The organism is Deltaproteobacteria bacterium (assembly GCA_029210625.1).
GTDB lineage: Bacteria > Myxococcota > Myxococcia > SLRQ01 > SLRQ01 > JARGFU01.
In genome coordinates this window covers 909-43540 of the sequence record JARGFU010000035.1, presented here as the reverse complement: position 1 = coordinate 43540, position 42632 = coordinate 909, and the positions used below count along the sequence as shown (strand labels likewise).

The 42632-nt window shown below is 70.7% G+C and carries 35 protein-coding genes; 18 read left to right on the top strand and 17 right to left on the bottom strand.

Going from position 1 to position 42632, the window contains the following annotated elements; all coding sequences use genetic code 11:
* Positions 1-46: 46 nt before the first annotated feature.
* Positions 47-700, bottom strand: coding sequence for a hypothetical protein (locus P1V51_22700; protein ID MDF1565863.1), 654 nt, complete (start codon positions 698-700; stop codon positions 47-49).
* Between the two features lie 253 nt (positions 701-953).
* Here P1V51_22700 and P1V51_22695 point away from each other — a divergent pair, with 253 nt between their 5' ends.
* Positions 954-1253, top strand: a complete 300-nt coding sequence (locus tag P1V51_22695; protein MDF1565862.1) for a tyrosine-type recombinase/integrase — start codon at positions 954-956, stop codon at positions 1251-1253.
* A 39-nt stretch (positions 1254-1292) separates the two neighbouring features.
* On the opposite strand, the gene P1V51_22690 is transcribed toward P1V51_22695, so the two are convergent.
* A complete protein-coding gene (locus P1V51_22690; protein MDF1565861.1) occupies positions 1293-4448 on the bottom strand; it encodes a DUF3427 domain-containing protein in 3156 nt (1051 codons plus the stop codon).
* A 71-nt stretch (positions 4449-4519) separates the two neighbouring features.
* On the opposite strand from P1V51_22690, the gene P1V51_22685 reads away from it, so the two are divergent.
* Positions 4520-5437 carry an HNH endonuclease gene (locus tag P1V51_22685; GenBank protein MDF1565860.1) on the top strand — a complete coding sequence of 306 codons (918 nt, stop codon included), beginning with the start codon at positions 4520-4522 and terminating at the stop codon, positions 5435-5437.
* Positions 5438-5465: 28 nt separating this feature from the next.
* On the opposite strand, the gene P1V51_22680 is transcribed toward P1V51_22685, so the two are convergent.
* On the bottom strand, positions 5466-6740 hold the full coding sequence (locus P1V51_22680; GenBank protein MDF1565859.1) for a DUF4143 domain-containing protein: 1275 nt from the start codon (positions 6738-6740) through the stop codon (positions 5466-5468).
* Positions 6741-6894: 154 nt separating this feature from the next.
* Here P1V51_22680 and P1V51_22675 point away from each other — a divergent pair, with 154 nt between their 5' ends.
* The 6 genes from P1V51_22675 to P1V51_22650 all read left to right on the top strand — a co-directional run bounded on the left by P1V51_22675 (position 6895) and on the right by P1V51_22650 (position 15067).
* Positions 6895-8415, top strand: coding sequence for a DUF2397 family protein (locus P1V51_22675; protein ID MDF1565858.1), 1521 nt, complete (start codon positions 6895-6897; stop codon positions 8413-8415).
* Positions 8412-9287 carry a DUF2398 family protein gene (locus P1V51_22670; GenBank protein ID MDF1565857.1) on the top strand — a complete coding sequence of 292 codons (876 nt, stop codon included), beginning with the start codon at positions 8412-8414 and terminating at the stop codon, positions 9285-9287. The genes P1V51_22675 and P1V51_22670 overlap by 4 nt, the downstream gene beginning before the upstream one ends.
* Positions 9284-12829 carry an SbcC/MukB-like Walker B domain-containing protein gene (locus P1V51_22665; protein MDF1565856.1) on the top strand — a complete coding sequence of 1182 codons (3546 nt, stop codon included), beginning with the start codon at positions 9284-9286 and terminating at the stop codon, positions 12827-12829. Before P1V51_22670 ends, P1V51_22665 begins: the two co-directional genes overlap by 4 nt.
* On the top strand, positions 12826-14217 hold the full coding sequence (locus tag P1V51_22660; protein MDF1565855.1) for a DUF2220 family protein: 1392 nt from the start codon (positions 12826-12828) through the stop codon (positions 14215-14217). The genes P1V51_22665 and P1V51_22660 overlap by 4 nt, the downstream gene beginning before the upstream one ends.
* Before the next feature lie 78 nt (positions 14218-14295).
* The gene (locus P1V51_22655) at positions 14296-14520 is read left to right on the top strand and encodes a hypothetical protein (GenBank protein MDF1565854.1); all 225 of its coding nucleotides are present in this window, start codon (positions 14296-14298) and stop codon (positions 14518-14520) included.
* Positions 14513-15067 (top strand): hypothetical protein, encoded by a 555-nt coding sequence (locus P1V51_22650; GenBank protein ID MDF1565853.1) that lies wholly within the window; start codon positions 14513-14515, stop codon positions 15065-15067. The genes P1V51_22655 and P1V51_22650 overlap by 8 nt, the downstream gene beginning before the upstream one ends.
* A 10-nt stretch (positions 15068-15077) precedes the next feature.
* Here P1V51_22650 and P1V51_22645 read toward each other — a convergent pair whose 3' ends face one another.
* Positions 15078-17567: a DEAD/DEAH box helicase gene (locus P1V51_22645; protein MDF1565852.1), complete on the bottom strand. Its 2490-nt coding sequence runs from the start codon at positions 17565-17567 to the stop codon at positions 15078-15080.
* Positions 17568-17850: 283 nt separating this feature from the next.
* On the opposite strand from P1V51_22645, the gene P1V51_22640 reads away from it, so the two are divergent.
* A complete protein-coding gene (locus P1V51_22640) occupies positions 17851-18738 on the top strand; it encodes an HTH domain-containing protein (GenBank protein ID MDF1565851.1) in 888 nt (295 codons plus the stop codon).
* Between the two features lie 581 nt (positions 18739-19319).
* On the opposite strand, the gene P1V51_22635 is transcribed toward P1V51_22640, so the two are convergent.
* The 3 genes from P1V51_22635 to P1V51_22625 all read right to left on the bottom strand — a co-directional run bounded on the left by P1V51_22635 (position 19320) and on the right by P1V51_22625 (position 23267).
* Positions 19320-21299: a hypothetical protein gene (locus P1V51_22635; GenBank protein ID MDF1565850.1), complete on the bottom strand. Its 1980-nt coding sequence runs from the start codon at positions 21297-21299 to the stop codon at positions 19320-19322.
* Positions 21296-21970 (bottom strand): HEAT repeat domain-containing protein, encoded by a 675-nt coding sequence (locus tag P1V51_22630; protein MDF1565849.1) that lies wholly within the window; start codon positions 21968-21970, stop codon positions 21296-21298. Before P1V51_22630 ends, P1V51_22635 begins: the two co-directional genes overlap by 4 nt.
* 145 nt (positions 21971-22115) lie before the next feature.
* A complete protein-coding gene (locus P1V51_22625; GenBank protein ID MDF1565848.1) occupies positions 22116-23267 on the bottom strand; it encodes a hypothetical protein in 1152 nt (383 codons plus the stop codon).
* A 51-nt stretch (positions 23268-23318) separates the two neighbouring features.
* Between P1V51_22625 and P1V51_22620 the strand changes: the two genes are divergently transcribed.
* The 3 genes from P1V51_22620 to P1V51_22610 are packed head-to-tail and all read left to right on the top strand — an operon-like array spanning position 23319 to position 26339.
* Positions 23319-24026: an NAD-binding oxidoreductase gene (locus P1V51_22620; protein MDF1565847.1), complete on the top strand. Its 708-nt coding sequence runs from the start codon at positions 23319-23321 to the stop codon at positions 24024-24026.
* Positions 24007-24768: a glutaredoxin family protein gene (locus P1V51_22615; GenBank protein MDF1565846.1), complete on the top strand. Its 762-nt coding sequence runs from the start codon at positions 24007-24009 to the stop codon at positions 24766-24768. The genes P1V51_22620 and P1V51_22615 overlap by 20 nt, the downstream gene beginning before the upstream one ends.
* Positions 24765-26339 (top strand): CAP domain-containing protein, encoded by a 1575-nt coding sequence (locus P1V51_22610; GenBank protein MDF1565845.1) that lies wholly within the window; start codon positions 24765-24767, stop codon positions 26337-26339. Before P1V51_22615 ends, P1V51_22610 begins: the two co-directional genes overlap by 4 nt.
* 9 nt (positions 26340-26348) lie before the next feature.
* Here the strand turns inward: P1V51_22610 and P1V51_22605 are convergent, their stop codons facing one another.
* Together P1V51_22605 and P1V51_22600 are read right to left on the bottom strand one after the other, a co-directional pair.
* Positions 26349-27023 (bottom strand): alpha/beta hydrolase, encoded by a 675-nt coding sequence (locus P1V51_22605; protein MDF1565844.1) that lies wholly within the window; start codon positions 27021-27023, stop codon positions 26349-26351.
* A 22-nt stretch (positions 27024-27045) separates the two neighbouring features.
* Positions 27046-27705: a PilZ domain-containing protein gene (locus P1V51_22600; GenBank protein MDF1565843.1), complete on the bottom strand. Its 660-nt coding sequence runs from the start codon at positions 27703-27705 to the stop codon at positions 27046-27048.
* Between the two features lie 181 nt (positions 27706-27886).
* Between P1V51_22600 and P1V51_22595 the strand changes: the two genes are divergently transcribed.
* Positions 27887-28810, top strand: a complete 924-nt coding sequence (locus tag P1V51_22595) for a DsbA family protein (GenBank protein ID MDF1565842.1) — start codon at positions 27887-27889, stop codon at positions 28808-28810.
* On the opposite strand, the gene P1V51_22590 is transcribed toward P1V51_22595, so the two are convergent.
* Entirely contained in the window at positions 28788-29621 is an 834-nt protein-coding gene (locus P1V51_22590) for an HAD hydrolase family protein (protein ID MDF1565841.1), read from the bottom strand. The two genes, P1V51_22595 and P1V51_22590, sit on opposite strands and share 23 nt — an antisense overlap.
* A gap of 83 nt (positions 29622-29704) precedes the next feature.
* Here P1V51_22590 and ald point away from each other — a divergent pair, with 83 nt between their 5' ends.
* From ald to P1V51_22570, 4 genes are all read left to right on the top strand, one after another.
* The gene (ald, locus tag P1V51_22585; protein MDF1565840.1) at positions 29705-30817 is read left to right on the top strand and encodes an alanine dehydrogenase; all 1113 of its coding nucleotides are present in this window, start codon (positions 29705-29707) and stop codon (positions 30815-30817) included.
* A gap of 90 nt (positions 30818-30907) precedes the next feature.
* Positions 30908-31579, top strand: a complete 672-nt coding sequence (locus P1V51_22580) for a sigma-70 family RNA polymerase sigma factor (protein ID MDF1565839.1) — start codon at positions 30908-30910, stop codon at positions 31577-31579.
* Positions 31572-32438, top strand: coding sequence for a zf-HC2 domain-containing protein (locus P1V51_22575; protein ID MDF1565838.1), 867 nt, complete (start codon positions 31572-31574; stop codon positions 32436-32438). Before P1V51_22580 ends, P1V51_22575 begins: the two co-directional genes overlap by 8 nt.
* A 156-nt stretch (positions 32439-32594) precedes the next feature.
* Positions 32595-34397 carry a response regulator gene (locus P1V51_22570; protein MDF1565837.1) on the top strand — a complete coding sequence of 601 codons (1803 nt, stop codon included), beginning with the start codon at positions 32595-32597 and terminating at the stop codon, positions 34395-34397.
* 33 nt (positions 34398-34430) lie between these two features.
* On the opposite strand, the gene P1V51_22565 is transcribed toward P1V51_22570, so the two are convergent.
* Together P1V51_22565 and P1V51_22560 are read right to left on the bottom strand one after the other, a co-directional pair.
* Positions 34431-35576, bottom strand: a complete 1146-nt coding sequence (locus P1V51_22565; GenBank protein MDF1565836.1) for a hypothetical protein — start codon at positions 35574-35576, stop codon at positions 34431-34433.
* 57 nt (positions 35577-35633) lie between these two features.
* A complete protein-coding gene (locus tag P1V51_22560; GenBank protein ID MDF1565835.1) occupies positions 35634-36407 on the bottom strand; it encodes a type III pantothenate kinase in 774 nt (257 codons plus the stop codon).
* A 68-nt stretch (positions 36408-36475) separates the two neighbouring features.
* Between P1V51_22560 and P1V51_22555 the strand changes: the two genes are divergently transcribed.
* Positions 36476-37174: a hypothetical protein gene (locus P1V51_22555; protein MDF1565834.1), complete on the top strand. Its 699-nt coding sequence runs from the start codon at positions 36476-36478 to the stop codon at positions 37172-37174.
* Here the strand turns inward: P1V51_22555 and P1V51_22550 are convergent.
* The 5 genes from P1V51_22550 to P1V51_22530 all read right to left on the bottom strand — a co-directional run.
* Positions 37166-38185, bottom strand: coding sequence for a biotin--[acetyl-CoA-carboxylase] ligase (locus tag P1V51_22550; protein MDF1565833.1), 1020 nt, complete (start codon positions 38183-38185; stop codon positions 37166-37168). The two genes, P1V51_22555 and P1V51_22550, sit on opposite strands and share 9 nt — an antisense overlap.
* Before the next feature lie 32 nt (positions 38186-38217).
* A complete protein-coding gene (nadC, locus tag P1V51_22545; GenBank protein MDF1565832.1) occupies positions 38218-39060 on the bottom strand; it encodes a carboxylating nicotinate-nucleotide diphosphorylase in 843 nt (280 codons plus the stop codon).
* Complete coding sequence (locus P1V51_22540) at positions 39060-39506, bottom strand: hypothetical protein (protein ID MDF1565831.1); 447 nt, start codon at positions 39504-39506, stop codon at positions 39060-39062. Before P1V51_22540 ends, nadC begins: the two co-directional genes overlap by 1 nt.
* Entirely contained in the window at positions 39503-42166 is a 2664-nt protein-coding gene (locus P1V51_22535; GenBank protein MDF1565830.1) for a valine--tRNA ligase, read from the bottom strand. Before P1V51_22535 ends, P1V51_22540 begins: the two co-directional genes overlap by 4 nt.
* Positions 42167-42295: 129 nt before the next feature.
* On the bottom strand, positions 42296-42632 hold a 337-nt coding region (locus tag P1V51_22530), incomplete at its 5' end, for a response regulator (GenBank protein MDF1565829.1).

Below are 42632 nucleotides of genomic sequence, written 5' to 3'. Positions count from 1 at the left end.
CAAACGGCCCGCCTGTGTGCATAAGAAAACTGTCTACGAAACCGGATCAAGTCCACATCGCCTCTGAGTCCGTGATCTGCAATCCATGGATATGCGCGACTTTCACGGCAGCAACCCCCTGGATCGGCGTCAGCACGAAGATGTCCGCAAACGGAATCGGCTGCACGGCGACTCCGGCGCAGACCCCACAGGTCAAATGCTGGATCCTGCTGATCTTCTCATCCTTGGTCATCCCGGGGGCATTCTCAATGTCGTACAGCTTTTCGACCAACTCCTTTTTTAGCCTGTCCACAAACGACACACCGGTCCTCCTTGCATTCCCCGGCCTGACGGCCGCGAACCGCTCCCGCGCCCTTGCCGCTCCCCTGTGTGCGACCAGATTTCCGCCCTGATCCGCACAGACGAACCCCAGCTGCGACTTGATGGAAACGAACCCATCTTCCTCCTTGACCACCTCAAACTTCTCCCAGTCACCCACGACCTCGCGGTCCCCAATCAGTCCCCCATCCTCCTCGCATGCGACATATTTGCGGTCGAAGGTCTGGATCGCGGTGGTTCCATCCGAAAGCGGCTCCAGGATGAACCGCTCCCACTCATCCGGTTCCGCCCTGTCAGCGACGATTCGCCGCTTCTGGTTGAGATCACAGCGCCAATACCGCCCGCGGGCGGTCACGAGATACACAGGACCCTGTAGGAGCATGCACACTCGACTACCACAGGAAGCGGTACATTTCAGCCTGGAGGAGAACCCATGACCGCTCCTGACAGACGAGGCTGTGCGGGCGTCTTTCAGCGGCTCATTCTGAGTGAAGCTGCCTGTTCACGCGGTCTGATGAAGAAGCTGCGATGGTCCAGGTGGGCAGCAAACATCGCAGGAGATGTCGGCGGTATGACGGCAGGAGAAGAAGTCGGGATGATCACTGCCGGTCAACTGCTGGCCGGTTGGACTTCCCGTGGTCCGAAAAGCCTGGGGCAGGTCAGTCGGGCCCTGCTCCAACGTCCGAATAGATCTCCAGGCCGCTTGCGCGGCCGCCGGCGTCCCCCGGGTCTCCCCCAACGACCTGCGCAGGACCTGCGCCTCCTGGATGGTCCAGGGCGGCGTCAGCAACCCCAAGGTCGCCGCCTGGCTCGGCCACACCAGCACCCAGATGGTGGACAAGGTCTACGGACACCTCGACCTCGAGTCGCTGCGGGAGGCGGCGGGGGCGGTGCCGAAGGTGGCGGGGGCGCGGAAGCTCAGGAGCGTGTCCTAGGGCAGACCAGATGACCTTCCATGTCAGGGGTTACCTTGGCTATGCCGCCGCCAACTTGCCCGCCTGGTAGAGCCACGCCGGCATCGGCCTCTCTAGTTTCCAGGTGATGCGCATGGGCCGTTCCGACTCATGGGTCACGTAGTTGGCGTATCCGAGGCAGGTGTAGGGCATGGTCTCTCCGCGGTCGTCCTTCTTCCGCTGACGGACGAAGAGGACAATGCGGGTGCCGCAATACCGGTGCTCGATGTACCGCTTTCCGACATTTGAAGACGGCGTCGTGGAGTTCTGGGTTTCCCAGTGGAACAACTCTGGCGAGATCGGGTAGTCGGCATACCGCGTCGTCGGCGAGTAGTCCGATTCAGACTTGTCCAACGTGATGAACAGCAGCCCAGTCTTGTCCTCGTCGGCCCAGACAATCCCTTCTCGGGTTTCTCGCAGGGCGCCTGACTCCGGCCCAACCAGCCCATAGGCGGCAATGGCCTCGTAGAGGGAGTAGCTGGCGTGGCTGCACAGGGGCACTCGGCCCTTCGGGTCCAGGGGTTGGGCGTCTACCCGCGATGCGTCAGCAAGAATCTCGAACAGATCTACGAACTCACGCTTGAGCTGTGGGGTGCTCCAGAGCTCCTGAAATGTGGCGACCATCTCTACGATCGGGCGCTTTCGGTGGCCGAGAGTCGCGTAGAGCATCGCCAAGAGACGGCCCTGACGCGTGTTCAAGGGCTTCACTGACAGCGGCTTCTTGTTCGCCAACCATGACAGCCAGGCATTCAAGCGAACGGGATCGTCGATGTGGAGTGCACGACCGGCGTATCGCTCTAGGGCCTTTTCTTGGTCGGACTTCTCCCTCGGAAGGTGACCGGCTCTTCTGTGAAGGTCGGTGAAGCAGTGATTGGATGAAGGTCGAGTGTACACATCTTGGAGATCCTTCTCGGATCGCCGCAGGAACTCTCGCAGACCAGAATCGGGCCCCAGTGCCTTCAAATCGTCGACGAGTTGCGCCCGCAGGTTCTGTATTGCGGATCTCAGGTTCTCCAGAATCGCATCCTGCGCCTCCCTCTCGAGCTGAATCGCACACCCTGGCGGCAGCAGTGGAAACCCGGCCTCCACAGCCTTGGCCACTTCTCGTCGGGTTCCACCCACCAAGGCACGGAAGCGCAGGTCGAAGCGAAAGTCGCTGTGCGCGTGACCGACGAAATCGAGCACGGTCAGGACGCTCTTGTTGCGGGCCCACCGAAGGCCCCGGCCGAGCTGCTGGAGGAAGACCGTGGCGCTTTCGGTGGGTCTCAACATCAACACCGTATCGACCTCGGGGATGTCGACGCCTTCGTTGAAGAGATCGACAGTGAAAATGCACCGCAGCGCGCCGGAGCGAAGCTTCTGGATTGCGCTCACTCTCTCTTGTTTGGAAGAGCCACCGTGAAGTGCGACTGAAGGCAGCCCCGCCTTCCTGAAACGCTCAGCCATGAACTTCGCGTTCTCAACCCCGACGCAGAATCCAAGGGCACGCATCTGGCCTGTGTTTGCAGTGTATCGATCGACTGCTTGAAGGATGCGTTTCAGGCGGATGTCGTCCCCGGTGTAGATGTCCTCTAGCTCGCCCTGGCTATAGCGCCCCTGGCTGAAGGTGACGCCCGACAAGTCCGTGCCATCTGCAACTCCGAAGTAGTGGAACGGGCATAGGAGGCCCTCATCGAGGGCATTCCACAGCCTCGACTCGCTCGCGATGCGGTTGTCGAACCACTCGAGGATCGACTTCCCGTCCATGCGTTCGGGAGTAGCGGTCAGTCCCAGTAGAACGCTCGGTTCCAAGTGCTCCAGCAGCTCCCTGTAGGTCTTCGCCGCCGCGTGATGGAACTCGTCCACGATGACCACGTCAAACTCATCAGCCCGCAGATCCTCTAGCTGGTTCTTCAACGACTGAATCGAGGCAAACACGTGGCGACCATCTGCCGGTCGCTGTCCTCCGACCAGCTGGCCGCCGAACTGGCCATCCGCAAGGACGACCCGGAAGACCTGCTGGCTTTGCCGCAGGATCTCCTCTCGGTGAGCCACGAAGAGGAGCTTCTCGTAGCCTTGTTCCCGAAGTCGGGCGTAGTCGAATGCCGCGATCCAGGTCTTGCCGGTGCCAGTGGCTGCCACGACGAGATTCCGATGATGGCCTCGCGAACGTTCGGCCTGGAGGGCTTCGAGAACCTCGGCCTGGTGGGGCTTCGGCGCGACGTCGATCGACAATGACGCCAGGAGATCGAATGGAGCCCAGCCGTCCCCCCTGGGTGCCCTCTCTTTCTCAAGTGCAGACGCCAGCCGCTCCCCATCCCTATCCGGCGCGTAGGGGGCAAACTCTTCTGACTCCCAGTACTGGTCAAACGTGGCTCGGAAACGCTCGAGGAGTGGCTCGTTGTCGGCGGCCGTGAGCCGCACGTTCCACTCCAGACCATCGACTAGCGCAGAATGCGTCAGGTTTGATGAACCGATGTACGCGGTCGAAAGGCCCGTATGCCGTTCGAAGAGCCACGCTTTCGCATGGAGACGAGTCTGGGCGGTCTCGTACGAGACTTTGACCTTGGCGCCGAGCTCATGGAGCGCGTCTAGCGCTTTCTTCTCGGTGGAGCCGGTATAGACGCTCGTGATGACCCTCAGGTCACCTCCCCGCTTCACGAAAGCACGCAGCTGGGGCAGCACCAAGCGGAGGCCCGCGAACCTCACAAATGCGCAGAGCAAGTCGATCCGATCGGCACTCTCGGCCTCTCGCGCTACCTCGTGTCCGATCTGGTAGTCGTGGTGGCCGTTCACCATCAGGCCGCTGCTACGGAGCGATAGGCTGGGCCTTGGAGTGCAACCGAGTGTTGCGAGAGCCTCCTTTGGCTTCGGTCGAGCCTCTCGCAGGATCTCTGGTACTTTTTCGACCCGATCCCCCGATGTGACGACTGGACGCTTGTGCTTCTCGAGAACCGCGAGCAGACGATTCGTCAGCTTCACCTGATCTCGAAGTACGTCGGCAGACTTCCCCTTCTTGTCGCGCAGAACCCGAAGCGCGTGATGGTAGATGTGCTGCGCGAGCAGCTCGGCCCTCAACTCGGGCTCGCATCGAGCGTCCTCGATTAGCCAGCCCTGCTCTCGAGCCTCTGTGACCTTGGAAGCCAGGTCGGTCGTGATCAGATCTTCGTAGAGTCCCGGGATGAGTTTCGTAGGCATCGTGCCTCGAGCTCTAGGCGATTCCTCCGCGGTGGACCAGGGCTTTGTGGTGGTATGGTCGCTCCGGAACCATGAAGGCCTTCATCGGCATCACCGACGGCGACTGGTATCGCCACCTCGCGGCCAAGCCAGACCTCGATGAGGCGAACTTCTGGAAGCCGGGGGGCAAGACGACCTTCAAGGCAGTCGAGCCTGGAGGGCTATTCCTCTTCAAGCTGCATGCGCCCCACCACTACATCGTGGGTGGCGGACACTTTGCGCATTTCTCGATCGTGCCGCTCTACCTGGCCTGGGAGGCCTTCGGCGAGGCCAACGGCGCCGTGACCCGCGCTGAGATGCACGCACGGATTGCGAAGTACAGGCGTGATGATCCGGGCCCGAACCCGGATATCGGCTGCATCCTGCTGACCCAGACCTTCTTCCTGCCAGAGAACCAGTGGATCCCAGCCCCTGCGGACTGGCCGCGGAACACGGTCCAGGGGAAGACCTACAACCTCACGGTCGGCGAAGGCGCTCGACTCCATGAACAGCTGCAGCTGGCGAGGCGCGACGGCGCCTTGCTGGCGACGGAGGCACCCGACCAGCACCCCGGATGGGGTCCAGAGCGACTGGTGCGACAGAGGCTGGGTCAGCGGAGCTTTCGCATCCTGGTCACCGACACTTACGGGCGCCGCTGCGCGGTCACCGGAGAGCGCACCCTGCCCGCCCTGGAAGCGGCCCACATCAAGGAATTCGCCTCGGGAGGTCCCCATGCCGCTGACAACGGCCTGCTCCTGCGCCGGGACCTCCACGCCCTCTACGACTCCGGCTACCTGACCTTCACCCCGGACCACCACATCGAGGTCAGCGGCAAGATCCGCGAGGAGTTCGAGAACGGACGCGACTACTACGCCAAGCATGGCGAGCTGCTACGGCTGCCTGACCGCCCGGACCTGCGGCCCAACCCTGAGTACCTCCGGTGGCACAATGACCACCGGTACCTGGGCTGATTGGCGCTGAGGCCAGCCGCGGCCGGGCTCAAGGCCCCAGCAACGCCGCCGGCACGACGGCAATTCCGTCCTCTCGCCGGTAGGCCTCTCGGCCGGTCGTGATGACCACGGCATCGAGGAGCTCGCCGCCGATGCGATCGGCGAGCCAGTGCAGATGCCTGAGGTCCTCGTCGCGGACCGTCGCCGCCAGCTTCACCTCGAGGGCCAGCACCCGGCCGTCGCCCCGCTCGACGATCAGATCGACCTCCCGCTCGCCGGCGCGGGTGCGGAGGTGATACACCCGGGCCTTGGCGGCCTGGGCGTAGACCCGCACCGAGAGGGTGACCAGCGATTCGAAGAGCGCCCCGAGCAGGGTGCCATCCCGCGGCATCGCCGGTCCGGCGCTCGCCCCCTCGATGAGCGCGTCGACGTCGACCCCCAGGAGGCGAGCGGCCAGGGCCGGGTCGGCCAGCTGGTGCACCGGCGACGAGGCGAGCCGGCGCAGGCGGCTGCGGACCGGCGTCCAGGCCGGGACCTCCTCGATCATCCAGAGGTGCTCGAGGGTCGCCCGGAAGGGCAGCGTCGTGGTCTTCGCGGGCCGGTCGCCGGTGCCGGCCGAGGCCGCATCCCGGATCGTCTCGAAGGTGGCCGTGGTCGAGCTCGCCGCGGCATAGGCGGTGAGCCACCGGCGCAGGCCCCCCCGCTCCCGGACCCGGTGCCCCGACTCGGCGAAGTCGCGCTCGACGATCCGATCGAGATAACCATCGAGCTGGGCGCGCAGCAGGCGGCCCGAGAGCTGACGGATCGCGGGGAAGCCCGAGCGCACGATCTCGTCCGCGTAGTCGGCAAGGGTGCGCTCGGTCGCTCCCTCCACCGGAGGTCGCGCCCGGCCCTTCAGGAGCCTCGCCAGGCTGACGGCCGGCGTCTCGGGCCACCGCTCGGCCAACGACATCGGCCGCATCCGGACCGTGACGATGCGACCGGCCCCCGAGTGGACCGGGGCCTCCCGCGGCGCCATCGAACCCGTGAGCAGGAAGCTCGCCGGTCCGCTGCCCGCATCGACGGCCCGCCGGACCAGATCCCAGGAGGTGGGCAGCCGCTGCCACTCGTCGATGAGCACCGGCGGCTCACCTCCCACCAGCCGGTCGGGGGCGGCCTGCGCGATCTGCAGCTGCTCGGGGTCGTCGAGCCGGTGGACCGTGCCCGCGCGACGCAGCGCGGTCTCGGTCTTCCCCACGGCCTTGGGGCCCTCCATCGAGATCGCCGGCAGGCCCGCCAGGAGGACGTCGAGCTCCCCGTCCACGATCCTGGATGAATACGCCATGGCCTGAAGCTGCCAGATGGACAGCCAATACAATACCCTTTGGACGCCCTGAAGACTGCCTTCTGGACGGCCGGGTGGAGAGTACCGCCGGATCCCCATGTCGGACCCCGATGCTATGAGAGATCCTCCGGGCGCACCGCCCGGCCAGACTCAAATGAAGGACGACGGCAGCAACAACCCGGAAGCGCTCGACCGGGTCTCCCGCGCCCTCGGCGACGGGCAGCGCTTTCGCTTCCTGGTGGAGGCTCGGCGGGGAGTCTACCTCATCCTGCTCTGGACCCTGCATCGGCGGCGCCTCGACCACGAGATGGAGGTGGCCCACGACGCCCTCCTCGCCGAGGTCGCCCCCGAGGTCGAGCGGCGGCTCGGCCTGCCCTACGACGCCGTCCTCTTCCGGCAGGACCTCGAGCAGCTGCGGGCCTGGGGCGCCGTCACCGAGCGGATCGAGCCCACCCGGATCCGGCGCCTCGGCGACCGGGGCCGGGAGAAGCTGCTCTTGCGGATCGACCCGCGGGTCTCGGGCCTCCTCTCCTTCCTGGAGAGCCAGAGCCGCGAGGACGGTCAGGGGGGGCGCGAGCTCGGCGCCAACCTCTTGGCCGACATCCACGGGCAGCTCAAGGAGGCCACTCGCTGCCTGAAGCGCGCGGGAGACCGTGGGGAAGAACCCCTTGACGACCAGGAGATCGAGCGGGCGCTCCACCTGCTCCACGAAGCCGACCTGGCCACCGAGCGCATCGCCGAGGAGCTGGTGGGTGTGGGCGACGCGCTCGCACGCTTCCTCACCGAGCCCTTCAAGGTGAGCGAACTGCAGGCACTCGCCGGGCACCTGGAGCGCTACGTCGAGCGCTACCTGGCGGTGCTACACGAGCGGGGGCGGGCCGTTCGCATGGCCCTGGCCACGCTCGCCAGCGAGCGTTTCGAAGCGCTCTGGACACGTGCCTCTTCCTTGCAGCAGCAGCGGCTCGAGGCCCTGCAACCGGGCGGCGGTCCGATCGTCGGTCTTCGCCATCCGACCGAGCTGATCGAGGGGCTGCGCCGCTTCTTCACGCCGGGCGCCGGGCTCGAGGCCCTCTGTCTGCGGATCAACCGCCGCACCCGCGAGGTCATCCGCCGCCTCCAGCGACACGTCGAGGCCGTCCGCCTCCGGAACCTGCGCATCGAGACCCTGCGCGCCCGGACCGACGAGCTGCTCAGGCTGGCAGGCCCCGAGGCCGACGCGCTCGCCTGGCGCTTCGTCGAGGAGCTCGTCGCCCCGGTCCTCCTGCGGACCGACGGCCGCGGGGGCACCCCGACCTCCCGGGCGCCCCCGCCTCGCCCCGCCCGGCGCCACGAGAGCAGCCGGCCCGCCTTCCGGGGCGGCCTGCTGGAGGAGAAGCAGGGCCGGCCGGGCGCCTCCCGGGAGCTCGAGCTCGGCCGCCTGGCGAGCCTCTGCGAGCTCCTCGAGCTGAGAGTGTTCGCGGGCCGCCCGGAGGCCCTGCTCTCGGCGGGGCAGCTCACCGAGCTCGCCGACGCCCGGGCGGTGGTCGGTGGCCTGCTGGCCTATCGCCTACGCGGCGGCAAGGCGCGGCCTCACCTCACCTTCTCCCTCGAACCTGCCGAGGGGCGGGCGCTGCTGACGACCGAGCGCTTCGAGCTCGACCTGCCCGACGCCCTGCTCCGGAGGAAGAGACGATGAACGATATCCAGACCGACACGACCCCCACGGGGGAGTCCACTCCCCTCGACCGACTCTCCCGGGTCCGCAGCCGCCGGATCCTCAACTGCCTCACCGAGTCCACCTTCTTCTACCGGCAGGACGACCGGGACCTCTTCGACTACCTGCGACGCAACCGGGCCGCATTCCAGCACTTCTTCGAGGAGCACTTCGGCTGGGACCTCTTCGTCGATCGCAAGGTCGCCCGCCTCTTCCGCGCTGGCGCTCCCACCAACCCTGCGCTCACCCCCAGGCACCGCAGCCTCTTCGATCTGACCCGCCGGGATCAGGCCGTCGGCTTCATGCTGCTGCTCGAGTTCCACGAGCTCTCCCTCGCGGCCCAGAACGTCCACCCCGAGCACGACGAGGATCTGCGCTTCCTCCTCTCCGACTTCCTCACCCACGCGGTCGCCCGCTACCGAAAGGTGCTCGGCGAGGCGGCCCCCACCGACCGGGAGATCCTCGCGGCCACCGCGACCCTCTTCCGCGAGCTGGAGCGGCACCGCTTCCTCGAGCTGATCGAGCGGGGCGACGACGAAGGCGGCGAGCTCCAGGAGCTCTGGGCCTTCCTGCCGGGTATTCGCTGCTACGAGCCCTCGCGCCTGGCCGAGCCGATCATCCGGCGCGCGCACGGCCTGCCGGAGCCGGAGGAGACCGCCGAGGCCCCCGAATCCCTCGATGCGTTCGAGACGCCCATGGAGAGCGTCCCCGCGGGCTATGGAGAAGGCGCCTCGACACCTCACCGGGGCACGACGGCGCGGCTGCTCGAGCCGGGCGACGACGAGGCTTCCGGACCCGTGGCGTGGCAGCGCGTCGTCGACGAGCCCGGTGGCGACGAGGGAGGTGAGGCATGAGTGGACTCGAGCTACGCGCGGTGAGGATGGTCAACTGGCACAACTTCACCGACGAGACCATCGCCCTCGACGGCAGCCTCTTCCTCGTGGGTGACAATGGCGCCGGCAAGACCACGGTGCTCGATGCCGTGCATCTGGCCCTGACCGGGGCCCTGGGTGTCGAGCTGAACGCGGCGGCGCGGGTCCGGGGTCGGCGCGGCGAGGGACGGGATCTCGCCGGCATCCTGCTCCGGCACGACCTCGAGCGGGGGCACCGCCGCCCCGAGGGCGCGGTGGGCTACTGCCTGCTCGAGCTCTCCGACGCGCAGCGCAAGAGCGTCCTGACCATCGGGCTGGGCGCCTTCGCGGCGGGCCCGGACTCGCGGCCGGACCGCTGGGGCATCATCGCCCCCCTCCCCCTCTCCGAGATCGAGCTGGTCGAGCAGACCGCGGAGGGCCGGCGGGTGCGGGACCGGGCCGAGCTCGCCGAGCATCTGCCGGCGGGCTCCCTGATGGACCTCGGCCGCTACCGCACCCGGGTGGGCGAGCGCCTCTTCGGCAGCCGGGCGAGCTTCGAGCAGGTCAGCCACTTCCTCGCGGCCGGCAAGGCCTACCGCGACCTGGTCGCCGCCACCGAGAACTTCGGCGGCCTCTTCGCCTCCCTCCTGCCCGATCCGGACGAGGGGGCCTTCCACGAGATCCGCCGAGCCCTCGAGGCGATGGAGCGCACCCGCACCGACCTCTCGGCCCTCGACCAGGAGCTCGGGCAGCTACGAACCCTGCTCGGACTGATCGACGAGATCGAGGGCCAGAAGGAGGTCCTTTGCCGCTACGCCTACCTGGGTTCGCACCACGAGGCCGCGCGCGCCGAACACGAGGAGACCGAGGCGCGCGCCGCCATCGAGGTAAGGAGGGCCGCACGCGGCGAGCTTGAGGAGAGGCTGCACGCCTTGCGAATCGACCTGGAGGCGGCGGAGTCCGAGAGCGGGCGCCTCCGGGCGAGCGAAGGGATCGCCTTGCTCGAGCGGCGCAGGGAGCTCTCGGCCGCGCGAGAGCGCGAGGCCGTCACCCTGGGAGAGGCGATCCGGGAACAGGAGACCGCCTCCCGGGTCCTGGGCCAGGTGGCGGGGGAGGCAGAGCGCACCACCACCCGGGTGGCCGAGCTCGCGGGCGCGGGCACGCGCATCCTCGAAGGGGTCGGGGCCTCCAGCGCTCCCCACCTCGGGCCGGTCGGGTTGGACGCCCTGGGGCGACTCCAGGATCAGCTGCGAGGATTGCACCGTCTACCGGACCGCCCGCTCCCCGAGGAGCTAGAGCGCCTCCAGCAGAAGGTCCTTCATGCGCTGCTCCGGGGGGCGTCCGAGGCGGCGGCGCGCGCGGCGGGGCTACGGGAGACCGAGCGAGACGCCCGTGCCCATGCCCGCCAGGCGCGAGCGGAGGCCGAGGCTCTCCGCGCCCGGGGCGAGCCACCGCCGCCCCTCGCGGGCGTCGATCTCGAGGGCGCCCTGGCCGCGCTCGCGGCCGAGGGGATCGCGGCCTCCCCCCTCTACCGTTGCCTCGAACCTGGGCCGGGAGTCTCCCTCGAGCGCACGGGCTACCTCGAGCGGGCCCTCGGACCACGACTCCTCTCGGCGCTCGTGGTCGCACCCGAGCACCACGACGCGGCTCTCGGGCTCCTCCTCGCCCGGTGGCCGGGTCTCCCCCTCGCGCGGGCGCCCCGGACCGGGAAGACACCTCGAGCCGCGCCGGGCGGTACCAGCCTCGTCGACGAGTTGCACATCGAGGCCGCCGGTGGCGCGGAGGCCGTGGCGACGTCCTTCCTCGCCTACCACCTCGCCCCGATCGCCCCGGAAGACGCCGATGCCGTGGTCGCGGAGGAGCCCGAGCGCTCCTTCCTCACCGGGGAGGGGCACCTCCGCCACGCGCGAGCCGACGAGCGCCTGCTCCCGGGACCGCCCCGTTGGCTGGGCACCGCCGCCCGGGCCCGGGCGCTGGCCGAGGCGATCGATCATCTCGAAGCCGAGGCCGAGGCCAACGAAGACCGAGCCGACGCCGCCAGCACGGCGGCGGCGGGAGAGGACGCGATCGAGGAGACCCTCGGGAAGGCCGCAGACGCCCTCGAGGGCCTCTCGCTCCAGGCCCTGGCCCTCGCCGCCCAGGAGCGCGAGCACGCGCGGGTCCGGGCGGCCGAGCTGGAAGAGAGGGTCTCGGCCACCACCCGGCGATCGGAGGGACATCGGGCTCGCCTCGCGGCCACCGATGAGGTCCTCGCGACCCTCGAGCGGGCCATCCAGGAGGAGGGGCTCGACGTGCTCGGTGAGCGGCTGCAAGCGCTCGAGGAGCACCGGCGAGCGCTCCAGGGTGAGGTAGATGCCACGAATCGGTCCCTGGGTCTGGCGGAAGGGCAGGAGCAGACCGCCGCCGATCGGGCAGCGCGGGCGGCGGTCGCGATGGATCAGGCCCGGGAGGAGCTGGCCCGGGCGAGGAGCGAGCTGCTCGCGAGGGTCGCCGCCGAACACCGCGCCGACCTCGACACCTACGTCTTCGTCCACAAGAAGGGCGGCCAGCTCAAGGTCGCCAACCTCCCGGGCCGGATCGAGCAGGCGCAGCGGCAGCTCGCGACCCTCGAGGAGCGCCTCTCCGGCAGCGACGGCCTGCGCCACCCTCTCCTCTGGCAGAAGTACGCCTTCTCTCGCGACGCGGGTAGCGAGCAGCTGATCGACACCACCGGCGCGACGCTGGGTGAGGTGAGCTCGAAGCTACAGGGGCAGGTGGACGAGCTGCAGGCTGCCCTCGGGGAGGGGCGCGACGATCTCCTCGAGCGCATCGTCCTCGAGGACCTCGTCTCCACCCTGCGGGGCGAGGTCTTCGGGCTCGAGCGGACCATTGCCGACATCAACCAGCTGGTCGCCGATCTCTCCTTCGGCAGCACCCGCTACCGTATTCGCGCGCATCTGAAGCCAGAGATGCGGCGCCCGCACAAGCTCCTCGAGGAGACCTCCTCGATCTCTCCGGCCAAGACCGCCGAGCTGAAGGACTACTTCGCTGCCCGCCTCGACGAGCTCTCCTCGGAGGACGACGCCCTGCCTCCCCTCCTCGACTACCGGAAGTGGTTCGACTTCGAGCTCGAGCTCTTCCGCGTCGGCGAGGACGGCGTCGCGCTCTCCCGCGAGCGCCTGCGCCAGGGCTCTGGCGGTGAGCAGGCCGTGCCCAGCTACCTCCTGCTCTTCTGCCTCTCCCTGCTGCTCTACCAGGGGATCGAGGCCAGCGTCCGCCTGCTGCTCCTCGACGAGGCCTTCTATGGCATCGACGCCGGAAGGCGGGACGAGCTGCTGCGCTTCTGTACCCGGGCGGGCATCACCCTGGTCGTCGCGACCCCCGAGCTCGACGGGATCAGCGAGGCCCTCGACCGCTCGACCACCCTGCTGGTCGAGAAGAGCCCCGAGGGCGACGTCTTCCTCCACGACTACCGCTTCGCCCGCAAGACCGAGACCCTCTTCGAGCGGGCCCTGCCCGAGGCCGACACGCTGCGCATCGGGGTCGAGGCCGAGGCGGGGGCATGAGCGAGCATCCGGTCCTCGCGGCGTACCGCCGGGCCCACTCCCGGAATCCGACCTTCCGCAGGTTGGTCGAGCGGGTCCTCGACCGGAGGGATCGAGATGGCGTCTTTCCCCGCACGCTTGGCTTCCAGGGCAAGGAGGCCGAGCTGGAAGAGCTCGGGAAGGTGCTGCCGGCCGCGGCGGTGGCGCCGCGAAAGGACGGGATCACCCTCCGTCTCGACGTCCTCGCTCGCCTGCTGGTCGAGGACTGCGAGGAGCTCGGCGCCGTCCCCCTCTGCCTCGAGACCACCCTGGACACCCTCGCCGGCCGAGAGCCCCGGGATCGGCGGGCCGAGGCGGCGACGAATACCCGCGAGCTCCTCTCGGCCCTCGAGGAGGGGGCCCGGGATGGGCTCGAGCGCGCCTCCGCTCGACTGCGAGCCCTCGGGCAGGAAGCTCGGCGAGACCCGGAGGTCGAGGGCCTGGTCGCCCGCACCCTGGAGGAGGCCGGCCGCGGCGTCGGCCCCTTCGCAGCCCTCTACCGGGCCGAGGGGCCCGCCGTGGCAAGGCAGACCCTCGAACGCCTGGTCACCGGACTGCTGCTCGCGCGACACCCTGCACTCTCCGGCCGGGTCGACGATCTCTCCCGCTGGGTCGGTGGGCACACCAAGATCCTCCGGCCCGGTGGGGCTGACCACGGCCGCCTCTGTGACACGCTGCTCACCCTCGATCCAGACCTTGCCGCCACCGTCGAGGCCGAGCGACCCGGCAGCCAGGCCATCCGCCGCCGCTTCACCCTCGAGCACTGCGACTTCGTGGGGAACCTCGGCGGCCTCGACGTGCTGGTCCAGGGCCCACTCACCCTCGAGGTGGGCGCCGAGACTCTCGAGGATCCCACGCGCCTCCACCGGGAGGGCCTACCCGCCAAGCTCCCCCTCCCCGTCCTTCGACGCGCGAGGCGGGCGCGCACGAGCGCCGGGCGCGTCCTCACGGTCGAGAACGAGAGTGCCTTCCACACCCTCGCCGCCCGCCCGGAGGCCGACGATCTCCTCGTCTACACCGGAGGCCAGGCCGGCTGGGCGGTGGTCCTGCTCCTGAAAGCACTGGCCCGGGACCGTCCCGACCTCGAGCTGCGCCACACCGGAGACCTCGATCGGGCGGGCCTCGAGATCTGGCGCAGCCTCGCCCACCGCTCGGGCCTGAAGATCGAGCCCCTCTGGATGGACGCCGCCACCCACGCGCGCTTCCGGGCAGCTGGCCTGCGCCTCTCGCAGGCCGCGGAGGCCCGGATCCTCCGAACCCTCGCCGGCTGGCGGGAGCCCCACGGCCGCGACCTCCTCGAGGCTCTGCTCGAGACGGGTGTCTGGATCGAGCAGGAGACCGTCCTGGCCCATGAACTCCCGATCATCTAGCTGATCGGGAGTTCATGTCCCGATCCTCCGCGGCTCCGACAGTCTGCGGACCCCCTTCATGAATGGTATGATCCGGCCATGCCTCCTCCCCTCCCGGCCTTCGTACCGCCCGAGGACGACACGGAGCGCTTCGTGCGGATGACGCCCGAGGAGCGGCTGGCCCTGCTCTTCGAGCTCTGCGACCTCACGGACTCGATCGTCTCCGCCCGACCCGGAGAAGCGAAGCTGCGAGCTCCGACACCTCGCACCGAGTCGTCCCTGGCCCTGTGGCGGGAGCTGATGCAGCGCGCCCGCGATGGCTGAGACCGTCTCCTCGGTCGTCGACCGCCTGCTCGAGGTCCTCGAGGCCGGCGAGCTCGACTACGCGATCGGCGGCGCGGTGGCCCTCGCCGCCTGGTCGGAGCCTCGCGCCACCGCCGACGTGGACCTCGTCCTCTGGGTGACCGGCGACGACCTCGACCGCGCCTTCGACCTCGTCGAGTCCGCGGGCGTCGAGTTCGACCGGTCAGCGAGCCGCCAGCGGGCCACCCGCGAGGGCCTCTTCGTGGGCTACCTCGGCCCCATCCGGGTCGATGTGTTCGTGCCGAGCATTCCCTTCTACGAAGAGGCGCTCGCGCGTCGGGTCCGTACGACGATCCTGGGGCGCCCGGCCTGGATCCACTCGGCCGAGGTCCTCGCGGTCTTCAAGCTGCTCTTCTTTCGCCCCAAGGACCTCCTCGACGTCGAGCGGATGGTGGAAGTGCAGGGCACCGCCTTCGACCGCGACTTCGTCAGAGCCGCGCTGGTGGACCTGATGGGAGAAGACGAGCGGATCGATCGCTGGGACGAGATCAGCTCGCGACATCCCTGAAGACCGGGCGTCACACCTCCGCCCCGGACGCTCGAGCCAGCAAGCCAGCCAACCCCTCGAAGAGCGGGCCGAGGAGCTTCGCCGCCTCCGGGCTCGCCTGGATCCCGAGCCCGCCGTCGGCGCGGGACTGGATCCGCAGGCCCGAAAGGAGGCGGCCGAGCTCGGCCGCGGGCAAGAGCCGGTGCTCCGGAGCGGCCGCGGACCCTCCCCCCCGCTCCGCTCGAAGCGACGCCGGGGCGCTCGTCGGCGCCCCCGGCTCGGGGCCGAGGACCCGCTCCATCCGGGAGAGGAAGCTGCCGGAGCGCTCGAAGCGGATCTCGTCGGCCTCGCCATCGAAGAGGCCGGAGAAGAGCGCCCGCTTGTCCGAGAGGGTGGCCGCCATCCGCTCCTCGATGCAGGCGCGCCCCATGAGGTTGTAGACCTCCACGGGCGAGCGCTGACCGAGGCGGTGAACCCGGCCGATGCGCTGCTCGAGCACCGCCGGGTTCCAGGGCAGCTCGAGATTCACACAGCAGCTGGCGGCACGCTGCAGGTTGAGGCCCACGCCGCCGGCGTCCGTCGCGAAGAGGATCCGGGCCGCGGGGTCGTCGTGGAAGTCGACGAGGTTCTGCTCCCGCCTGCGTCGCCCCTCCTTGCCGGTGAAGAACGCGGCTCGCAGCCCGGCCTCCTCGAGCAGATCCGACACCGCCCAGTGGGCCAAGGTGAGCATCCGCCGCCACTGGGAGAAGACGACCACCTTGCGCCCTTCACCGAGCACCACCCGCTCGACGATCTTCCGCAGCTCGAGGAGCTTGGGGCTCCCCGCCTCTCCCAGCGCGATCGGATCGGGCCCGGTCACCGAGAGCGAGGGCCAGAGGCGCTCGAAGTCGAGCTGCGCGATCCCGTTGGCGGCGATGCGCTGGTGGGTGAGCAGGCTCATCAGCCGATGGAACTCCTGCGGCCGCAGCGGCCGGCGGCGCCCGGTGGCGAGCAGCCGCCGGATGGGCGGGTCGAGGTCTTCGTGGGCCTCCCACTGCTCCGGCGTCAGCGCGACGGGGATCACCGTCTCGGTGCGCGGAGGTAGCTGGTCGAGGATCTCGGGGCGGGTGCGCCGGACCATGGTCGCCGCAAGTCGTCGGCGCAAGGTGTCGAGCCCCCGCACACCCACCACCTCCCGGGCGCCGTCGGCGGTCACCGTGTGGGCCGGTGAGAGCCTCCACTTCGGCTCGAGCGCCCGGTCGTCGACCCAGTCCATGATCGAGGCGAGCTCGTCGAGGCGGTTCTCGAGGGGCGTGCCGGTGAGAACGAGGCGGTAGGGGGCGTCGAGCTGCTTGATGGCCGCCGCGGTCCGGGTCTCCCAGTTCTTGATCCGCTGGGCCTCGTCGAGGACGACCATCCCGGCGTCAAACGCGCGGATGGCGTGCAGATCGCGTCGGACGGAGGCGTAGGAGGCCAGCAGGAAGCCCTCGGGCCGCTGCCGGTAGAGGCGGTGGCGCCCGGCCGCCGGGCCGTCGACCACCCGGACCGGGGCGTCGGTGAAGGAGGCCCACTCCCGCCTCCACTGATCGCGCAGGCTGGCCGGCACGATGATCAGGCCCCGCCGGACGGCGCCGCAGGACCAGAGCGCGTGGGCCGCGGCGATGGCCTGGGCGGTCTTGCCGAGCCCCATGTCGTCCGCGACCAGCAGCCGGCCCTCTCGCAGGAAGCGCTCGGTGCCCTCGCTCTGGTAGGGGTAGAGCGGCTGCTTGAGCGCTCGCAGCGCTTTCTTCGCCGGGCCCAGGCGCCTGCGGTCCTCGCACAGGCGGGAGAGCCGGACCTGCTCCTGGATGAGCAGCGCCTCGAGGGCAGGATCGGCGTCCCGGTAGGCGGCCCCCTGCTGCACCTCCAGCAGCTCTTCGACCAGGGCCAGCCGCGTCCCGGGCCGGTCCCGGAAGGTCTGCCGGAGCCGTCCGTCCCCGCGCCGGAAGCGCAGCCCCACGTGGCGCATCGTCCCGGGCAGCTCGGGCCGACCCGCCCGCTCCAGGCGAAGGCGGGCCAGCCAGTCACCCTCTCCCTCCAGCGGCAGGATCGGGTCCCAGACGAGCCGGGGCTGCGACGCCCTGGCGGCGCGCGACGCCCGGGCAAAGCGGCGAGGCCGGGCCGCGAGGTCGGTGAGCACCGCCAGCGCGTGCTTGCACAGGCCCAGCGAGTTGCGCAGGAAGTCGGGACAGTCGCAGCTCGTCTCGAGCGGCGCCAGGCCGCGCAGGACCGTGCGGTAGGGCCGGAGTGCCGCCCGGCGACGGCGCGTCCGGTAGAGACCGAGGGGCTCCCCACCGGCGGGCCCTGAGGCGACCTTCAGGCCCTCGCGCCGCCCCGAGGCCAGCCTGCGCAGGACCGCGGCCATGGCCTCTCGCTTCACCGCCCAGGAAGCGTCGCCGTGGTGGGCGAGCACCTGCGCCACGAGCAGCTCCGACGGCAGCGGGTCGGTCTTGCCGTGGCAGAGGTCGAGGAGCATGAGGCGAGCTTCGGCCAGATCGTTCATGGGGCCGGTCTACCAGCCCCCCCTGACAGCGCCGGCGTCCCGGAGTGTCGGAGGCAGACCTGATCAGCAGCCCCCCCAGGGGCAGAGGGGTCTTCGCGAAAGGTCCACATCTTTGGGCTTCGCTCGGCTGTCGCAACCCGCACGGAAAGCCCTGAAAAGTGCTCTCACGTCCGCCTTGCGCCGCGGCGAGGTGGGGAGGGTCGATAGTCGGAGGGTGAGGAAGCGTGCCTAGTCAACTTCAGAACCCGGAGTATTGTGGGCGTCATCTTCGTAAGCGAAGGCCCTGCATCGTACGGAAACGGAGGGGAGCGGCTTCACGAAGAAGCTCAATTCCCGTGGGGCGACGCCGTGGGAGACCATGGCTGCGCAGATCTACGTCGACTCTAAGGACAACCCCGAGACCCCCTTTCTTCGCGTCGGGCGGCGGCCAGTACGGTTCTGGCTGAAGAGCAGGCCGCTCCCGAAGGGTTGGTCGCCGGATACGGTCGCTCCGGAGGACGATGCGGACACGGAGCCGAACAAGAAGGGCCGGTCTCGGGGCCCCGGATACCTGGAGAAGGAACTTCACCCCCTCGTCGCGGCGTTCGCGAAGGAGAAGCTTGGGGGCGTCAGGGTCAAGACCATCAACCATTCCACGAGCAAGAAGAAGGCGTTCGGGGAGTGGGTCCACCCGGATCTCATTGGCGCGCTCTTTCCTATGACCGCGCTGGACGAGGAAGTGACCGTCGACTTCGGCTTCGCCATGCAGGCGCCTCTCCTTCGTCTCTACTCCTTCGAGGTCAAGCGGCGGGTCAATTTTGGCAACTTGCGGGAGAGCTTCTTCCAGGCCGTATCCAACTCATCGTGGGCGCACGAGGGCTACCTCGTCGCCGCGGAGTGGCGGGACGATCCCGAGTTCGTGGGTGAGCTGACGCGCCTGTCCAGCGCGTTCGGGATTGGCGCCATCCATCTCCAACTGGAAGAGCCGAACAACAGCGCGATCATCCATCCGGCCCGCCCGAAGGATGATCTCGACTGGTCCACTCTCGACAAACTCGTCACCATGAACCGCGACGTGAAGGCCTTCCTGGAGTCAGTGCGGATCGACCTCGGGGCGCGCCGAGCTCACGCCGATCTGGGAAGGACTCTCGGCGGGGGAACGGCAGCAACGCGCTCTGACCGTCGTGAATGAAGCGGCGATGTGCTTCCCCGGCACGAAGGCTGGGAAGGCTCGGAAAGTGCGCGCTCGACCTCGCTCGCCACACTACCGTCCGATGCAGGTCAAGCGAAGCAACGCTCCCTTGTGCCATGCCAGTACCCGCGCGATGCGCAACGCCTTCCGGGAGGCCTATCGGTCCTATGTGACGGCCTACCGATTCGCGGCCGAGCTCCTACGCGATCTTCTACCGGAGCTCGGCTTCCCGCCCCACGCGATGGTGCTCTCGATGGTGGTGCCCGAGACAGGATAGCCGCCGAAGCGACTCGCCGACACCGCCACCCCCCTCTCACCCGCTCAAAGGGCCGGTCCCGTCGTGCCCGGCCCTCCCAGTCAGCGGGCTTGGGTGTCACAACACCATCGATCGTCCGATTTCCCAGGCGATCGGAGTGACACCCTCGAGGTCCGGCTCGAATCCCGGCGGCGACTCTCCTCGAGTCAGTCGCCGCATCGGTCTCGATTCGTGCCTTTTCTGACAATCCCCTGGCACCTCCAGGGGCACCTCCAGGGACCTCCAGGGAGGGGAGGGAGGGGAGGGGGAGAGGGAGAGGGGGGGGTCAGTCGGAGACGGCGTTGCCCTGGACCGCCATCACGGAGGCGGGGGTCAAGGTGTCCTGGTAGCCGGTCAGCGCCGGGAACATCAGCTGGTAGTAGCCCGCGGTGCAGCTGTAGAGGTCGGGGCACTGCGGCGTGTCGCTCAGCCGATCGTGAGTTCGGCCGTCGGTCTCCGTCACGTGGTAGAGGCCCTGGAAGTGGCCGACCTCGTGCGCCATGTCGTCGCCGGTGAGCCGGGAGTAGTCCTGCACCTCGACCACGACGCCCGAGGAGAGGGTCGCGCCGGCCCGGGGGGGTCCCGGAATGCCGCCCGCGATGCCGGCGACCTCGGAGGAGCCGCCCACGGAGAGAGAGCGGACCCAGAAGACGGAGAGCTCACCGTCCCGGGCGTACTGGGCGAACATCCCGGTGTACTCGCTGCCAGAGGTCACGTCGGTGTAGGAGGCGGCGATGTCGGTGTACTCGATCGAGGAGAGGTCGATGTCGGCCTGATCCCGGTAGAAGTGGCGGAAGCGATCGATGGCACCCTGGACGTGGCTGTTCGAGGCCGCGTTCGAGGCCGTGACGCCCGGGATGGCGTTGGGCGCCAGATAGAGCCGCATCGGGATGTTGCCACCGACGTGCTGCCCCGTGGAGGACTTCTTGATGAAGGCGTAGGCCCTGCCGGTGCGGCCGTAGTCGGACTGGAACTGCCAGGTCCAGGTGCCCGGCCTCATGTAGAGGTTGGAGTTGTCGGCGTTGGGCACCGTGATGGCGCCGTACTGGTCGCCTGGCGAGACCCGGAGCTGACCCGTCCAGAGGTCGTTCGAGACCAGCTGGGTGCCGTCGGGGCGGCGCACCGAGGTGATGGCGTAGTTGGAGCCCGAGACCCCGACCACCGAGATGGTGAACGCGAAGGTCTGGGCGTCCACCGGGATCGACTGGGTCGACCCGGGGGTGATGGTGCCGTAGTCGATCACCTCGGTGTTGCCCGAGCCGGCGGTCGTGCTGCGGCACTGGCCGCTGCTGGTGTCGCAGTAGCCGTCGAGGCACTCGCTGTCCTGGGTGCAGGGGATCACGCAGGCGCCACCGAAGCAGCGCTGGCCGCTGCCGCAGTCGGCGTCGGCCCGGCAGACCGCCACGCACATCCGGCTGCCGCGCAGGTTGCCGCAGGTCGAGCCCGCCGGGCAGTCGGCGCCGCTGGTGCAGGCCTCGGTGCAGTAGCCCTCGGGGATGCCGCGGTAGCAGCCCAGGGGGCTCTGGCAGTCGGTGCCGACCTGGCAGGGATCCCCCACCCCGCTGCCCACGCAGGCAGAGTTGATGCAGAGCTCACCGCCCGAGCAGTCGGCGTCGGAGGCGCAGGCCTGATCGCAGACGCCCGCGCTGCAGACGTAGCCCGAGCGGCAGTCGGAGGAGGAGAGGCAGGAGTCGAAGCAGTACGAGGAGCCACCGTAGGTCGTGCAGGCGGTGCCCGTCGGACAGGCCTCGGTCTCACAAGAGCGGGTGCAGTAGCCGCCCGGCAGCCCGGGGGCGCAGGAGAGGTCGGCAGCGCAGTCGGCGGGGCTCGAGCAGCCCGCGCCGATCCCACCGCTCACGCAGGAGCCGTTCTGGCAGGAGAGGCCATCGGCACAGTCGCGGTCGGTGACGCAGGGAGGCTGGCAGACCGAGTTGCGGCAGATGTAGCCCTCGCGGCAGTCGCCGTCGGCGGCGCAGTCGCCCATGCACCAGTCCTGACCGGCGAAGTAGGTGCAGGTGGAGCCATCCGGGCAGGCGTCCCAGCACTGGGAGATGCAGTAGCCACCCGGCAGGCCGGCGTGGCAGGCGAGGCCCTCCTCGCAGTCCTCGCCCGTGGTGCAGGCCGCGCCGGTGGCGCCGAGATCGGCTCCGCCACCGCCACCACCGCCGCCGCCGCTACCCCCGAAGAGGCCGAGGCAGCCGGAGGTGAGCAGGGCCAGAGAGAGCCCGAAGGCCGAGGAGAGGATCGTGTTGCGCAGGGTCTTCATCGGATCACCTCGGCGCCCACGGTGGCCTCCAGGTCACGATGCAGCAGGGCCGCGGGCCGGGCCGCACCCTCGCGGGGGAGCTGCTCCACCTTCAGCCCGCGCGCCTCGGCCGCCGCCTCCCGCAGCGCCGTGCGCACCACGACGTTGCGCTCGACGAGGCGGTGCTGCTCGAGGACCTTGAGCGCCTCGGGGGTGCCGACGAGGCTGAGGGAGAGGACCGCCCGCTCTCGCAGGCCGGGGTCCCGATCCTTGAGGAGGCGCTGCAGCGTGCTCACGGCCTCGGGGTGCCGGGCCAGGGGGTTGCCGAGGGTCCAGCCGGCCGCGATCCGCAGGCGAGGCGCCGCGGTGGGATCGTCGATGAGGGCAGCGACCCGGGGCATCGTGCGGTCGCCATCCTCGCGCGCCATCGCGGCGAGGGCGCGGATGCGGGCGATGCGCGGACGCGAGAGATCCGACTCGATCGTGGCGAGCTTCTCGTAGAGGCCCGGGCGGAAGGGCTCGAGATCCGCGGGGCTCGGGTCCTCGTGGTTCATCGAGAGCACGATGGTGAGCCCGTCCAGGGTCAGGCCCGGCTCGGGGCCGTCCGCCTCACCCGCGAACGCGCGAGGGGGGACGAGGAGCAGTCCCGCGACCAGGAGGGTCGCACCGAGGGTTCTCGCCAGCCGAATCATCACTACGCCTCCAGTTGCAACATCACATGGCTCTGGCCCGGGAGCCGGTCCGATCTCCACCCGGGGCCGAGGTCGAGACCCTAACAGATTCGGTCACCCCGGCACCGTGACCCGCCTTACATACGAGCCCCCGGGGAGGAGTGGGTCAGTACTCGCCGGCGAGCCAGGAGGCGGCGTTCAGGAAGAAGGCCGCGTTGGTCTGCTCCGGGTCGTGCCAGGCATCGTAAATATTGGTGTTTCCACCGCTATCGGTGCCGTCGTCCGCCGCGGAGGAGTCCCCGTGGAGGAGCAGCCGCCCCTGCCCCACCCTCCCGGCCAAGGCCAGGGTGGCCCTCCCCGGGACCGAGGCCACGACCCGCAGGTCGGTGTCGAGGCCCGCCTCGAGGCGAACGCTACTGCCGGCGAAGGCGCCGAGCGCGTCCGCCGTCCCGAAGGGGCCGTCGGTGAGGGCGTCGTCGGGGGTCGCCCGGGCGGCCCCGGAGAGGCGGTCACCGATCAGGGCCGCGCCCCAGGCCTTGCCCTGCAGGGCCTCGTTCAGCACGTCCACCGCGTCCCAGCCGTCGTTGTCCCGGTCGGAGCCGCCATGGTTGCCGATCAGCAGCAGCCCCCCCCCTCCCCGGAGGTAGGCGTCGAGGGCGTCGATCTCGGTGCCACCGAGGCGGTTGTTGGGCTCGGGGATGACCACCAGATCGTAGCCCGCGAGGGCGACCCCGCCCTGGCCGAAGCTCTCCCCGTCGGTGAGGATCTCGACGACGAAGCGGCCGGTCCTCACGAGGTCGACGCCGAAGGCCGAGTAGGCCCCGTTCCAGTCGTCCTCCACCGAGGGGTTCGCCGGGGTGGGATCCCGCCCCGAGGTGTCGACGATCCAGTCGGCGTTGCCCGCCCGCTGGCCGTGGGCAGCGTCGAAGAGGACCCGGGCGGGGCTGGTACGCAGCAGGCCGGTCCGCGCCTCCAGGGCGGCGCCGACGGCCCGGTTCCCCTGGTCGTAGGCGACCACCTGGAGGCGCAGGCTGCGCCCGGGCGGGAGGCCCTCGACCCGGATCGTGCGGGCCGTGAGGAAGTCTCCGGCGGTCGTCACCCCCGTGTCCCCACCCCCGAGCCAGGCGACCTCGGCGTGGGTGGGCACGTCGGTCTCCCACGCGAGGACCAGCGCCCGCGCCTCGGTGCTCTGCACCCGGGGAGCCTGGACGAAGCGGGGGCCCTCGCCGCCGCCGTCGGGCGATCCGGCGTCACCGCCATCGGAGGTGGAGGGCGAGGGGCCGCAGGCCAGGGAGGTCAGCAGCAGAGGGATGATCATCGGGGAGAGCGCTCTTTTCCGGCTGCACATCGCGGGCTAGGCTACCACGCCATGAGCGATGTGGAATTCACCACCGTGGAGGTCCTCGAGCGGCAGGATCGCGGCACTTCGGGCTGGGGCCTGAAGCTGGACGCGGCGGCGGCCGGCCTCACCGGGACCTACCAGCGGCCCGGGCAGTACCTGCGCGTCCGCTGCCCCGGCGGCGAGGCGGTGGCCTACCTGGCGCTGGCCTCGGCGCCCACCGACGGCAGCCCCTGGGAGCTGCTCCTCCAGCCCGGCGGCGGCGCGGTGGACGAGATCCTGGCGCACCTCGGCGGCGGTGGCAGCGCGGTGGAGGTGAGCGGCGCCGAGGGCGCGGGCTTCGGACTCGCCGAGCAGGCCGGCCGCCCCCTGCTGCTGGTGGCGGGCGGCTCGGGCATCTCCGCCCTTCGCTCGGTGCTCCGGGAGGTCCTCGCCGCCCCCGCCGCCTTCGGCCCCGTGACCCTCCTGCACGGGGTGAGCGGCCCCGCCGCCCTCGCCTACCCCGAGGAGCACGAGGGCTGGCGCGCCGCGGGGATCCGCCTGCTGGTCGTGGTCTCGCGGGAGGCCCCGGGCTGGGAGGGCGCCCGCGGACACGTCCAGGACCACCTCGCCGGCCTCGACCTCGACCCCGGGGCGAGCTCGGCCTTTCTCTGCGGCCCACGCGCGATGCAGGACGACCTGCGCCGCCTCCTCCTCGCGTCGGGCTTCGAGGCCGATCGTGTGCGCACGAACTACTGACCGCCGGGCGCTCCCCGCGCTGCTGCTCCTCCTCGCCCTGGGCGCCCTCGCCGGCCCCGCCTGTGAGGACCCCCGCAAGGACCTCCAGGAGGGCTCCCCCGGCCCGGCCGCGGGGGCCTCCTCCGGCGAGGGGCCCACGGCGCCAGAGGCCGCGCCGGCCGAGCCCGCGCCGGTGCGGGCGGCGGATCTCCCGGATAGCCCGGTGCTGACCTGGTACGACGCCCGGGGGCGCCCCCACCTCGCCTCGTCGATCGAGGAGGTCCCGCCCTTCGCCCGGGAGCGCGTCGTCTTGAGCCAGCTGGGGGGCGGCGCGAAGGTCGCCCTCGCCGACGAGGTGACCGTCGCCGACTTCAGCGGCGACGAGCCCACCTACTCGAGGGTCGACCTCCGGGAGCTCGGCGGCGACCGGCCCCTCGATGGCGCCGCGCTCCTGAAGCACCAGCAGGTGCTGGTCTACTCCGCCGTCTGGTGTGGCTTCTGCAAGAAGGTGAAGGCCTTCCTGAAGGAGAACTCGGTGGCGTACACCGAGCGGGACATCGACGAGGATCCCAGCGCCGCCGCGGAGCTGGCCGCCAAGCTGAAGGCCGCCGGCCAGAGCTCCCGGGGAATCCCGGTGACCGACATCCACGGAGAGCTCATCGTGGGCTTCAAACCCCAGGCGATCCAGGCGCGCCTGGCGCAGGTCGGGATCGCCCTCGTCCCCGCCGCTGCGGAGGCGAAGGCGCCCCCGGAGGCCGAGTGAGGGCGCGCGCCCGGACCCTCGCCCTCCTGGGCCTGCTCGCCCTCCGGCCCGCGAGTTTGGCCGCGGCGCCCCTGGAGCTGCCGGCCGCGACCAGCTACGGGCAGCGGGTCCCCACCCGCCTGCTCTGCGATCCGGCCGCCTGGCCCCGGCCCGTGGACGGGGCGCTCTGTGACGCCGCCCGCCTGCTCGCCCGGCGCGTCGCCTCCGCCGGCGGCACCCTGGAGGGGGCCGAGCGGGACCTCCTGGCCCGCTGGGCACCCTTCCTCGCCCTGCGGCAGGGGGTGCCCGATCCCCGGGTGCACGCCATCCTGGTCCAGGACGCCCGCTACGTCGTGGTCCTGGACGAGCTCGAGAAGGCGGCCGGGCGGATCCCGGAGGGGCACCGCATCGGCCTCGGCCTCGCCCCCCTCCCCGACGGCGCCGTGGGGGTGCTCCTCTCGATCGAGGGGGTGGTGCTGCCCGCGCCCTTCCCCCGCCGGCCCGGCCGGGGCAGCCGGCCCCGGGTGGAGGGCCTGCTGGCGAAGGACGTGAGGTTGAGGGAGGCGCTGCTCCAGACCCCGGGGGGGGAGACCCGCCCCGTGAAGCTCTCCCTCCCCGCCTCCCCGGGGAGCTTCGATCTGCGCCTCCCCGCCCTGAGCGAGGCGGGGGAGTATCGCTTCCAGCTCATCGTCGATCGCGGCCACGGCCCGGAGGTGGGCCTCCTCGCTCCCCTCTGGGTGGAGGTCCCGGAGCCCGAGGCGCCCGCACGCGTGGCGACCACCGGCGCCCCGGGCCCCGGGGAGGGCGACGACCGGCCCCCGACCGATCAGGCCCACCTGCTCCTCGCCCGGCTGCGCCAGGCCGAGGGGCTCGAGCCCCTGCGCCGGGACGCCACTCTGGACGCGGCCGCCCTGACCCGGGCCCGGACCATGGCCGCCGAGCGCCGGGTGGTCCACGAGCCCGAGCGCGGCCCCAACGCCCGGACCCTCCTGGAGAGCGCGGGCTTCCGCCACCGCTTCCTGGCCGAGGACGTGGCCCTCGGGCCGAGCGTGCGCCTGGCCTTCGAGAGCCTGCTCGCCAGCCCGGCCCACCGGGGTGCCCTCCTCGAGACCCGCGCCGACAAGGTGGGCATCGGCACCGAGGAGACCGGCGACGGGGTGTACCTGGCCGTCCTCCTCACGGGCTCGCGCCCGCCCCCCCTGGCCACCCCTCTGGCCCGGGAGCTGGATCGCCAGCGCGCGCTCCTCGAGCTCTACCAGGCGATCCGCGAGGAGCGGCGGGCGGCGAGCCTCGGCCCCGCCCGGCGCGATCCCGAGCTGGACGAGGTCGCCCAGACCCTGGCCGGTCAGCTGGCCGCGGCGGGCAGGACCCGCGACCCCGGGGCCACCGCCAGGGCCACGGAGCTGCTGCGGGACCGGGAGCCCCGGCCGCGGGGCGCGTTCGTGGACGTGGTGGTCGCCCCCGAGGTCTTGCGGGCGGCCACCGCGCCGGCGGCGCTCCACCCCGACTGCCGGGAGCTGGGCCTGGGGGCCGCGGTCGGCCTGCGCGAGGGCCTGGAGCAGGCCTGGGTCGTCCTGCTCTGCGTGAACTAGGGGCGCCCCCTAGCGGCGGACCGGCTTGCCGGCGGCCTGCGCCACCTGCTGCCCCAGGCTCTGCAGCCCCACCCGGAAGACGTGGTCGGCGCCGGGGATCCGCTCCTCCCGGTGCCGCTCGCCCAGCAGGCCGAAGACCTCCGCCACCCGCGCGGGGGGCGCGACCTCGTCCTCGTCACCGCAGAAGGTGACCAGCTCCCCGGTGCGCGCGAAGGTCTCCGGCAGGACGCGGAGGTGCTCGGAGGGATCGAGGAGGGTCACCGGCGGCGCGATCAGGATCACCGCGGCGGCTCGCAGGCCGCCGGCCAGCGCCCTCAGGGTGAGATCGGCGCCGTAGGAGTAGCCCACCAGGGCCACGCCTCCCTCGGGAGCCGCTCCGGTGGTCTCCGCCAGGTGCTCGACCGCCTGGCGCAGGTCCCCCACGTCGTGCTCCCCCCCCTCCCACTCGCCCTGGGAGGCGCCGACCCCGCGGTAGTTCATCCTCAGGGTGGGGTGGCCCGCCCGGGTCAGGGCCCAGGCCAGCTCGGCGACGACCGGGCTGTCCATCGAGCCCCCGAGCTGGGGGTGCGGCGGGAGGATCAGGACCGGCCGAACGTGATCACCGCGGTGGTAGAGCCCCTCCAGGCAGAGCTCCCCCACCCGGATGAGCACGGGCCGCTCGAGGTACTGACCCTTCAGGACCATCGGCAGGGAGGCGGCGGTCCGCCTAGCGGGCTTCCCCGCCGCGCTTGGCAGAGGCGGCCTCGGCCTCGACCCGCTCCACGAGGGCGGCGAGCTTCCGCTTCCAGCCGAAGCCCCCGCCGATGAACTTGAAGCCCAGGCTGCGCGAGTCCTTGAAGTAGGAGAGCCACATGACCTGCCCCCTCACCTTCAGGGGGAAGAAGCCGCTGTCCGGCTCGATGGTGAGGAAGACCTCCTCCCCCATCGCCGGGAGCTCACCCTCCATGGCGATGCGCGCGCCGCCCAGGCTCAGGTCGAGGACCTCGACCTCGGCCTCCCCGCGGGAGCCCTCGATCCTCGCCGGGAGCTCGGTGTTGGTCCGCCGGTGGCTGCGCTCGTGGAAGGGCACGTCCTCTCCACGCGCGAAGGCGAGGGCCTTCTGGAGCCCGGCGAGGTGCTCCCGGGGGACCTCCACGGTGACCCCGGTCGGCAGATCCGCGCCCCGCCCCTTTCGCCGCACCGAGGTGCACAACCCGATGAAGGAGAACTCGCGGGCGTAGCCCTCGAAGGCGACGGTCACCCGGATCGTCATCCCGGCCGAGGGGGGATCGTCGACCGGCACGAAGACGGCCCCGCTGCCGTTGCCGTTCTCCCGGGCGCAATCCCGGAGGGTCTGACGATCCGTCTTCCAGTCGATCTGTCTCATCCGCCGCTCTCTCGTGCCCGGTGCTGCCTCCGGCGCACGTCCTCCCATGATAGTCAGCGCGAAGCGGGCGGGCCAGCGCCCCTCGCGGGTTTCACCCCCGGCGTCTGTGCTACCCTTGCGGTTCTCGCCGCCCCGGGCGGCGGGAGATCGGCGGGAGCCAGAAGCGCAGAGGAAGCACCACTTGAGCTCGAGCATCGACGCATCCAGGCATCACCCGGCGATCTCCGTGGCGGCCGTGCTGGAGGCCTCCCCGGAGCACGACGAGGCCCCCGTGCTGGTCGAGGTCTTCACCGATCCCTTCTCCGCCTGGTGCTGGGGCAACCAGCCCGACTGGGTGAAGCTCTGCGAGACCTTCGGCAGCTTCCTCCAGGTGCGCTTCCGGATGGTGGGTCTGATCCGGGACACGGCTTCCGGGGAGCGCCTCGGGGGCGGGCTCTCGGATCCGCACCGGATGGCCATGCAGTGGGAGGAGATCGCCCACCTGACCCGGATGCCCCTCGACGCGGACCGCTGGCTGGAGGCGCCGCCGATGACCTCCTGGCCCGCCTGCGCGGCCATCGCCGCCGCCCTCGCGGCCGACCCGGTGGGGGGCGAGCTCTACCTGCGCCGGTGCCGGGAGGCGGTGATCTGCCACCGCAAGGACCTGGCGGACGCCACGGAGCTCCTGGAGCTGGCGGGCGCCTGCGACCTGGACGTCGATCGCCTCGCCCGCGACCTCGAGAGCGGGGCGGCCGGCGCCCTCTTCAAGGCCGACCTCGACCGGGCGGCGGCGCTGGGGGGCGTGAGCTGCCCGACCTACCACTTCAGCGGCGGGGGCGGCGTGGTCACCGTGAGGGGCTCCCGGCCCTTCCAGGCGCTGGTCGCGGCCCTCTCCGAGGCCTACGACGACGCCCTCCCCCTCCTCGCGGATCCCGCCGACGTCGAGAACCGCAGCGCCTACGCCCGGTCGCTGGCCTCGGCCCGCGGCTCGATCACGGTGGCCGAGTTCGCCACCCTCCTGGACATCGAGCCGGGCGACGCCGCCGACTTCCTCGACCGGCAGTGCGCCGGCGGCAACCTCGTCCGCCAGAAGATCGGCCGGGTCAGCCTCTATTCGGCGCCCTAGCCGCGAGGATCGCCCGGACCAGCTCGGCGAAGCCCGCCCCTCCCTTGCCGCGCGTCACGTAGCGGGGCGGGTGCGCCATCCGGGGGAGCATCGGCCGGACGTTGGCGACCCCCACCGAGAGCTCGAAGGCGGCGAAGAGCGGCTCGTCGTTGGGGGAGTCCCCCACGTAGGCCAGGCTCCGGGCCGCCGCGTCGGCCGAGAGCCCCCAGCGCTCGCGGGCGAGCTCCAGGAGCATCCCGCGCTTGTCGTAGCGGCCGAAGTAGGCGTTCACGTGGATCGAGGAGACCTTGCAGGTGGCGCCGTGCGCCTCGAGCACCTCGACGATGCGGTCGATGTCGGCGTCGGGGAGGGGCCCCACGTCCTCGGCGAAGTCGACCGCCAGATCGGCGATCCGGAAGGGCTGGTCCGCCGAGATCCGGGCCCCGGGGACGGCCGCCAGCACCGCCTCCCGCGCCCGCTCCAGCCGCACCCGCCCCTCGGCCCGCTCGGCCTCGCTCTGCACGTAGCGACGGACGAGGCGGCGCGCCTGGGCGTCGTGGGCGAAGTAGAAGGCCCCGTTCTCTCCCACGACCGCGTCGATCGGCCACATCCGGGCGAGGTGATCGCACCACCCGGCCGGGCGCCCGGTGACCGCGGCGAGCCCTAAGCCCGCCCGGTGGGCGCGCCAGAGCGCCGCGTAGGCCACCGGGCGGATCTTCCCCTCGGTGGAGAAGGTGTCGTCGATGTCGAAGCAGATCCCCCGGACCCGGGCCAGCCGGGCGCGGGGGGCCTCGGCGAGGGGTCTCGGTTCTCGGCGGCGCCCGGCGCTCATCGTTCCTAGGTTGGGGTCACCCGCAGCGTCGCGTCAACGTGCACAGCGGGGCCAGCGGGCCCCAGCGCTCGAGGAGGTGTGCCGTGATCATCGGAGTTCCCACGGAGACCAAGGTGCAGGAGTTCCGGGTGGGCCTCGTCCCGGCCGGGGTGCGGCTGCTCGTCGCCGACGGCCACGAGGTGGTGGTCCAGCGGGGGGCCGGCGAGGGCAGCGGCATCTCGGACAGCGCCTACGAGAGCGCGGGCGCGCGCCTCCTCGAGGACGCCGACGCCGTCTGGAAGGCAGCCGAGATGATCGTGAAGGTGAAGGAGCCCATCGCGGTCGAGTACGAGCGGATGCAGCGCGGGCAGATCCTCTACACCTTCCTCCACCTCGCCGCGGTCCCCGCGCTCGCCGGCGTGCTCCTCGAGCGCGAGGTGAAGGCGGTGGCCTACGAGACGATCCAGCTGCCCTCGGGCGCCCTGCCCCTCCTCAAGCCGATGAGCGAGGTCGCCGGCAAGATGTCGGTGCAGGTGGGCGCCATGTGCCTCGAGCGCGCCTGGGGGGGCCGGGGAGTCCTCCTGGGAGGGGTCCCCGGCGTGCGGCGCGGCCGGGTGGTGATCCTCGGCGGGGGCGTGGTGGGCACCAACGCCGCGAAGATCGCCGTCGGGATGGGCGCAGAGGTCGCCCTCCTCGACATCGACCTCGACCGCCTCGAGTACCTCGACGACATCTTCGGCGGCCGGCTGCAGACCCTCTACTCCGATCCCCACAACATCGAGCAGTTCGTCCGCCAGGCCGACCTGGTGATCGGCGCGGTGCTCGTCGCCGGGGCCCGGGCTCCCCGGCTGGTGACCCGGGAGCTGATCGCCCAGATGGGCAGCGGCACCGCGATCGTGGACGTGGCCGTGGATCAGGGCGGCTGCATCGAGACCTGCCGGCCGACCACCCACGCCGAGCCCACCTACGGGGTCGACGGGGTCGTCCACTACTGCGTGGCCAACATGCCGGGGGCGGTGCCCCACACCTCCACCCTGGCCCTGACCAACACCACCATCCCCTACGCCCGGATCCTGGCGAGGCATGGGTTGGAGGCCGCCTGCGCCGCCGACCCGGCCCTGGCCCTGGGGGTCAACACCCTGGCCGGCAAGGTCACCCACGCCGCCGTGGCCGAGAGCCTGGAGCTTCCCTACACCCCCCTCTCCGACCTGATCTAGCGGGGCCGATTTTGGGGGAATACCTCCTCGGATGGGGGGTTTTCGTGGGAAAGTGCAGCTGTACGGCCCTTCCGGAGGACCCTTCACGTCATGGCAAAGAGCGGCAAGCGCAGGGGAGAGGATCGCGCCTGGGACCCCCAGACCCGGGCGGCCTTCGAGGCCCAGGCCCTGCCCCACCTCGACGCCCTCTACGGCGCGGCGCTGCGGCTGACCCGGGACGAGGGTGACGCCCAGGATCTGGTCCAGGACGCCCTGGTCCGGGCCTACCGCTTCTTCGACCGCTTCGAGCAGGGCACCAACATCAAGGCCTGGCTCTTCAAGATCCTCACCAACACCTTCATCAACGCCTACCGGCGCAAGGGCCGGGAGCGCAACGCCGTCGAGGGCGCCGAGCAGGCCACGGTGCGAGCCCGGAGCATCTCGGCGAAGGTGAGCAGCAGCTCGCGGGACCCCGAGAAGGCCATCCTCGACCAGATGGTCTCGGCCGAGGTCCTCCACGCCCTCGACGAGGTCCCCATCGACTTCCGGATGGTGGTCATCCTCGCGGACCTCCAGGACTTCGCCTACAAGGAGATCGCCGAGATCGTCGGCTGTCCCGTGGGCACGGTGATGAGCCGCCTCTTCCGGGGCCGCCGCCTGCTGCAGAAGCGGCTGCGCGCCTACGCCCAGGAGCAGGGCATCGTGGCCCGCGAGCCCGCCGCCGAGAGCGAGGGCGCCTCGGTGACCCCCCTCGCCGACTACCGGGGAGGCCGCCATGGTTGAGGCGACCTTCCAGCTCGGCTGCCGCGACGAGCAGGAGCTCATCGAGCTCTTCCTCGACGGTGAGCTCGGCGCCGAGGAGCAGCGCGAGCTCGAGGCCCACCTCGAGGACTGCGAGGTCTGCCGCCACCACCTCGAGGAGCGCGCCCAGGTCTCCGCCCGCCTCCTCTCGGCCGCCTCCGAGGTGAAGGCCCCCGCCTCCCTCGGGGAGCGCGTCGCCGCGGCCCTCGACTCCGTCGACTTCGACCTCCCTCCCACGGCCGAGGACGAGCGCCTCTTCGGGCCCCCGCCCGGCCGTGACTCGAAGGTCGTCCCCCTCGCCCAGGCCCGCTGGACCCGGCGGCTTCCGGTGATGGCCTCCGCGGCCGCCCTGGCCCTCTTCGTCTGGGTGGCCGGGGGTGGCTTCGGCGCCAGCTCGAGCTCGGAGGAGGACCTGGTCGAGGACGCCGTCACGCGCCACGCCCGCGCCCTCCCCCTCGAGCTCGACACCCCGGATCCCGCCCAGGTGCGGGGCTGGGCCCGCGGCAAGGTCGACTTCAACCCCCGCGTGCCGCACTTCCGCTCCGCGCTGCAGCCCGTCGGGGCCCGCCTCTCGCACGTCCTGGACCGCCCGGCGGTCTACCTCGCCTACCAGGAGCCCGGCGGTGGCCGGGCGGGGCTCTTCCTCTTCGCCGAGGGCGAGCACCCCCACCTCCCGGTGGCCCGGGAGAGGGTGCGCCGGGTGGGTGACCACGAGGTCGTCCTGGTGAACCGGCGGGGCTACAACGTGGTGATGTGGCGGGATCAGGGCATCGTCTACTCCCTGGTCTCCGACCTCGACGAGTCGACCCTGCTGCGCCTCGTCGACGCCGGCAGCCGCTGATCTTTCGCGGGTTTGGACCCTCTCCCGGCCCCATGGCGGGGGAGGTCGAATCGTTGACCCGCCTCGGAGTGCGCGGTTAGACTCCGGCTTCGGACCCCAGTCTCCCGTATTTCCTGTGTTTTTGCGGCAGATCCCCCGCCGCGAAACGGAGTCGTGATGCCGAAGAAGATCCTCCTCATCGAGGCCGACGACGAGTTCGCCGGTCAGCTGAAGTCGGCTTTCGAAGCCCGTGGTGCGACCGTCGAGCAGACCGCCGACGGGAAGGCCGCGCCGGGCATCGCCTCCGACGGCGGCTTCGATGCCATCGTGCTCTGCGTCGAGCTGCCGAAGATGAGCGGCTACGCAGTCTGCAACAAGCTCAAGAAGAGCGCGGATCTCAAGGACATCCCGCTGATCATCACCTCGAGCGAGGCGACCCCCAAGACCTTCGAGCAGCACAAGAAGCTCAAGACGAGGGCCGAGGAGTACGTCATCAAGCCCTGCGAGGCGGAAGAGGTGGTCGAGAAGGTCAACGGGCTGATCGGCCTGGGCGAGGGTGACGCCACCCTCGACGACGAGATCGACCTCCTCGACGAGGCCCTCGAGGGCCTGGAGGTCGACGGGGGAGGCGGCGGAGACGGCATCGAGGACATCGCCCTGGACGCCCTGGAGATGGGGGATGACTCCTCGGCCGACGATGCCGAGTCCGCGGATCTGGCCATCGACGCCCTGGGCGCGATGGACGAGGAGGACGAGGAGGACGAGGCCCTCGACCTGCTCGGAGAGGCCGAGGAGGACGACGAGCTCGACGCTCTGGAGTCCCTGGAGGACCTGGGCGACGATCTGGACTCCGACGGCCTCGAGGAGCTCGAGGACTTCGCCGCCGAGGCCGGGGCCGAGGACGAGCTCCTCGACGTCCTCGACGAGGTCGAGGACCTGGAGCCCGAGGCGGAGGCCGAGCCCGACTTCGACCCCGACTTCGGGTCCGAGTTCGAGGAGGAGGAAGAAGAGGAGATCGACGGGCTCCCCGAGCTGGAGATGGAGGCCCCTCCCCCGCGCGAGACCGGCGGCGCCGGCGCTGCGGTCAAGGTGGCTGGACTCGAGGAGGAGCTCGCCAAGCTCCGCAAGGAGCGCGACGAGGCCGCCGGCAAGCTCTCGAGCGTGCAGGACGAGCTGCGGGCGAAGACCAACGAGCTCGAGGCCTTCAAGAGTGGCGGCGGCGCTGCCTCCAACAAGGACGTCATCCGGCTCAAGGGCGAGCTGACCGCCAAGGACAAGGAGATCCTCTCCCTGAAGGAGGAGCTCAACGAGAAGGAGAAGGCCGCCCTCGACTGGCAGGAGAAGGAGAACGAGCTCGAGCTGAAGGCCGTGGACCTCGAGGAGCGGGCCATGACCGCCGAGGCCAACGCCAAGACCTTCGAGGAGAAGGCCGACGAGCAGGGCGCCCGCATGGAGGAGCTCCAGGGCGAGCTCGTGGCCGCCCAGGACGCGGCCCGCCGGGTGAGCGAGCTGGAGGCTTCCCTCGAGGAGGCCCGGAGCCAGTCCGCTGCGCTCGAGGGCCAGGTGGCCGAGCTGGGGCAGCGCGTCGCCGAGGCCTCCAGCGAGGCCTCCGACGCCCGCGGCCGCATCGGCGAGCTGGAGTCCGAGCTGGCCGAGGCCCAGGCCGCGGCCGCTCAGATCGAGGAGCTGGAGGAGAAGGTCCAGACCCTCGAGAGCGAGAACAGGAAGCACGAGGACCGGCTGCTGAAGGCCTACCAGAACCTCAAGGGCGAGGAGCAGCTCCGCGAGCGCATCCGCAAGGCCCTCGAGGTCGGCCTCTCCCTCCTCGACGAGGCTCCGGCCTCGGTCGTGGACGACGACGAGGGCCTCGGCGAGGTCGCGGACCTCGGCGGCGACGACGGCATGGACGAGCTCGAGGAGTTCGAGGACGACGAGCTGGAAGACGTCGAGGACCTCGCCCTGGACAGCCTCGAGATGTAGCCCCGCGGGAAGGGCCTCGCCTGCGGGGTGCCCCTACCCCGCTGAGGAGGACTTCTTCTCCATCAGCTTCTTGGCCGCGTTGCGCAGGGCCTGGGGGACGTTGCGGTTCCGGGAGAGCGCCCGGATGTCGGGCGGCTTCAGCTGCGGCAACATCCGCAAGGCGAGCGCCAGCTGCAACTTCGGGTTGCTCACCAGGTTCACCTTCACCGCGTAGATGGCCATCAGATCACGCTTGGAGAGGATGTAGCGCAGGACCGCGTCGGGGATGGTCCGGGAGTTGGTCAGCGCGATGATCTCACCCTCGGTGATCCGCGGGCTCTGCACGACCGCCTCCTGCACGAGCTTGTTCGAGTCGCGCAGCAGGATGGTCCGGGCCTCCTTGTTGCCCAGCATCGCCATCTTGATCTTCTCCGAGACCGTCATCCGCATGATCTTCTGGGTGATGGTCTCCCGCTGCTCATCGCCCTCCGTCTCTTCCGGCGGGGGGGCCTCCGCGTCGTGCTCCTCGGCGAGAGCATCTGCGTGCGCGGCGATCAGGCCCTCGGCGGTCTCCTCGGGATCGGGCTCGGTCTCCGCGTCGACCGCCGCGTCACCCAGGATCCTCCGGCGCGCCTCCTGGAAGGCCTGCACGTCCGGGAGGTTGAGCCCCGAGCGCACGGCGAAGTCGAAGACCGAGTCGAGGGTGGCCTGGCTCGCCTCCGGGTTCCTGGCCAGGCCCCGGATGATGTCCGGCTCCCGCAACAGCCGCAGCTGGTTCTGGGCGATGAGGTTCAGGGACTTCCCCTTCACCTGGGCGGCGAGCCGCACGAAGGTCGCGTCGGTCGCCGCCGGGTTGAGGAGGATCTGCTCGAGGTGCTGCTCCTGCTCGATCAACGAGTCGGCGAGGAAGTCGAGCACCGAGGCCGGCAGGTCCCCGCGCAGCACCGGCGTCAGGATCTTCTCGGAGAGGCCCGCGGTCGCGGCCCGGGCGGTCTCCTGGACCTCCTCGTCGGCGTCGAAGGTCAGCATGAAGAGGACCTGCACCATGTCCGAGGGCGGCATGGGGATGATCCCCTTGGCCGCCATCATCTTCATCTTCTTGGGGGTCTCCCCGGCCACGAACTTCCGCGAGGCGGGCGCCAGGCTCTCGGGGTCGATGGGGCAGACGGCGGGATCGGTCGGCGGGAGGTTGTCGCTCATCAAGGGCCATCCTACCCGCGAAGCGCCACGGGGTGCACGCGGCGCGCGGCGGGAGGATCAGCCCGCGCTCTGGTTGCGCTGGTGGATGATCCGCAACCCCTCGAGGGTGAGCATCTCGTCCACCGACTCGATGGCCTTGCTCTCGCGGGCGATGAGGGGGGCCAGCCCGCCGGTGGCGATCACCTTGCAGGGGAACTCCAGCTCTCCCCGCATCCGGGCGACCACCCCGTCGACCAGGGCCACATAGCCGAAGAGGAGCCCCGACTGCATGGAGGCGACGGTGTTCCGCCCCACCACCCGCTCCGGAGTGGCCAGCTCGACCCTCGGCAGCTTGGCCGCGTGGTGGAAGAGCGCGTCCATGGAGATCCCGATGCCCGGCGCGATGGCCCCGCCGAGGTACTCTCCCCGGGGCGTCACGCAGTCGAAGGTGGTCGCCGTGCCGAAGTCCACGATGACCAGCCCGCAGTGGTACTGCTCGTAGGCCGCGACCGCGTTCACGATCCGGTCGGCGCCGACCTCGCGGGGGTTGTCGTAGAGGATCGGCATCCCCGAGCGCACCCCCGGGCCCACGAAGAGGGGCTCGTGGGGGAAGAGCCCCCGGAGGGCGGCGTCCCAGGTCTGGTGGAGGGGTGGCACGACGGTCGAGACCGCCGAGCCCTCGAACTCGCCCAGGGAGAGGCCGGCCTCGGAGAGGAGGAGCCGCACCAGCACGCCGTACTCGTCGGCCGGCCGGTGCTTGCGGGTCTCCATCCGCCAGTGCTGACTCAAGGTGTCACCGTCGAAGACGCCCAGGACGGTGTTCGTATTTCCCACATCGATGGCCAGTAGCATCGTCCGGGACTCTTACGGCCCTCACCGGACGGCTGTCAACGCAGAGCCCAGCTGGTAGTCATCGGGGGATGGAAGCCCTCCTCGACTGGATCTGGATCCTGCTCTGGCAGATCTTCGGCTTCCTCTTCTTCACGCTCTGGGGCTGGCTGATCATCCTCTTCGTGCTGGTCCCGGCGCTGCGGGGGCGGCTCCGGGTCTACGGCCGGCGGCGCGCGTTCTACCGGGCCCGGCGGGCCGAGCTGGCCAACCCCCGGAACGCGTCGGTGCGCTTCCTCCTCGGCCGGCTCCACTTCGAGGGCCGCCAGCTCCGGCGGGCCTTGCACTTCTTCCGGGAGGCCGTGCGCATCCACAGCGAACACGGCACGCCGGTGGACCCCAAGCTCTACCTGCTCCTCGGCCACACCCTCCGGCGCCTGGGGCACCTGCCCGAGGCCATCGCGGCCTACGAGGCCGGGCTGGAGGAGGCCCCCGAGTCGGGCCGGGGCGAGAGCGAGACCGGCCTGGGGATCGCCCACCGCAAGCTCGGGGGCGAGGAGGGCCTGGCGCAGGCCGAGCGCTGGTTCCGCCGCGCGACCGAGGTCAACCAGAGCCTCCTGGAGCCGCGGGTGCGGCTCGCCGCGCTGCTCCAGCGCAGGGGCGAAGCCGAGGCGGCCGCCCGCCTCCTGCAGGAGGCCCGGGAGCTCGAGGTCCCCGACTACCTCCGGCGCCAGGAGCGCCGCTGGCGCGTGGCGGTGTGGGTCTTCCCGCTGATCTCGGGGCTACTCTGACGAGGAGTGCTTGAGCGGCCGCAGGTGGACGACCTCTCCGGCCACCACCCGCTCGAGCACTCCGTTGGCGCGCCGCACCAGGAGCGAGCCGCGCTCGTCGATGCCCTCCGCCACCCCGTCGAAGCCCTGCACGTCGTCGCCCAGGTGGATCCGGACCGGGCGCTGGAGCGTGGCCGAGAGGGCCTGCCACATCTCGCGCACCGGCCCGAAGCCCTCTTCGAGCCAGCGGTCGTACCAGACCTCCAGGCTGGAGAGCAGCGCAGCGCAGAGGAGGGGTCGGTCCAGGGGCTGGCCGAGCTCGATGCGCAGGGAGGTCGCCGTCGAGGCGATCTCCGCCGGGAAGTCGGCGGCCTCCATGTTCACGTTCAGCCCCAGCCCCAGGACCACGTAGCCGATGCGATCGCCGCTCGCGGAGAGCTCGGTCAGGATCCCGGCCAGCTTCAGGCCGTTCACCAGCAGGTCGTTCGGCCACTTCAGATCGACCGGCAGGTTGAAGGCCGTCCGGAGGCTCTCGGCGATGGCGACCCCCGCGACGAAGGTCAGCTCCGGCGCCCGCAGGGCCGGCAGGTCCGGGCGGAGGATCACCGAGAGGTAGATGTTCTGCTCGGGGGGCGAGATCCAGGTGCGGCCGCGCCTCCCCCTCCCCTCGCTCTGGTGCTCGGCCACCACCGCCTCGCCGTGGAAGGCACCCTCGCTGGCGAGGATGTTGGCCAGGGCGTTCGTCGAGTCGATCACCGCCCGGTGGTGGAGCTCGCGCCCCAGGTCGTGGGTGGTCAGGAAGGGCTCGATCTCCAGGGGGGTGAGGCGATCGGGGACCGAGACCAGGCGGTAGCCCGCGCGGCCCCGCGAGTCGATCCGGTAGCCCTGCGCGCGGAGCGACTCGATCTGGCGATAGACCTCGGTCGGCGCGAGGCCGAGCTTGGCAGAGAGCACCTCTCCCGAGAGGAACTCGCCGAGGGCATCGGAGAGCAGCCCGAGGACCAGTTCACTCGATGCGTCCGAGGTCGACACCGGCACAAGCTACCGCAAAGGTAGGTGGAAGGTCACCCGTTCAGGTCGAGGGCCAGATCCACCGCCTGGGCCCCGTGGATGATGCTGCCGATCGAGACGTAGTCGACCCCGGCCCGGGCCAGGCGGGGCAGGCGCTCCAGGGTCACCCCCCCGGAGACCTCCAGGAGGACCCTCCCCCCGGCCGCCTCGACCGCCTCGGCGACCCGGGCGTCGTCCATGTTGTCGAGCATCACCATCTCGGCGCCGGCGGTGATCGCCTCCTCGAGGCCCGCCAGGTCCTCGACCTCCACCTCGATCCGGGTCAGCGGGCCGACCCGCTCCCGGGCGCGCTCGACGGCGATGGTGATCCCGCCGGCCGCCACGATGTGGTTGTCCTTGATCATCACTCCGTCGAAGAGGCCGATCCGGTGGTTGTGCCCTCCACCGTGGCGGACCGCCGCCTTCTCCAGCAGGCGCAGCCCGGGGGTCGTCTTGCGGGTGTCGAGGAGCCGGGTCCGGCCCTCGCCCAGGGCGTCCACGAAGTGGGCCGTGCGGGTCGCGATCCCCGAGAGGCGCTGCAGGAAGTTCAGGGCCAGGCGCTCGGCGCTCAAGATCGGCGCCAGCCTCCCCGACACCCGCAGCACCGGCGCGCCGGCGACCAGGAGGTCGCCGTCCTTCACCATCGGGTCGATCAACAGATCCGGACCCACCCGCTCGAAGACGCGGGCCGCCACGGTCACACCGCTGACCACCAGCGCCTCCCGGGCCACCACGGTGCCGCTCCCCTCCCGGGTGGGCTCCACCGTCGCCTCGGTGGTGACGTCCCCCGGCCCGAGATCCTCGGCGAGGGCGAGCGTGATCAGATCCTCGATCCCGGGGGCGAGTGGGTGGTGCATCAACGGGCCTTTCCGGTCTTCTTCGCCGCCTTCTTCGCGGTCTTCCCGGCGGCCTTCTTCGTCGCCTTCTTCGCGGTCTTCTGGGCGGTCTTCTTCGTCGCCTTCTTCGCGGTCTTCTTGGCGGCCTTCTTCACCGCCTTCTTGGCGGTCTTCTTCGCGACCTTCTTCACCGCCTTCTTGGCGGTCTTCCTCGCGGTCTTCTTCTTCGCCGCGGGCTTCGCCTCCTCGGAGGGCGGCGCCTCGACCCAGGGCTCGCCGAGCGCCGACGCCACGTGGGCCATCCCCTCCCGGAGCTTGCCCTGCCCCATCGCCTGCAGCCCGGCGACCAGGCCGCGGGCCCGGGAGAGCCCCCGCACCCGGGAGGTCGCCTCTCCGGCGAGATCCTCGTCCCGGGCGGCCCTCACCTCCTGCAGCACGCTCTCGATGCTCTGCCGGGAACCGCTCATGGCTCACCTCTCAGCCGCTTCAGGTTGCTCTCGATCCGGGCGTGGACCTCCTGGAGCTCGGCCAGCCGCGCCTTGCTCTCGACGACCACCTCCTCGGGGGCCCGGGCGAGGAAGCCCTCGTTGCCCAGGCGCTTCTCCAGGCCGTTCAGGTCCTTGGCGACCTTGCCCAGCTCCTTCTCCAGCCGGTTGGCCTCCTCGTCGAGATCGACGATCCCCTCGAGGGGCACGTAGACATCGAGGTCGGTGGCCACGTGCACCGCGGCCTTCGCGGGCGGGGTCCCCGGCTCCTTCACCGTCAACCGGCTGGCGCCGCAGAGCCCGAGGAAGTAGCCCTCGTTCTCCTCGAAGGAGGCGCGGGCCTCGGCGTCGGGGGCGTGGACCTCGACCTCCAGCTTGGCCTTGGGGGAGATGCGGGACTCGCCCCGGATCGTGCGGACCCCCGAGATCGCCTCGATGAGCCGGGCCATGGTGGCCTCCCCCGCGTCGTCCTGCCGGGAGGGGTTCGGCTCGGGGTAGCTGGCGATCATGATCGAGGCGGGGCGCTCGTCGCCGAGGGGAAGCTTCTGCCAGATCTCCTCGGTGACGAAGGGCATCATCGGGTGCAGCAGCCGCAGGGCCTCGTCGAGCACGTGCACCAGCACGCGCTGGGAGGTCTTCTTGGCCTCGTCCCCGAGGTCACCGCGCAGGGGCGCCTTCGCCAGCTCGATGTACCAGTCGCAGAGCTCACCCCAGAAGAAGCCGTAGGTGATCCGGGCCGCCTCGTCGAAGCGGTAGCCCTCCAGGGCGTCCTTCGTCCCGGCCACGGCCCGGTCCAGGCGGCTCAAGATCCAGCGATCGGCCGGCAGGAGGTTGCCCGCCCACGGCTCCACCCCGTCGGCCTCGTAGTCCTCGAGGTTCATCAGGGCGAAGCGCGCCGCGTTCCAGATCTTGTTGGCGAAGGCCTGGTAGCCGGCGACCCGGTCGAGGGAGAGCTTGATGTCGCGGCCCTGACCGGCCATCGAGGCCAGGGTGAAGCGCAGGGCGTCGGCGCCGTGCTTCTCGCTCACCTCGAGGGGATCGATGACGTTCCCCTTGGTCTTCGACATCTTCTGGCCCTTCTCGTCCCGCACCATCGCGTGGAGGTAGACGGTCTCGAAGGGCACCTCGCCCATGAAGTGGATCCCCATCATCATCATCCGGGCGACCCAGAAGAAGATGATGTCGAAGCCCGTCTCCATCAGCGAGGTCGGGTAGAAGAACTTCAGGTCGGCGCTCTGCTCCGGCCACCCGAGGGTGGAGAAGGGCCAGAGCCCCGAGGAGAACCAGGTGTCGAGGACGTCCTCGTCCTGCCGCAGGGCCGTCGCCCCGCACTCGCCGCAGGCGGCGGGGGCCTCCCGGGCGACGGTGACGTGCCCCTCGTCGCAGTACCAGGCGGGGATGCGGTGACCCCACCAGAGCTGCCGGGAGATGCACCAGTCCTGGATGTTCCGCATCCAGTGGAAGTAGGTCTTCTCCCAGCTCTCGGGGACGAAGACGGTCTTCTTCTGCTCGACCGCCTCGATGGCGGGCTCGGCGAGCACGCCCGCCTTCACGAACCACTGCTGGGAGAGGTAGGGCTCGACCACGGTGCGGCAGCGCTGGCAGCCGCCGATCTTGTTCTCGTAGTCCTCGACCTTCTCGAGCAGCCCGAGGGCCTCGAGGTCCTCGACGACCTTCTTGCGCGCCTCGTTCCGGTCCAGCCCCTGATAGGGGCCGCCGTTCTCGTTCACCTTCGCGTCGATGTCGAGGATCGAGATCTCCTCGAGCTCGTGGCGCTTGCCGGTCTCGAAGTCGTTGAAGTCGTGGGCCGGAGTCACCTTCACCGCGCCGGTGCCGAACTCCATGTCGACGAGGACCGCGTCCCCGACGATGGGGATCAGCCGATCCACCAGGGGGAGGCGCACGGACTTGCCGACGAGGTCCTTGTAGCGCGGGTCCTCGGGGTGCACCGCCACGCCGGTGTCGCCGAGCATCGTCTCGGGCCGGGTCGTGGCGACGACCAGCCTCCGGTCGGTGCCCTCGACCGGGTAGGCCAGGTGCCAGAGGTGCCCCTTCTGCTCCTCGTGATCCACCTCGAGGTCGGAGAGCGCCGTGTGGCAGCGGGGGCACCAGTTGATCAGCCGGGTCGCCCGGTAGATCAGCCCCTCCTCGTGGAGGCGCACGAAGACCTCGCGCACCGCCCGGGAGAGCCCCTCGTCCATGGTGAAGCGCTCACGGCTCCAGTCGCAGGAGGTGCCCAGCGCCTTGTGCTGCTCGGTGATGCGGGAGCCGTAGGCCTTCTTCCACTCCCAGACCCGCTCGAGGAAGGCCTCGCGGCCGAGATCGTGGCGGCTCTTGCCCTCGCTCTGCTGCAGCTCGCGCTCGACCACCATCTGGGTGGCGATGCCGGCGTGGTCGGTGCCCGGCAGCCAGAGGGCCTCGAAGCCGCTCATCCGCTTCCAGCGGACCATCATGTCCTGGATGGTCGCCGTCAGGGCGTGCCCCATGTGCAGGGAGCCGGTCACGTTCGGCGGCGGCATGACGATCGAGAAGGGCGGCTTGCCGCTCTCGGGATCGGCGACGAAGTGGCCGGCCTGCTCCCAGGCCTCGTACCAGCGGCGCTCCACCGCTGCGGGATCGTAGCTCTTGTCCAGGGTGCTCATGGCATCTCCCGCGGCGCCGACGATGGTGGCAGGCGCCGTCGAAACGAAAGGAGTCTTCCCCCGAAGGTGATGAGGACGCCGGCCCCGCGAGGCGAGGCCGGACGACCCTCGGATGCGGTCGACCGCGCTCTACTCGCCGCCCTCGCGGGCCTTGATGAGCCGCTCGAGCTCCTCACGGATGATGGTCTCGGCGAGCTCGGGGACGACCTCCCAGACGACCTTCTCGATCAGCTCGCGGCTGGCTCCCGAGAGGGCCGCGCGCAGGGTCGCCTCGTCGGTGCCTCCCGCCGCCGGGGCCACCGGGGCGGGCGCCGGGGTCGCCTCGACCTCGAGCTCCGGCTCGGGCTCCGGCTCCGGCTCCGGCTCGGAGAGGTCCATCTCGACCTCCGGCTCGGCGTCGGCCAGATCGAACTCGGGCTCCGGCTCCGGCTCCGGCTCGGAGAGGTCCATCTCGACCTCCGGCTCG

Excerpts from the sequence above, each read along its gene's own strand:
- P1V51_22700 (MDF1565863.1), bottom strand. The coding sequence starts at position 700 with ATGCTCCTACAGGGTCCTGTGTATCTCGTGACCGCCCGCGGGCGGTAT.
- P1V51_22690 (MDF1565861.1), bottom strand. The coding sequence starts at position 4,448 with ATGCCTACGAAACTCATCCCGGGACTCTACGAAGATCTGATCACGACC.
- P1V51_22685 (MDF1565860.1), top strand. The coding sequence starts at position 4,520 with ATGAAGGCCTTCATCGGCATCACCGACGGCGACTGGTATCGCCACCTC.
- P1V51_22680 (MDF1565859.1), bottom strand. The coding sequence starts at position 6,740 with ATGGCGTATTCATCCAGGATCGTGGACGGGGAGCTCGACGTCCTCCTG.
- P1V51_22675 (MDF1565858.1), top strand. The coding sequence starts at position 6,895 with ATGAAGGACGACGGCAGCAACAACCCGGAAGCGCTCGACCGGGTCTCC.
- P1V51_22670 (MDF1565857.1), top strand. The coding sequence starts at position 8,412 with ATGAACGATATCCAGACCGACACGACCCCCACGGGGGAGTCCACTCCC.
- P1V51_22665 (MDF1565856.1), top strand. The coding sequence starts at position 9,284 with ATGAGTGGACTCGAGCTACGCGCGGTGAGGATGGTCAACTGGCACAAC.
- P1V51_22660 (MDF1565855.1), top strand. The coding sequence starts at position 12,826 with ATGAGCGAGCATCCGGTCCTCGCGGCGTACCGCCGGGCCCACTCCCGG.
- P1V51_22655 (MDF1565854.1), top strand. The coding sequence starts at position 14,296 with ATGCCTCCTCCCCTCCCGGCCTTCGTACCGCCCGAGGACGACACGGAG.
- P1V51_22650 (MDF1565853.1), top strand. The coding sequence starts at position 14,513 with ATGGCTGAGACCGTCTCCTCGGTCGTCGACCGCCTGCTCGAGGTCCTC.
- P1V51_22645 (MDF1565852.1), bottom strand. The coding sequence starts at position 17,567 with ATGAACGATCTGGCCGAAGCTCGCCTCATGCTCCTCGACCTCTGCCAC.
- P1V51_22635 (MDF1565850.1), bottom strand. The coding sequence starts at position 21,299 with ATGAAGACCCTGCGCAACACGATCCTCTCCTCGGCCTTCGGGCTCTCT.
- P1V51_22630 (MDF1565849.1), bottom strand. The coding sequence starts at position 21,970 with ATGATTCGGCTGGCGAGAACCCTCGGTGCGACCCTCCTGGTCGCGGGA.
- P1V51_22625 (MDF1565848.1), bottom strand. The coding sequence starts at position 23,267 with ATGATCATCCCTCTGCTGCTGACCTCCCTGGCCTGCGGCCCCTCGCCC.
- P1V51_22620 (MDF1565847.1), top strand. The coding sequence starts at position 23,319 with ATGAGCGATGTGGAATTCACCACCGTGGAGGTCCTCGAGCGGCAGGAT.
- P1V51_22605 (MDF1565844.1), bottom strand. The coding sequence starts at position 27,023 with ATGGTCCTGAAGGGTCAGTACCTCGAGCGGCCCGTGCTCATCCGGGTG.
- P1V51_22600 (MDF1565843.1), bottom strand. The coding sequence starts at position 27,705 with ATGAGACAGATCGACTGGAAGACGGATCGTCAGACCCTCCGGGATTGC.
- P1V51_22590 (MDF1565841.1), bottom strand. The coding sequence starts at position 29,621 with ATGAGCGCCGGGCGCCGCCGAGAACCGAGACCCCTCGCCGAGGCCCCC.
- P1V51_22580 (MDF1565839.1), top strand. The coding sequence starts at position 30,908 with ATGGCAAAGAGCGGCAAGCGCAGGGGAGAGGATCGCGCCTGGGACCCC.
- P1V51_22575 (MDF1565838.1), top strand. The coding sequence starts at position 31,572 with ATGGTTGAGGCGACCTTCCAGCTCGGCTGCCGCGACGAGCAGGAGCTC.
- P1V51_22570 (MDF1565837.1), top strand. The coding sequence starts at position 32,595 with ATGCCGAAGAAGATCCTCCTCATCGAGGCCGACGACGAGTTCGCCGGT.
- P1V51_22565 (MDF1565836.1), bottom strand. The coding sequence starts at position 35,576 with ATGAGCGACAACCTCCCGCCGACCGATCCCGCCGTCTGCCCCATCGAC.
- P1V51_22560 (MDF1565835.1), bottom strand. The coding sequence starts at position 36,407 with ATGCTACTGGCCATCGATGTGGGAAATACGAACACCGTCCTGGGCGTC.
- P1V51_22555 (MDF1565834.1), top strand. The coding sequence starts at position 36,476 with ATGGAAGCCCTCCTCGACTGGATCTGGATCCTGCTCTGGCAGATCTTC.
- nadC (MDF1565832.1), bottom strand. The coding sequence starts at position 39,060 with ATGCACCACCCACTCGCCCCCGGGATCGAGGATCTGATCACGCTCGCC.
- P1V51_22540 (MDF1565831.1), bottom strand. The coding sequence starts at position 39,506 with ATGAGCGGTTCCCGGCAGAGCATCGAGAGCGTGCTGCAGGAGGTGAGG.
- P1V51_22535 (MDF1565830.1), bottom strand. The coding sequence starts at position 42,166 with ATGAGCACCCTGGACAAGAGCTACGATCCCGCAGCGGTGGAGCGCCGC.